The sequence below is a fragment of the Roseibium marinum genome (genome assembly GCF_002906165.1).
Taxonomy (GTDB): Bacteria; Pseudomonadota; Alphaproteobacteria; order Rhizobiales; family Stappiaceae; genus Roseibium; species Roseibium marinum.
The window spans coordinates 1,026,814-1,083,152 of sequence record NZ_PPCN01000001.1; the positions used below are offsets into that span (position 1 = coordinate 1,026,814).

Sequence of the window (56,339 nt, forward strand, 5' to 3'; positions counted from 1 at the left end):
GGCAAGTTGCCGTTTCCGCAGCCTGATCCTGGGACCGGCGATGCTTACGGTGGCGACGGTGCGCCCCTCGCCATTGAAAATCGGCGCGGCGATGCAACGGGTTCCCTCGTCGCATTCCTCGTCTTCGAACGCGAAACCCTGGCGGCGTACCTTGCCGATCCGCTCACGAAGCTCCGCCTCGTCGGTGACCGTCTTTTCGGTGCGCGCTGCGCGCGGCTGGGAAAAGAACCGGTCAAGGTCCTTCTCGGAAAGCCCGGCCAGCAGGCAAATACCTTCCGCCGTGCAGAAAGCCGGTTTCAACTGGCCGGTGCCGGAGCGCAGGCGCAGGGTTTGCGGACTTTCGAAATCATGCAGGAAGACCACGCTTTGCCGGTCGAGTACGGCGAGACGGACATTTTCCTGGGTAAGGTCGCGGAGCTCGTTGAGATAGAGCTTGGAGTCCGCCGCTACATCGAGCTTGGAGCGGACAAGGGAGCCGAGGCTGAACAATCCGATACCAAGGCTGTAGCGGCCGTTTTCCGGATTCTGATCCAAAAGGCCCTCTTCCAGAAGACTGCCGGTCAGCCGGTGGACGGTGCTCTTGGCGACACCGAGCCTTTTGGCGAGTTCGCTGATGCCCAGTTCCGTGTCGTTTTCGCTGAAGGTCTTGAGCAAATGAATTGCGGTGGTGACCGACGAGAGCCGTGACAAATCCCGGCGGGGATTCCTGTTCGGTTCCTGACGGGTCGGGTGGGGAGTTTCTTCGGACATGCTTTGATACGTTCCGCTCAATAGAACTGCGTTCGTTTGCCGCAGCAATTGTCCAGAACTGTTAATCACCGGCCCCTCCCTGGTCAATGCTCATGGCCGTGCGGGCCATGATCGTGATCGTGGTTGTGATCGTCATGGTGATGTCCGCCGTGCGGCTGGAAATGAATACGTTCCTGGCGGCGCGGGCCGCGGGGATCCTCCTTGAAAAGCAGGGACTTCACCGTCACCGGGACTGTGAAGGACGGTAAGCGGATCTTGCCCAGATCGATGTAGTCGAAATCGCGCAGCGAAATTCCGTCGAGGACCAGAAGGTCATTGGCGAGGCCGATTTCGTTGCGAAGAATGCCACCGAGCGTCAGGGCAATATCGCCGTCGATCATGATATGGATCGGGTGGCCGGCTTTGATTCGCGCCTGCAGGGCCTGCACGATGCCGTCCGCAAGCGTTCGAATGACCGGGTAATCGGGGGGCAGGCGGAACTCATAGGCGAGAACCACTTCATCCGTTTCCGGATCGAGATCGAACGCCTCGAAATGCTCCACCGTCAGGCGGGCGATCTCGGCGGCTTCCGGCCGGGACGCCAGGTTCACGTCGGGCTTGAGGACTTGCATGTTGCGCCGGGGCAGGAGGCGGCCGGGAGACGTAATGGTCGAGGTCTGTCCGCTCAACTGGACGGAATATTCCGATGCGCCCAGTGCGGTCGCGCGGATGCAGGCGGCGGCGGGAAGCACGGGGACGCCGAACAGGCCGCGCTCGCCGCGCTCTTTCAGGCTTTTGCCCAGGTGAAATCCGAGATCGCCGAAATCGCGCGTCTCGCGCCCGGCGACATATTCGCCGACACCGCCCGAAATTATAATGCCGTCCAGATGTCCGGGGTCTTCGGGAATATCCGTGAGAAACAGTTCCGCGACCTGAGCCGGCAGAGGACGCTCGGCAAGCGCGGCGGTCAGGAGATCCGCCATGTGCTCGGCGATCCGGCGAATCGTATCGCCGGAGCAGGCATCGCCGACCGCCAGATCGAATCCGGCCGCGCGCGCGTGATGCCGCCCCGCGGGTTCCGCGCGGACGACCCGCCCCTCGTCCGTGGCGATCAACCGTCCGCCAACGTGCAGGGCCGCGGTCCAGCGGATGTGGCCCTCCTCGCAAAGAGCGAGCTTCGTCGTGCCGCCGCCGATGTCGACGTTCAGGATGCGGATCTTGTCTTCGTGGCTTTTCTTAGCGGCGCCTGAGCCATAGGCCGCAAGCATCGCCTCCATGTGATTGCCCGCTGTCGCCGTGACGAAATCGCCACCCTTTTCGGCGACGACCGCGGCAATCGCTTCGGCATTTTCCCGGCGCAGCGCCTCGCCGGTCAGGATAACCACACCGGTGTCGATGTCGCTCGGCCTGATCCCGGCATCGTTGTAGGCATTGTCGATGATGTGGCCGAGCGCTTGCGCGTCGATCCGGGTTTCACTTGCAAAAGGCGTGAAGCTGACCGGGGACTCGTAGGCAGTCTTGCGGTCGACGATGACATAGCGCGACGCGAGGCTTTCCGCCAATCGCTGCAGGTGGATGGTGGAAAAGATCACCTGGGTTCCCGCCGAGCCGATGTCGATGCCCACGGAAGTCAGCGAGACGTTGTCACGTTGCCAGATCGGATTGTCTTCCAGAGGTCCCGGATCGATGTCGTCATGGTCGTGATCGGCGTCCCCGTCATGCTCATGGGCGTAGAAGTCGCCGAACATGTGGTCGTCGATCGAGTGGCGTTTCGGGATCTTCTCATCCGTCATCAAGTGTTCCTCTATATGGACCGCCGGTCCATTGACGGGACCATACCGTCTGTCGTATCGTTTCCGCAACCAAAAAAGACGCAGCCCGGATTCGTGGGCTCGGGGTGAAAGGAAGTGTCAATGAACGCACAGGCGATTGTTTCTGAAAAACTCGCTGCAAAATTCAGTACCGAGAAGGAGACGCCCTATACGCGGTTCATCGCCGCGGAGGGTCTGGAGATCATCAACGGCAATTACGTGCCGAGCCTGCACGAGGTCGAGCTGAAACCATGGGCACGGCGTGGCGGCAGTGCGGTCTTCCTCAATCACGATGCCAGCCGCACCTCGAACGACTGCTACGTTCTGGAAATTCCGGCGGGCGGCAAACTCAATCCCCATCGCCAGTTGTTCGAGGAGACGGTGCTGATCCTGTCCGGCCGCGGTTCAACCGTGGTCTGGGACGACAAGGGCAACCAGGTGAGCTTCGAATGGGGACCGGGGGCGATTTTCGGCATTCCGCTCAATGCGAACCATCAGCATTTCAACGGGTCGGGCACCGAGCCCGCGCGCTATGTCGCCGTGACCAACATGCCGCCCGTCATGAATATCTATGAAGCGCCGGAGTTCATCTTCGACACGGAGTATGATTTCGAGGGCCGGTTCAACGGAGAGCCGGACTACTTCGCCGATCAGGGCGAGCAGAACGGTCTGATGATGGAGACAAACTTCGTTGCCGACGCGGTCAACCTGCCGCTCATCGCAGCGAAGGAACGCGGCGCGGGAGGAGGGCATATCCGCTTCCAGCTCGCCAAATGCTCCATGAACAGCCATATCAGCCAGTTTCCGGTCGGCACCTACAAGAAGTGCCACCGCCATGGCCCCGGTGCGCATGTCATCATTCTGTCCGGCGAGGGATACAGCCTGATGTGGCCGGAAGGTGAGGAGCCGATGCGTTATGAGTGGAAGCCGGGCTCGATGATCGTTCCGCCGAACATGTGGTACCACCAGCATTTCAATACCGGGACAACGCCCGCGCGTTACCTGGCTTTCAAATACGAGGGCGTGGCGATCCGCAATGCCCAGGGGGTGCCGAAAGCCTGGATCAGCCAGCGCATCGGCGGAGACCAGATCGATTACGCAGACGAAAGCGAACTGGTGCGGACCATGTTCGCCGATGCGCTCACCAGAAACGGGCTGGAGCCGAAGATGGACGAGGCCTACAGGGCCGAAGTCGCTGATCTGCCACCGAAAAAGTAGGTAATTTCAATCTGCCCGGCCGGATGGGGCGGTCGAGGACAAGGATTAAGAATAAGAACCGCGCGGAACAGCGGTAAATTCGGAGGAAAGCCAATGCTTCGCAAGGAATACAATGATCTTCTGACGCAGACCGATCCCGGCACCTCGATGGGCGACATGTTCCGGCAATACTGGGTTCCAGCCCTGCTTGCCAGTGAACTGGCGGAAAACGACTGCGACCCTGTCCGCGTAAAGCTTTTGGGAGAACGGTTGATCGCATTCAGGGACACCGAGGGCCGCTACGGTCTGATGGATGAATTCTGTGCCCACCGCGGCGTGTCGCTCTGGTTCGGACGAAATGAGGAAGGCGGCTTGCGCTGCCCCTACCATGGCTGGAAATACGATCATACCGGCCAGTGTATAGAGGTGCCTTCGGAATCGGCGGAAAGCGGCTTCTGTCAGAAGGTCAAGTTGCGCTCCTATCCGCTGATCAAGGTCGGTGACGTCCTGTGGACCCATATGGGCAGTGAGGAAAACCGTCCGCCGGAACCTGCCTGGGAATTCGCCAATTTGCCGCCGGAACAGACCTATACCTCCAAGCGCTGGCAGGAATGCAACTGGCTGCAGGCCATGGAGGGCGGCATCGATTCCAGCCATGTGTCCTTCCTGCATTCCGGCAGCCTGAAAACGGATCCGCTGTTCAAGGGCGCCAAGGGCAACCAGTATAACCAGAATGACAAGAAGCCGGTCTTCGAAGTTGTCGAATCCGACGGCGGTCTTTATATCGGCGCGCGCCGCATGGCGGAGGACGATCATTACTACTGGCGCATCACGCCGTGGGTCATGCCATCCTTCACGATGGTTCCACCGCGCGGCGACCATCCGGTCCATGGACATTTCTGGATACCGATCGACGATGAAAACTGCTGGGCCTGGTCCTTCGACTATCACCCGACCCGGGCGCTGACGGACAAGGAGCGCCAGGCGATGATCGACGGTTACGGCGTTCACAATCAATATGTGCCGGGCACCTTCCGGCCGCGCCAGAACAAGGATAATGACTATCTCATGGACCGTGAGGCGCAAAGGCGGGGTGAAACCTATTCCGGCATCTGGGGTATCGCCATGCAGGATGCCAGTCTGCAGGAAAGCATGGGTCCGATCGTCGACCGGACCAAGGAAAACCTTGTTTCCACCGATAACGGCATCATCATGGCCCGGCACCGGCTTCGCAAGGCCTGCGAGGCCTTGCGGGACAAGGGGATTCAGCCTCCGGGCCTTGTCCCCGAACATCAGCAGGTCCGGTCCGCAGCCAGGGTGCTTCCACCCGACCAGCCGTTCAAGGACGCGATGAAGGACGATCTGACAGTGCGGCCGGGCGTCAAGCAGACATCGGTATAGGATGATGGATCTGAAAGAGGTTTTCTTCGACCCGAACCACCCGACGCTCCTGGGCAGCTGTGCCCGGGCAGCGACGGCTGAAGAAGCGCGGTTCCGCGTTCAATATCCAAACTCGCGAACACGCAGCTCCCGCATCTTCGCCCTCGACGCCGGTGCGGCCGAAGCGATGTACGCCATTACCGAAGACCCCTGGAACGGCGCTCATTTCCTGACGCTTGTCGACCGCGGGCCTGTGGATCCGGCAACGACCGACGCCCGGGATCTGCCGCTTGCCCACCCTGACGGGACGTCGGCGGATCTGACCGAAGAGACCGACGGAGCCGACGTGGTGGTGCTGCTTGCCACCAGCGGCGACAACGAGGGCGCGGCGGAAGTGATCGCGCGCGAAGCGTTTCACCGGCACATCATGTGCGCCGGTCTCGCGCTGGGCTCGGGGAAAAGCGATGCCTCGGTCGACAGGGTTGTAAATTCCATGCGGCGGTTCGCCACCGTGCTGGTCGTTGCCAGGGACAATGACTACATACCCGCCATGCTGACGGCATTGCGGGCATGAGTGCGGCCCGGTTTTCGTTCCTGGTTCTCGGAATTTTTCTGGCGGTGGCCGGAGGACTTGCCGGAGGGCTCGGTGGCGGCCTTGCCGGCGGGGCGGGCTTTCTGTCGCTCGGTTTCGCGATCGGCATGGCGCATGCGCTTGAAGCCGATCATCTCGCCGCGGTGGCAACGATGTTCGACCGGGGCAGGGGGCTGCTGCCCCTGATGAAACGCGGAGCGGTCTGGGGCCTTGGTCACACACTAAGCCTCTTCCTGATCTGCGGAACGGTGCTGGCGCTCGGGCTGACAATTTCCGGCCGCGTCGAAGCGTCCCTGGAACTTGCCGTGGGCGTGATGATCGTGATCCTCGGCTTGCGTGTCTTCTGGAAACTCCTGAGGGCGCGCATTCACATCCACGTGCACACACACGGCGGCCTTCGTCACACGCATGCTCATTCCCATGCGCTGGACCGCGAGGCTCATGGTCAGTCCGCGCACCAGCACGGTCATGCCCCGATGCGGTCATATCTTCCTGTGCTGGGCATAGGACTCCTGCATGGCGCGGCCGGTTCCGCGGGTCTGCTGGTTCTGACGGTTGCGACAACCGAGAGTTTCGCAGAGGCCGTTTCCTATTTCGCGCTTTTCGGAGTGGGGTCGCTTGCCGGCATGGCCGCCTTGAGCGCGCTTGCCAGCGTGCCGCTGCGTTTTGTCGACCGTGGCGCTTCATGGATGAAGACAGCCACGGCGGCCAGTATCGGTATTCTTGCCATCTGGGTTGGCGGGTCCTTGGCACTGGGCAGCGTTCAGGCGCTCCAGGCGGCGGGTCTGTGAATTCGTTTTTAAAGTGTCGAAGCATCTTGTCTGCGTTCAACTCAACGCGGGATGCGCTAGGAGGGTGCACCAATGTGCGGAGAAATCGATGAGCAGGTTACCGTCGGCCAGGACCTGCTTGAACATTTGCGCGTGATCGGCCGCCTCCTGGAACTCAAACCCGGCGAGAGGGCCACTACCGTCCCCAAAGGCCTGGACGAAGCGTCCGGCCGGGCCGCATATATGGAAGAAATCTTCCGGTCAGGAATGGCCGGGGCGCTCGCCGGTATCGCCGCGGCGGAGGAGGGCGAGGTGGTGGATGCGCTCGCCAGCCAGGCAATCGCGCTGGGCCGTCTGGCGGGATTTCTGGCGGGTCAGTTACCGCCGGAAGCCGATTTGTTTCGCGGCGTGATCGAGGCCGTGACCGCCGGCCACAATGAACCGCGCGAAATCGCCGACGCGCATCGCCGGTCCGCGGATCATCATCACCATGACCAGGGTCACATCCACGGCCATGATCACGATCATCATCATTGAGGCGGGACCAAAGCCATGCGCCCGTTTGACTTTTTACGAGATCGGGACTGGCGCAACGCGGTTTTGAAGGACGGTTTCGGCGTCGGCTTCTGGGTGTTCGTGGGCGTGGCGGTGCTGGCTGGCCTTGCCTGCTATGTCCTGAAGGGGCCGGAAGCGTTTCACCATGCGCTGGTGCGCGATATCGAACTTGTTTTCGGCCTCGTTCCCCGCGTGTTCGTGGCGGTCTCGATCGCTGCGGTAATCTGGTTCCTCCTGCCTCGTGAACGGTTGTCCGGTCTGGTCGGCAAGGAAAGCGGGATCCGGGGTCTCGTGGTTGCGACCCTTGCCGGAGCCGTGACGCCGGGCGGGCCCGCATCAGCCTATTCCCTGCTTACCGTTCTGGCGACTTCCGGTGCGGACCGGGGAGCGGCTGTTGCCTATATCACTGCCTGGGCGACACTCGGATTGCAGCGTGTGCTCGTCTGGGATGTGCCTTTCATGGGGGCGGAATTCGCCATCTTGCGTATTATGATCACCATACCCCTGCCGATCGTTGCCGGCCTGATCGCGCGCCGGTTGCCGCTGACGCTGGTCGTCAAGGACGAGAATGAAAAACAGGAGGAGGTTGATACCAACCTCCATAAATAGGTTCTTATTTATTGAGGTTGGTATAAGCCATGAACATCGGTTTTATCGTCCTTCTGGCCCTTCTCGCCGGGCTGATCGTGATCGCCGTATACAAGGAACTGGACTTCGGCCCGATCCTGAAACGGCTTTTCGAGCAGTTCATAAAACTCTTTCCCCGCATGATCAGCGCGCTGGCCGCGGCCGGCTTTATCGCCGAACTGATACCCAAGGAGGCGATTTCGGGATATCTGGGCGCCGACGCCGGATTGCTGGCTTTGCCCGTCGCGGCCGTGACCGGCCTTATGGTGCCGGCCGGACCGGTGATCGCGTTCGCCATCGCGGCAATCTTTGCCAAGTCCGGCGCCTCGACAGCGGCACTGGTTACGTTCATTACCTCCTGGAGTGTATTCGCCGCACACAGAATCATGATCTATGAGCTTCCTCTTCTTGGCGGCTCGTTCCTCCGTTTGCGGGTGTCTTCTGTCCTGGTGATCCCGTTTCTCGCGGGTGGGCTCGCTTTCCTGGTCGGGCTGGTATTTTCCTTCGGCGGCGCGGTGCCGATGAACTGACGTTTCCGCGCGTTATTCGGAGAACATGCATGACTGGTGAGACGCGCGCTCCCGGGTGGCGGAACAGTCATTCGCACGGAAAGGTCGACCGCGTTGACTAGCAACAATTCACCAATCGGTGGCAGCAGATTCGCGATCTTCAGATACCCCGGTTTTCGCCGCTACTGGATTGCGATTGTCCTCATAGGGTTTGCCCTTCAGATCCAGACGGTGGCGGTCGGCTGGCAGGTCTACGAAATGACGCGCAGCGCGTTCAATCTCGGGCTGGTCGGCCTGTCCCAGTTCCTTCCCGCACTCGGGCTTGTTCTTGTAACGGGCGCGGTCGCCGACCGGCTGCCGCGCAAGCGTATTCTGATTACCTGTCTGCTTGTCGAGGCGGTCTGTGCGGCCGGACTGATGGTCATGACCCTTCCGGGGTTTGAAAGCATATTGCCGATTTTCGGATTGCTGATGATTTTTGGAGCCGCGCGCGCCTTCTACAATCCGGCCCGTCAGGCGATCGTTCCCAATCTTGTGCCCGAGAACCAGTTGCCGAACGCGATCGCCGTCAACACGACGGCCAACCAGTTCGCGACGATTTGCGGTCCCGTCGCGGGAGGGCTTCTCTACGGTGTTCAGCCGGGTGCTGCGTATGGGGCGACATTGGGGCTGCTTCTAGCGGCCGCTGTTCTAGTGTTCTCGATCCCCAATCCCGAACAGCAAAGGGCGCGGGGTCATACGACCTGGGCAACGATCAGTGCCGGGTTCAGCTATATCCTGTCGGAGAAGGTGGTCCTCGGCGCGATTTCTCTCGACCTGTTCGCGGTATTGCTTGGCGGCGCGGTGGCGCTGTTGCCGATCTACGCGCATGACATTCTGCATGTGGGGCCGTCCGGCCTCGGGTTCCTGCGATCCGCCCAGGCGGTCGGGGCAATTTCCATGGGCGCTTTGCTGATCTGGCGGCCGGTCTCGAACCATGCCGGACGGATCATGTTTGCCGCCGTCTTCGCATTCGGGCTGTTCACGCTCGTTTTTGCGGTCTCCGAGACGCTGTGGATTTCAGTCTTCGCCCTTGCGCTCATGGGAGGGGCGGACATGGTCAGCGTCTATATACGCGGTACGCTGATCCAGCTCTGGACGCCGGATGAACTGCGCGGCCGGGTGAACGCCGTCAACCAGGTTTTCATCGGCGCGTCCAACGAACTGGGCGGTTTTCGCGCCGGAACCACGACGGCCCTGATCGGACCCGTGGCGGCGGTACTGGCGGGTGGTATCGGCACCCTGGCGGTGGCAGGGCTGTGGATGCGCGGATTTCCGCAACTGCGCCACGTCAAGCACCTGACGCGATCCTGAAAAAGGCACAGGGCGTGGTAAAACGCCCTGTGCCTTGGGGAAACGTGTTGTCGCGGCCGGCGGCTCGACGCCGGGCTCCGCATGCCGGGCCGAAGACGGCTTTCAGCCTGGCCCCTCACTCGTCAGCGGGCGGCACCCAGACATTCTCAAAACCTTCGGCGGGCTCGAGCTGGTCGAACCAGTCGAGGCCAAGGGCTTTCATGACGCGGCTGTTGCAGACGACGATACGGGCTTCGATGCCGGAGGTGTTGAAGCGCTTGTGCGCGACATAGGGCGGCACATAGATGAAGTCGCCGGGTCCCCAGTCGTAGCGCTTGGGGGTCGTGTCCCAGGTCCATTCGAATTCGACCTTGCATTCGAATTGCACATCGTAGTGAAGGTCGTGACCCGTGCCCTCGATGACGAAGGCGATTTCCTCCGTCAGATGGCGGCTCGTTCCGGTCGCCTTGCCGGCCTCGATGAACTGCATGTAGATGTCAATGCAGCATTCCTTGGTGTCCATCCGCTCGTTGACAATGTGCTTGATCAGCCCGTCCGCCGATCGTTCCATCGGCATCTGGTCCCACTTCACCACGTTGAGACGATCTTTGTACTCACGGCGGAAGCGTTGCGAAGCCTCCAGGGCATCCTTGTAGAAGGAAACCTCCGGTGCGCCCATCCTGGCGCGCTGACGTTCCACGGCATCCGTGAACGTGCTTGGATCCATACTCATCTGAAGTCCCCTCTCAAACGTTCTCCGGCGGTGTGTAGTCCTCGTGCCCCGGTACCGGTTTTTCGGGCGGATACTGCACCATCTTCTGGAAGATCATGTGCATGAACAGGAATAGCGGCTTGGCCTTCAGAACCAGGATCAGGCCTTCTTCGTCGCTGTCGTTCAAATGCTGGTGCACGCAGGCGTTCTCGACGATAAGCGCGTCGCCAGTCTCCCAGTCGATGCGCCGGCCATCGTGAACGTCGTGGCCCTTGCCCTTGAGCACGAGGAACACCGCGGAGTTCATGTGGCCGTGGGTCTGGCCATATCCCTTTGGCGAAAACACCTCCACATGGGCTTCGATCGACTGGGCGATGCGGTTGGCCTGGGGGTTGATGACCTTCTTGCCGTAATGCTGCGGTCCGCCCTTCCATTTCAGATCCGAGGTCCGGTAGACCCGCGGCTGAGAATAGAGCTCTTCCTTCAACTGGCCATAAGTGCCTTCCAGCGCCCGGACGAAGGTGCGTTTCTTCGTCCAGCGCTCCCAGACGACCTTGTCGCGGTTTTCGCTGTTGTGGCCTAAGCCGCCTTCCATCGCGGAGTCATCTGACATCCGGTATTCCTCCCTGGTGCGAGACCTCAGGCGGTGACAGTACAAACCTCAGCCATTCCCGTCAACGGCACGGCGTTCCATATAAAGGAACATCACGAATTTTCTGTGACGTCACTCAGGCTGCGCGCGGTGATCGGCTGGCCCAGGTATTCGGCCTCCTCGCCGTAAAGCAGGGCGTGGACCCTGTCCGGCCCGAGCCGCTTGACAAGCTGATCGACCATGCCGAACAGAGGCAGGGCGAGGCCCGCCGACTGGCTGACATCGAGCGCAAGGTCCATGTCCTTTTCGTGCCAGGTAAAGCGGGTCGTGTCCCATCGCTCCAGCGTGGTGTTGCGGGCCGGGCATTTCAGCAGCGTTTCACGCATGGTCTGAGCATTGATGCCGCAGGACCTGGCGAGCGCCAGAACCTCGTAATTCGCGACGCAGGCGGCCCAGTGCATCATGTTGTTGCAGGCCTTGCCGAGCTGGCCGCAACCGATGTCCCCCAGATGCTCAACGCTGCGGCTGTAGGTCATCAGAACCGGGCGGACTTTCTCGACATCCTCCACGGTGCCGCCGCAGAGCGAAACCAGGTTACCGTCTTCCGCGCCCTTGCGTCCATAACAGACAGGCGCATCGACCAGGCCGACATTCTTCTCCCTGCAGGCCTGGGCAAGCCCGATCATGGTCTTCGGATGATTTGTGGCGGCGACCACAATGACGCTGCCCGGTGGCTTTCCCGATGCAAGCAAGGTCTGAACGACCGCCTCACTCTGCGCGTCGGAGGCGACCATAACGATGATCACCTCGCAGGATTCCGCCAGTTCCTGAAGGCCGGACGCTGCCTTGATTGGGAAGACGGCCGCCTTGTCCAGCGCCTTGGCGTCATTGTCATACACAAGGACGGAAAATCCTTTGCCGGCCGCATGGCCGGCCATGGCGGCCCCCATCGCGCCCACACCCACGAAACCGATCTGCATTGCTTCCTCCATTGTTCTTCTATTTGGAACGATGGTCCATTTTCAGTTTGCGTCAAGCCGAACCCGCCGCTAGGGTGAAAAAAACGGGGAGCTGTCAGCCGCACCGGGCCTACGGCCGCATGGCGTTATCCGCTGGCCTGGTTGCCGATACCCGCGCGCAAGAGGCAGCCGGTCTTCGGGCCCGAAGAGATTTTCCCTGAAAGCAAGACGACCCCCGAAAGCATGACAACCCCCGAAAGCATGACAACCAAGGTGATCATCTGATGAAAAGTCATCCTTCCTCCGGCGGACCTGTTGCTCCGGACACGCTTGCGGATCTGGCCGCTGCCTCGCGCATCCTGGCCGCGCGTGGAGTGGTTGATGGCATGGGGCATGTTTCGCTTCGCCATCCTGCCGCACCGGACCGGTTTCTTATCTCCCGCTCCATGGCACCGGCGCTGGTAACACCCGACGACATAGTGGAGCTCGACCTGAACAGCGAGCCGTGCGATCCGGATGCTCCCGGAAGCTTTCTGGAACGCTTCATTCACGGCGAGATCTACCGCGCCCGTCCGGACGTGATGTCGGTGGTCCATAGCCATTCAGCTTCCGTCATCCCCTTCGGTCTGAGCGGACCGGGGATGCGGGCGATGTATCATAATGCGGCATTCCTTTCCTGCGACGTCCCGGTTTTCGATATTCGCGAGGATTTCGGAACGACGGACATGCTGGTGTGCGACTGCGCGCGCGGCAGCTCGCTCGCCGCGACCCTGGGTGAGCGAAGCGTCGCATTGATGCGGGCGCATGGCTCGGTTGCCTGCGGTCCGACACTGCGGCTTGCCGTGTTCCGGGCTGTCTACACCGAGGTAAATGCGCGTATCCAGCATTGGACCAATGCGCTTGCTTCGGGTGGGGATATCGCAGCGCTCTCGCGCGAGGAAGCCGAGCTTGCCGACGTCGCCAATACGGGTGCCGCCACCCGGTCGTGGGAATTGTGGCGCGCCGAAGTTCATGACCAGACCGGTTGGTGAAGGACAACGATATGAGCGATCTTGAGGAGTTGAAGAAGCAACTGGCACTTTGCCTGCGTATGCTGGAGAAATCGGAGATTATCGATTTCAACGGTCACGCCAGCATCCGCGCAGGTGAGAACAGGATGTTGATCAATGTCGGCTCGGCGCAGCGCAGCCAGTTGACCGCCCGGGACATCTGTCTGGTCGATTTCGACGGCACGGTGATCGAAGGCCATGGCAAGCCGCCGCTGGAATTTCATTTGCATGCCGGCATCTACAAGGCGCGGGCGGACAGTCAGGCTATCGTCCATGCCCATCCAAAATGGTCGACGTTTCTCACGATGACGGGGCACGCCTATCTGCCGGTCTTCGCCCAGGGCACGCTGGTTCATCCGCTGCCGGTGCTGGATACCCCCGATTCCATAAATTCTCCGGAGATGGCCGCGAGACTGACGGCTGTGCTCGGTGACCGGCCGGCAGCGCTGATGAAGTCCCACGGCGCCGTCACGCTTGGGCGGGACATCGTCGAAGCCTTTGTTCTGATCACCTATCTGGAGGAAAACGCCTATCGCCAGTACATGGCGATGCAGGTCGGTACGCCCTACGCTTTCAGCGAGGACGAGCAGCGCCGGTGCCGGGAGAAACTCCGCAATCCGGGGCTCTTTCAGCGGACCTGGAACCATTTTCACGCAAAACTCGAGAGCTGAAGAGGTCCTGGTTCATGGCCGATCCCGATCGCCCCTTTCTCGCCTGCGTCATTGGATGGCCGGTTATGCATTCCCTCTCGCCGCTCATGCACTCCCATTGGATGGAGCAACAGGGGATCAAGGGCGGCTATGTGCCGATCCTGGTTCGCCCGGGCACGCTCGAACCCGCCTTGCGGGCCTTGCATCCCCTTGGCTTTGCCGGCTGCAATCTCACGATTCCGCACAAGCTCGACGCCATGGAGATTGTCGATGAGGTGGATGACGTCGCCCGCAGAATAGGCGCGATCAGCTGTATTGTGGTGCGTGAAGACGGGGCGCTCTTCGGGACCAACAACGACTGGCTCGGATTTCTGGGCAACCTCAAACAATCCGTGCCCGGCTGGCGGGGCGATGCCGGCCCGGCGGTGGTGATCGGGGCGGGGGGCGGCGCGCGGGCGGTCTGCCATGGCCTGCTGCGGGAAGGGGTTCCGGAAATCCGGCTGGTCAACCGGACAGCGGCAAAAGCCGAAAAAGTCGCGGCCGATCTAGGTGGATCGATCCGGGTGCTGCCATGGAAAGATCGTCACATCGCTCTCGAGGGCGCGGCCCTGGCTGTTAACACCACCAGCCTTGGCATGGTCGGCCAGCCGCCACTCGATCTGAAGCTCGATTGTCTTCACGGTGAGGCGGTCGCGGCGGACATTGTCTATACGCCGCTGGAAACGGCTTTCCTTCAGGCCGCAAGGGCGCGCGGCAACCCTATCGTGGACGGTCTGGGAATGTTGATGCATCAGGGGCCGGCAGCCTGGCGGCGATGGTTGGGAGTTGAGCCGCTTGTAACCGATGATCTGCGCCGCGCCCTGGAAGATCGCCTCAAAAGGCATTGACCGGCTTTCCAGGTCAGGCCGATCTTTCTGCCTGCGTTACCTGAAAATTTGCCGACCCTGCCTGCGCGGAGCCGGCAATGCGGAACAAAGACGTTTTACGGTTACTTGCTCGCAGACGTCCCGGAGGCGGCTGCTTTTTTAGGCTTCCGCCCCTTGACCGGTTTGGGATCCGGCCGGTCGTCCTGGGTCGCCAGACGCGCCGCGCGCAGTCTCATGGTTTTTGCATCGCGCAGTTCGGATTCACTCCGCAGCATTTCCTGCGAGATCCGCTTGGTTGTTTCCGCCTTTGATTCTGCAGTCTCACGCCGTGTCTGGCTGAGTTTACCGCTGTTGGTCTCGGTGGACATGGCTTCCGATCCTTTCAAAAGTGCAGAACAAAAAAAAGGCCGGGAAATTTCCCGACCTCTCATCTCATCCCGGTGGTCCGTGCCAGTACATCCGTGGTCACGGACCGGGGATGAGTTATTTAGACTGCCTGCAGGTTGTCAGCAGCGGACTTGCCGGAGCGACGATCCTGGACAACTTCAAAGCTGACTTTCTGGCCTTCGACCAGCGAATGCATGCCAGCGCGTTCAACAGCGGAGATGTGAACGAACACGTCTGCTGCGCCGTCTTCCGGCTGGATGAAGCCAAAGCCTTTGGTGGAGTTGAAGAACTTTACGGTGCCAATGGTCATAACGATTTCCTTTCAATCGGTCATGAGAGAATGCCTGCCCCACAAAATGCGAAACGGGCGGTTTTGTCGACGTTGATAGGGAAGATCGTTCAGGCCGCGGCAAGCCGCGCAGTCACAAAGTTCGTCAAACAATATCGATGAGCGTTACATAAGCCAGGTGCGAGCCCAAAACAAGGTGAATTTCAAAAATATGATGATTTTTTTGATAAAAAATTCTCCGGAGAATGCGGAAAATCAAGTGCGCATTTGAATGATTCACGTCTTTTTCCGCGCCGTTGCGTGGGTTGGAGGCCAAGATTGCGTTGAAAAACTGAAAAAAACGCCATTTGTGACGTTGCCGGGGGGAGGCGGTCGAATTTCCGGCAGTCAGATCGGCGGGCAGGCGATTTACCTCCTCACGGCTGACGGCCGGCAATGCAGGTGGCTATAGCGTGCTGCGTTTAAGCGGATTCTGAAGACGCCCGAGGCAGCGTTCGCTATGCAAATGCGTTCGGGCGATTTCCTGAATTCATTTTAACGCGAAACGCTTTACGGTCGAAATGAACCGCCGGACGTCTCTGAACGGCGGCAGGCGGTTCACTTGCGCGCGATCTGCCGGGCGATTGCGAAATGCAGGTCCCGGTCCGTCAGCTTCGCTCAATAGAGTGAAGCCATGCGATTGTTTGTGAACCGTCCGTAAAAATGCTAGATTGGCTTGAGTTGAGAACATGCCTGTTTGAATATTTTTATTTGGTGGATGATGGCAGAGCTGACGAAGCGTAAATTTTTTAATTTTCTTTCTTTTTTACTGTCGCTACTCATTTTCTGGCTTACCGGGGCTACCAGTTCAGCCAAGGGCAGCAGGCTGGAGTTGGCAGATCCTGTTGAGACCGGTGTCTGGAAGTTCTCCAGTCGGAGACCTGCGTCTTCGCAATTGTTGCCTCTTGAAGTTCCGGTTGGAACCGGGCGGACGTCCGGCGCGCTCGAACACGGCAGAGAAGGGGCAATCACCGTCGCCGCCTACGGGAGCGAATCTCCCAATTCCCAGGCTGGATCGGGAAATAAGCCCATAAGTCCAAATCGACCTGGAAAGACTATCGGCAACGTCCCTCAGGAAGAGGCGTCGCTTCAGCGTTTGTTGAACACGAAAGCGCGCATAATCACAGAATCGAACAAATGCGAAAGGAAGATCCTGCGCGGACAGGATCCCCTTAAATGCTTCGCCGATGTGCTTGCGATATATGAGACACGCCTGGCGGGTGAAGCCGGTCGCGGAAGCAGTGTGGCGAAGGCGGCCTTGCCCATCGTCAGGCAGATGGCCAGAGATATCCGCAGAGCCAATAGCGGCAAGGAAGGTCTCGCGATCGTTCGTAGGGGGATTGGGAAAGTCCAGCGGATTCGCCTCGTCAGGTCGCAGGATGCCGTGGTTGCGAAACTGCAGCAACAGCAGCGCGGTGTTCTGGTGGACACACTGCAGGCGGTCGAGATCAACCTTGTGAAAGCGATTGCGATTTGAATGGAAAGCTTTTCGTGATCATGGACAGGCTCGTGGTTCAACGATTGCTGTCGGGATTTTCCGGTCTCGCCTGCGGGCTTTTACTTGTCGCAATATGCTGCGGAACGGCATCGGCTCAGGGTGAACTTTCCGGCGTCAGAATGGCGCTGATCATCGGCAATTCCAACTACACCTCCGAAAAACTGCCAAACGCGAGGAACGATGCGGAAAGTATTGCCACCACTCTGCGGACACTCGATTTCGACGTTCGCCTGGTGTTGGACGCAACGCGTGACCGCTTCCTTGGTGAAATAGAAGAATTCGCGGAAGACACGCTCCGCCGCAACGCAAGTGTCGTGCTCGTCTATTATGCCGGTCACGGGGTTCAACTGGCCGGAAAGAACTACTTCATCCCGGTCGACGCGCATATCAGCGATGTCGACAGTCTTGTGGATCAAAGCGTCCAATTCGATGAACTTCTGAATCTGATCGGCAAAAGCAGCTCGTTCAAGATGATCTTTCTTGACGCCTGTCAGAACAATCCCTTCCAGGGGCGCATCGACAGTGTCGGGGTCGGTCTTGCCCCGCCCCCCGATGTCAGTGGTTTCCTGATCGGTTTCGCAACGCAGCCCGGAAAGGTCGCCTTCGACGGTGCCGGCAAAAACAGTCCTTATACGTCTGCGCTTCTTGCCAATATGCACGCCCCGGGACAGGAGGTCTTGTCCGTGCTGGCGGAGGTGAACCGGTATGTGCGCAAGGACACAGGTGGTGCCCAGGTTCCCTACGTTCAATTTTCGGTCAAACCCGAATTCTACTTTCTGCCAGGCGAAAAGGCCGAGCAGGATGTTGAGGTCAGACTTTGGAAACTGGCGGCCCAACAAGCGGATCCCGAACTGATCGACTTGTACATGCAGCGCTATCCGGAAGGCCGCTATGCGGGCGAGGCGCGGACCTTGCTGGAAAAGGCGGGTTCAAATCTTGCCGGGCTGGGGACGCGAAACCCGAAGAGCCGCGACACGCTGGAAGACGAGATCTGGACAAATGCCCTTGCTTCCCGCAACGGCTCATTGCTCGAATATTACATTGAACGCTTCCCGAACGGGCGCAATCTGCAGCAGGCGAAAGAAATCGTCACACAGATCGCGCCCGACGATGAGGCAAACATCACGCCTGCGGAACTGTGCCGGCAATTCGCGACACATCCCAATGACGCCACGATTATCTATCGGGGCGTTTCGCTCGATCGGCTGGCAAAAAATTCCGCCGCTGCGACGAAGGCCTGTGAAAGCGCCGTCCGGACTTTTCCTGAAGATCCGCACTACAAGGCCCTGCTTGCCCGCGCCTATGCGGCAGGCGGTGACACGGACCGGGCGATAGATTTTTACAAACAGGCAGCGCTGGCGGGAAATACGCGGGCGCTGGTCAGCCTGGGCCTGTTTTACGAACTTGGACAGGGCGTTCCGAAAAACCTGGCAACGGCCAGAGCGCTGTTTGAAGAAGCCTACAGTCACGGCAGCACGGACGGAGCGATCAATCTGGCCGTTTCGCTCTATTCGGGAACTGGCGGTGCGCGGGACGTGGCGCGAGCGATCACTCTTCTGGAGTTTGCGTCGTCGGAAGGGGCCGCCAGAGCGACGTTTAATCTGGGGGTATTCGCCAAGGAAGGCATCAACAAATCGGCGGAAAACGCTGTGGCCTATTTCGAACTCGCCGCCCGTCAAGGTTACGCGGAAGGCGCGCTCGCCGCCGCGGCGATTTACGACGAAGGGTTTCACACCGACAAATCGCCTCAAAAGGCGTCAGAGCTGCTTTTGTCGGCTCTGACCACGGACAATGGCGAGATACTTTCGAAGGTGGCGGCTGACGCAGACAGCTGGTCGCTCGACACGATCATGGCCGTCCAGTTGCGAATGAAGACAGCAGGGTACTATGACGGTGCCCTGGATGGTGTGCCCGGCCCGCGGTTCAACCGCGGGCTGGAACTGTGGCGTCTCTACGGCGGTTCGCCTTCCTGAACACCTTCATACGGATCTGAAGCTGTTTTTCCTCGGCAAGGGCAGAATATGGAACTGGACGTCCTTTATCTGGCTGATCTGCGCTTTCCCGGCGGCACATCCACATCGCTTAAATACGACCTCAGAGCCTGCAAGATGGCCGGGCTCAAGGCAGGGATCGTGCCCCTGTCATCGCCCCTGTTTGCCAGAAGCCAGGTTCCCAATTCCGCGTTGCTCGCTGAAATTCAGGCAACCGGAACGGTGATCGTGCCGCAAAACGAAAGACCGAGAACCAGGGTCGCGCTTTTGTACCATCCCTTGCTGCTGGACAAGACCGTGCATTTGCGCGCCGGGTTCGATGCGGATGTTTTCTACCTGGTTGTTCACCAGCCGACGCGGGACCGCCGAGGGCGCCTTTATTTTCAGACCGGGAACTGGCCCGGCCTGGCGGCCGACTGGTTCGGTCATGATTTGCGGCTGCTGCCGGTCAGCGACATCGTTCGCAAGGATCTCTCGCGACACGGCCTTTCGCATGCGCTTCATCCCGCCAACTGGACCAACCTGATTGATCCGCAGGACTTCCCGCAAAAGCAGATCGGGGAGTTGACGTCGCCGGTAAAGATCGGCCGCCACAGCCGGCCAAGCAGAGACAAGCTGCCTTCTCCGCCGGTCTCCCTGGCGTGCTATCCGCAGCACGCGGACTATAACCATCTGATGATGGGGGTACCCCAGGACTTTCTGGACGAGTTCGAGACACTGCCGTGGAACTGGCAGATATATCCCTTTTCATCCTGGCCGGTATCCGAGTTTCTGCAAAGCCTGGATATCTATAGTTATTTTCATTCAGATACCTGGGTTGAAGCGTTTGGCTACAACGTGCTGGAAGCTCTCGCGACCGGACTGCCCTGTGTCGTGCCGCATTACATGGAAGAGACTTTCTCCGATGCCTGCTTTTATACCGACCCTGCAAATGCTCCGCAGGTTTACGACCGCCTTCGATCCGACCGGTCGCTCAGAGAAGAGGCCTCCTCAAGAGCACGGGACCATGTCGTATCCCGTTTCGGTCTGGATCAATTCGCAAAGAAGCTCGAAAATGTCACCGAAGCACCGAAAGCCTCTTCACCGGGCAGCCTGAGAAAGCGCCAGACACCGGATCGGCCTGTTGTGCTTTCGGTGACCTCCAACGGCGTCGGCCTGGGCCATCTTTCCCGACAACTCGCCATAGCGGAGGCACTTGGCTCCGCTGTAAATGTGATTTTCTTTTCGCTTTCAGAAGCAATTGAAGTCGCCCGGTCGATGGGATACCTGGCCGAATTCCGCCCCTTCCACCGTCGGCTGAAACTGGATGTCGACGAATGGAATGCCTTTTTCTTTCAGGAAATGCGCGAAGCCCTCAGCCACTACAAACCGACCCTGGTTCTGTTCGACGGCAATCTTCCCTACGCCGGCTTCACCGACGCGCTTGAATCCTACGGCAAGAGTTATTGTACCTGGATCCGGCGGGGGCTGTGGCGCACGTCACAGCCCGAAAGCATTGCCAGAGAAGGTTTTTTCGATGCCATAATCGAGCCCGGAGAACTCTGCGAGGCTTTGGACACCGGGTATTCTCGGCAGAATGCGGAAAAGGTTGCCCGGGTAAATCCCGTCCTCATGACCCAGCCGCATCAGCTTCTCGACAAAACCGCCGCGAGGCGCGCGCTTGATTTGCCGGACAGCGCCATAGTGTGTCTTGTTCAGCTCGGATCCGAAGCGAATTTCAACATGTCCCTTCCCAGGGAGCTTCTGTTCGATTTTCTGGACAGGCATCCGGACGTGATTGCCGTCGATGTAAGATCGCCGCTGCATGTGAACGGTGGCAGCGATATTCATGAGCGCTTCCTGCTGCGCCGGCTTTTCCCGCTTAGCCGCTATCTCAAGGCATTCGACTTTGCCGTCTGCGCCGCAGGATATAACACGTTCCACGAAAACATTGCCGCCGCGCTGCCGACGCTTTTCATCCCGAACGACAATCCGGAAATGGACGCTCAGGACTCAAGAGCCCTGCATGGCGCGCGCGCCGGATGGAATCTGGCAAGCACGGCAGACGATCCTTATGAGATTGAAACGCAGCTTCGAAAACTGCTCGATCCCGAAATTCGGCAAACACTGTCCCTGGCCTGTGCGCGAAAGACCGGCTGCTGGGACGGAGCCTCGCAAATCGCCCGCCAGTTGCGGATACAGGCCCGGCTTCCGCAGTCCTTTCAGGTGCCGGCACAATGAGGCGGCACCTGCAGAATATCGGACTCCGATATGCCTTGCGCAGCCTTCGAATTCTCGGAGCCGCCAACAAACCGGATGCCGTCCTGCTGACGGAGCAGCGAAAACGCGGCAGCGTCGCCCTGATCTGGGCGCTCGATGAAACGGCGGAACACCTGTCCGCGGGTCTTTCGGAAAAGCTGGCCAAACTGAGCGGATTTGAAACGGTGGTGGTGGTCTGTCCACCGCGATTGTTTTCGGCACTGCGAAGCGAAGGGCATTTTTTTGAAACTCTGCCGGCCCCCGACGACATCAGGCGCAGCGGCGTCTCCTCCAACTGGGAGCTGTACCTCAGGCGGCGGATAGCGCGTATTCGCAAAAACTGGGGCCCCGATTTCGAGGCGGTCGTGGGCCCGGACCCGGAGGTGTACTACGAGACGATCCTGAACGGGCCTGATGACAGCGCCTTGAGCTGACACCGGTCAGGATAACCCGCTCGCCTCGAACGACGGTGCAAGAATGTGAAATCCCGATTGTCATAAGGTTTCCGCGCCGCTAGCGTGGGCCGAAACCATGCGGCGCGCTCGCGTCGCCGGTCGCAAATTTTCCCTCCTGCCATCAAGATGAGGCGTTTCATGGCGCAGCTCCCCAATTCCCTCGAAGCCCGCGATTCGGCGGTCCAGCTTCACTCCTATGCCGACGCGCGCCTCCAGGAGGAAACCGGCGCGCTGGTCATCGACAGGGGCGAAGGGATCTATGTCGAGGACATCAACGGCAAACGCTATATCGAAGGCATGGCCGGCCTCTGGAGCGTTGCTGTCGGATTCGGCGAAAAGCGCCTTGTCGATGTGGCCGCCCGGCAGATGGAAAAGCTGCCTTATTATCATACCTTCACCTACAAGACCCACGGTCCGTCGATCGAACTGGCCGAAAAGCTGATCGAGATGGCGCCTGTGCCCATGTCGAAGGTCTATTTCACCAATTCAGGCTCGGAGGCCAACGACACGGCGATCAAGCTGATCTGGTACCGGTCCAACGCCCTCGGCCAGCCGCAGCGCAAGAAGATCATTTCCCGTGTCCGCGGCTATCACGGCGTCACGCTCGCCTCGGCCAGCCTGACGGGCCTGCCCAACAATCACCGTTCCTTCGATCTGCCGATCCCGCAGGTCCTGCATACGACCTGCCCGCATTACCGCTCCATGAAGAAGGACGGCGAAAGCGAGGCGGCATTCGCCAAACGCTGCGCGCGGGACCTGGAGGACATGATCCTCGCCGAAGGTCCGGACACGATCGCCGCCTTCTTCGCCGAGCCGGTGATGGGCGCCGGCGGGGTGATCGTGCCGCCGGAGGGTTACTGGGCGGCGGTACAGCCGGTGCTGAAAAAATACGGCATTCTCTTCGTCGCCGACGAGGTGATCTGCGGTTTCGGGCGCACGGGCAACATGTTCGGCACCCAGACCTATGATCTGCAGCCGGACATGATGACGCTGTCGAAGGCGCTCTCCTCCTCCTATCAGCCAATTTCCGCGCTGTTGATCAATGACGATGTCTACCAGCCGATCGCCGATGAATCCCACAGGATCGGGGTGCTCGGCCACGGCTACACCGGCAGCGGTCATCCGGTGGCGGCGGCCGTCGCGCTGGAAAACCTGAAGATCATCGAGGAGCGCGATCTGGTCGGCAATGTGAGAGCCATCGCACCTCTGTTCCAGAAGCGGCTCGCCGGACTGGCGGAAAATCCGCTGGTGGTCGAAACCCGTGGCATCGGCCTGATCGGGGCGGCGGAGCTGTCCCATGAAACTCTTGCCGCGACACCGGGTGCGCTCGGCGCGAAAACCAATGCGACCTTTCAGGAAAAGGGCTTGATCTCCCGCAACATGGGCGACGCAATGGCCTTCTGCCCGCCGTTGATCATCACCGAGGCTCAGGTCAACGAGATGTTCGACATCGCGCAGTCGAGCCTTGATGCGATTGCGCAGAGCCTATGACAAGCTGGTCCGTCGTCGGCACGATCAGCGGCACCTCCGCCGACGGAATTGATCTGGCGGAAATCGAAACGGATGGCCGGACGGTCGCCCGGTTCGGCCCGGCGGAAACGGCGTCCTACCATCCAGAAACGAAGCGGCGGGTACTGGAGGCGGCGGCCGCGAAGGGATCGCGGCGCGAAGTCTGGCCCGATCTTGACCGTGCCGTCACCCGGGACCACGCCGCCGCGATCCGCGCCTATCTGGAAAAACACGGCCTGTCACCGGACACCGTCGTCTTTCACGGCCAGACGGTCTGGCACGATCCGGAGGCGGGAGAAACCATCCAGCTTGGCGATCCGCAGGCGCTTGCCGACGATCTCGGCCTGCTGGTGATCGGCGATGTCCGCCTGGCGGACATGTCTGCCGGCGGGCAGGGCGCTCCGCTGGTGCCCGTCTACCATCAGGCGCTGGCAAGGTCGCTGGTCGGTGAAGACAAGGAACCGCTGTGTTTTCTGAACATCGGCGGTGTCTCCAACCTGACCTATATCGACGGCGAGCGCCTGCTGGCCTTCGACATCGGTCCGGGCAACGCGCTGCTCGACGACTGGGTCCGCCGGCACGGGGCCGGGGACTACGATGCCGGGGGCAGACTTTCGGCGATAGGGCGCGTGGACGAACAGCGTCTGAACGAGGCTTTGAGCCACCCGTTCCTTGCCGAGCCCGGGCCGAAATCCCTCGACCGCTACAGTTTTTCCGCAAGCTTCGCCGAAGGGCTCTCCCTGGAGGACGGTGCGGCGACCCTGCTGGCCTTTACCGCCGGGGCAATCGCCAAAGCCGAACAGCTTCTGCCGCAAAAGCCGGGGCTCTGGCTGGTCTGCGGCGGCGGGCGGCACAATCCGGTGCTGATGCGTTTCCTGGCGGACCGTCTCTCCGGAGAGGTTGTTTCGGCCGATGTCTTCAAAATCGACGGCGATGCGCTTGAAGCACAGGCAATGGCGTTTTTGGGCGCGCGGCTGAAAGCCGGATTGCCGACAACTTTCCCGAAAACCACCGGCGTGAGCCGTCCGGTGATCGGCGGCAAGCTTTATAAGCCCGGCGGCTGACCGGGCCTTTTTAAAAAAACTCCAGTGAGGAAGCGTGAAGAGAATCCTTGAGCCCGCGCGCGAAATCGATGTCATCCATGAAACCGACGTGCTTGTGGTCGGCTCCGGCCCGGGCGGTCTGGCTGCCGCCCTGGGGGCGGCGCGAGCCGGCGTCGAGGTGACCCTGGTCGAGCGCTTCGGCTGTTTCGGCGGCAATATCACCGCCGTCGGCGTCGAAGGCTTCGCCTGGTACCGGCACGAAAAGACCATCGACACGGAAGGCGTCGGCCGCGAGTTCGAGGACCGGGCGCGGGAGGCGGGCGCGGCCACGCCGGAACCGCAATCCGACAGCCACGCCATCGACGCGGAGGGCTTCAAGCTGGTCGCCGACAATCTGGTCGAGGAAGCCGGCATCCACGCGATGCTGCACCGGGCCTTCGCGGCGCCGATCATGGAAGGCTCCGAAATCCGCGGCATCGTCACCGAGAGCAAGGCGGGCCGCGAGGCGATCCTGGCACGAAAGGTGATCGACGCCACCGGCGACGCCGACGTGGCCTTCCGGGCGGGTGCCAAGACGAAAAAGACACCGGTGGAAGAGATGCAGGCGGCGTCCGTCATGTTCTCCATGACCGGTGTCGACAAGCGCAAATTCATCGAGGCGGTCAAGGCGGATCCGCAGACCTACAAGGACTGGGAAAGCGGCGAGTGGTCGGTGGAAACCACCGGCAAGGAAGACAAGATGTTCTCGCCCTTCCTGCGCAAGCCGTTCGAAAAAGCCATGCAGGCCGGCATGATCCCGGCGGCCCTGCAGACGATCTCCGGAACCTGGGGCGCCGTCTACGACAGCGGCGATCTCACCTACCTCAACCTGGTGCATCTGCCCGAATGCGACGGCACCGATCCCGGGTCCATGACGAAGAACGAGATCGAGGGCCGCCGTCAGGCAATACTGGCCGTCGAAGCGCTGAAACGCTTTCAGCCAGGCTGCGACACGGCCAAACTCCGCAATTTCGGCATGACCATCGGCATCCGCGACACCCGCAAGATCCTCGCCGCCTACGACATGACGGGAGAGGATGTCCGCGGGCAGGGCCGGTTCGAGGACAGCGTCGGCATTTTTCCGGAATTCATCGACGGCTACGGCATCCTGATCCTGCCGACCACAGGCCGCTACTTCCAGCTCCCCTACCGCACGATGCTGCCGAAGGGCGTGAAGAACCTGCTCGTCGCCGGCCGCGCCACCGGCGGCGACAGGACAAGCCACGCCGCCACCCGCAACATGATGTGCTGCACGGTGACCGGCCAGGGGGCGGGGGTAGCCGCCGCTCTGTCGGTCAAACATGGGCTGGATCTTGAAGCGATGGATATTTCGCTCTTGCAAACGGAACTGAAACGCCAGGGCGTGCGGCTGCATTAAAGCTGGTTTGACATTAAATGCGCAGGTAGACCCCCACCCCTAACCCCTCCCCACAAGGGGGAGGGGAACTTGGCTGCGGTTATTGGTTCTGTCTATTTCCAGAACTCCTGTTGGAAGGCAAAGACTGTCAACGAGGCACGGCGGAATTCCCCTCCCCCTTGTGGGGAGGGGTTAGGGGTGGGGGTCTACCTGCGCAAAGAAAAGTAAGGGACGTCGGTTTGCCCACACAAAAAGAGCTAGGAGTGGTTGGCTCCTTATCAAGCCGGCATAGATCCAAACCCGCTCCAGCCCGGCTTCAGCGGTTCCCTGCTCTTCCCGCCACTCTTGCGCAAAACCCGTGCAGCCGCTAACCAGATCCTATGAACGGATCTGAAATCTACCGGCGGCTGATCGGGCTTATCGAGGAGCGGGTGTTGAAACCCGGCGACCGTCTGCGCGAGGCGGACCTGGCGGAGGAATTCGGTGTCTCCAGAACGCCGATCCGAGAGGGATTGAAGCGCCTGGAAGCGCAGGGGCTTGCCGTTCACGAGCCAAATCGCGGCATGGTCATCCCGACGCTCGATCACGGTCAGATCAACGAAGTTTATTTCATGCGCGAAGTGCTGGAAGGCACCGCTGCCGGTCTTGCCGCCAAGCACGCCTCGAAGCCGGAGATCGAGATCCTGCAGGATCTGGTGACCGCGGACCGCCGGCGCATTGCCGACAAGGACAGCCTCGTGCGCTCCAACCGGGAGTTCCACCGGCGCCTGTGCCTTGCCTCGCACAACCGCTATCTGGTCGACCAGATCGACCATCTGCGCCTGTCGCTGATCCTCATGGCAGGCACGACGCTGGATACGCCGGAGCGGCGCGAAACGGCGGTCGAGGAACATGCGGCAATTGTCGATGCGATCGGCAGGGGCGACAGCGCGGCCGCGGAAAACGCCGCCCGCAGGCATATCGCCCACGCCCACAAGACCCGGCTTCAGCAGATCTGATCTTCTCGCGGAGAGCCTTCAGGTGCTCGGACGACCGCCCGCTGCCGCCGTCAAGTCAATCGGTCTTGCCCTGCGCAATTGGCCGGGTTGTGGCGCCGGAGCGTTTTCAGCACTCGACGATATTCACCGCCAGACCGCCCTTGGAGGTCTCCTTATACTGCTCCATCATGTCCATGCCCGTCTGACGCATGGTCTCGATGCAGCCGTCCAGCGGCACGAAATGGGAGCCGTTGCCGCGCAGCGCCAGCGAGGCGGCGGTCACGGCTTTCACCGCGCCGAGGGCGTTGCGCTCGATGCAGGGCACCTGGACGAGGCCGCCGATCGGATCGCAGGTCATGCCGAGGTGGTGTTCCAGGGCGATTTCGGCCGCGTTTTCGATCTGCTCGTTGCTGCCGCCGAGCGCCGCGCAAAGACCGGCGGCCGCCATGGCGGAGGCCGAGCCGACCTCGCCCTGGCAGCCGACTTCCGCGCCCGAGATCGACGCATTCGCCTTGATGATGCCGCCGACCGCGGCGGCAGTCAGCAGGAAGGTGCGGATGCCGGCCTGATCGGCGTCCTTGCAATGGTCGAGATAATAGCGGGTCACCGCAGGGATGACCCCGGCCGCCCCGTTGGTCGGCGCGGTGACGACCCGGCCCCCGGCTGCGTTTTCCTCATTGACCGCCATGGCATAGACGCCGAGCCAGTCGACCACATTATGCTCGAAGCGCGGATTGCTGCGGCCTTCAAGGATGAGTTGCTGGTAGATATCCGCCGCGCGGCGCTTGACCTTCAGCCCGCCCGGCAACTGGCCGGTCTGGCTGATGCCGCGGTTGATGCTGGCATCCATCGCCGTCCAGAGCTTGTCGATGCCCGCTTCCACCTCTTCAAGGGACTGGGTGGCGCATTCGTTCCGCAGTTTCATCTCGGCGATGGAGAGCTCGGCTTCCTTGCCCATGGCCAGCATCTGGCTGGCGGAAGCGAAGGGGAAGGGCACGTCCTGCCGGGCGAGCTCGGTGACCGGCTCGTTGGTGGTTTTCGTGAGTTCCGCTTCGCTGACCACGAAACCGCCGCCGATGGAATAATAGACGAAGCTGTCGATAACGGTCCCGGACACATCGAGAAGTTCAAAGGTCATGCCGTTCGCGTGCAGCGGCAAGGACGGACCGTAGTCGAAAATAACGTCCCGGTCGGGAAGGAATGCCAGTTCGGGCAGACCGGGGATCCGCAGCCGTTTTTCCTTTTCCAGGACGTCGAGCATCGGGTCGACCTGATCGGGATCGAGACTGTCCGGTCTGGCCCCCAGAAGCCCCAGGCAGACGGCCTTGTCCGTCGCATGGCCTTTTCCGGTGAAGGCGAGCGAGCCGTGCAGGGTGACGGTCAAACGCGCCGCCTTTGCTTGCGCACCTGCAAGTCCCCGGGCCCGGTCCAGGTAGCGGTGGACCGCGACCATCGGCCCGACGGTGTGGGAGCTCGAGGGGCCGATGCCGACTTTGAAAATATCGAAGACGCTGATGAACATCCGATCCGCACTGCCTGTCTCTTCCAAGCTGACCCTGCCAGCACTCTTTTCAGGGTAACAGATAGTCCTTTGTGCAAGAGCGTTCAAACGGGCAATTTTGTGTTGTTTGCGACATTGCCCGAAACACTCCTTTCCGAAGTCCGCTTGGGCGGGAACAAATCCACACCGGCACTGTTGTTTGCGAAAAGACGCTTTGATAGCTTGCCGCTCCCTTCAGGGGCCCGGCCCCTGGCAGCCAGGAGTATCCGATGACCGCGCAGCACCCATCCGATGTGCAGGACGTTCTGAAGTCCAGAAAAGACGCCTTCCTGATCCCGGAGGGGATCATCTACCTGGATGGAAATTCCCTCGGTGTGCTGCCGCGTCACGTGCCGGCGCGCCTCAACGAGGTGGTGACGCAGGAATGGGGCGCCAGCCTGATCACCGCCTGGAACACCCATGGCTGGATCGACCTGCCGGCCCGCACGGGCGATCGCATAGGCAAGCTGATGGGGGCGCCCGCCGGCACCTGCATTGCCTGCGACAGCACCTCGGTCAATGTCTTCAAGGTTCTGTCGGCGGCGCTTTCTCTGCGCCCGGACCGCAAGGTCATTCTGTCGGATACTGGAAACTTCCCGACCGACCTTTATGTGGCCTCCGGGCTGAAGGATCTGCTGGCGAGGAGGTACGAACTCAAGGTGGTCGCACCGGAGGAGGTCAGGGCGGCGATCACCGCGGACGTGGCCGTTCTTATGCTGACACAGGTCGATTACCGGACCGGCCGCCTCCATGACATGGAAGACCTGACGCGGACGGCTCACGCCGCCGGTGCGCTCGCCATCTGGGATCTGGCACATTCCGCCGGGGCCTTACCGGTCGATCTTGCCGGGGCGAAAGCGGATTTCGCTGTCGGCTGCGGCTACAAATATCTCAACGGCGGCCCCGGCGCTCCGGCCTTTCTGTATGTCTCGCCCGAGCATCTGGACAAGGTCACTTCACCGCTCACCGGGTGGATGGGTCATGAGGCGCCCTTCGCCTTCGACCTGGATTACCGTCCGGTCTCGGGCATCGGCCGGATGACGGTGGGAACACCCGCGGTCCTGTCGCTGTCCGGCCTTTATGCGGCGCTCGACCTCTTCGAGGATGTCGACATGGCCGATATCCGCCGGAAGTCGATTTCCCTGAGCGAGTTATTCATCGCGGAGGTCGAGGCCAGGTGCCCGCGGCTTGAACTGGCAAGTCCGCGGAACCCGCAAACCCGGGGCAGCCAGGTATCTTTCCGTTTCAAGGAAGGCTACGCGGTGATGCAGGCGTTGATCGCCAGGGGGGTGATCGGAGATTTCCGCGCACCGGACGTGATGCGGTTCGGCTTCACGCCGCTCTACCTGTCGCACCAGGACATTATCGACGCGGTCGCGATCCTCGCGGACATTCTGGATACGCAAAGCTGGGACCGGCCGGAATTCAAAACCAGGGCCAAGGTCACATAGAAGCGATTTGCACCTGTGTTTCCAGCATCGACAGGAATCGCTCCTCAGGAACGGGTTTTGAGTAAAGATAGCCCTGGAACAGGTGGCAGCCGTTTTCCAGCAGCCAGGCCCGCTGTTCGATCGTTTCCACACCTTCGGCGACCACTTCCGCGCCGAGTGCGTTGGCCAGGGACAGGATCAGCTTCACGATTGCTCCGCCGGAGGCGATGTCATTCATGAACATCCGGTCGATCTTGATGCCGTCGATCGGATAGTTGTGGAGATAGGCGAGGTTGGAATAGCCGGCGCCGAAATCGTCGATGACGATCCGGTAGCCCGTCCTTTTCAGCAGGGAGAGCGTTTCGAAGGCATTGGGGATGTCGCCAAGGAGAACGCTTTCCGTCAGCTCCAGGGAAATCATTTCAGGATTGCAGCCGGTCTCCTCCGGCAGGGCCCGCATATGGGTCACGAAATGCGGGTCGGAGAGTTGCCTCGGGGATACGTTGAGCGAAAGCGGCACGTCGTAGTTCAGGCGCGCGAGCCGCGCCTGCATGTGCGCCACTTGGCGGTTTACCCACAGGCCGATCTCGTTGATGAGACCGGTTTCCTCGGCAATCGGTATGAATTCATCCGGGTAGATGAGGCCCTTTTCCGGATGACACCAGCGGATCAGGGCTTCGGCGGAGATCACCCTGTCGGTCAGAGTTGAGGCGATCGGCTGATACTCCAGCGTGAATTCATTCACCTGGATCGCGCGTTCGAGATCCTTCTTGATCGCCAGATGCTCGTCCCGCAGATGCCGCATCTGTTGCTGGAACCGCACGCATTTGTCCATCGGGTCCGTCTTGGCCTGATAGAGCGCGAGATCGGCATGGCGCATGAGATTATCGATGCTGACACCGTCCTCCGGATAATGCGTATAGCCGATGCTGAGGCCGACGCGTCTCGGCTTGCCGTCGATCATCTGGGGTTTCGAGAAAGCCTGAAGGAGCCCCTGGCCGAACCAGTCTGACCTGTCTGAACCGGATTTTTCCAGATGGCAGATCAGAAACTCGTCACCGCCCAGCCGTGCCACGATGTCATCCGGCTCCGCCAGTTGCTTCAGCTTTTCCGCAACAAGTTGCAGCAGGCTGTCGCCGGCGGCATGGCCCTGGGTGTCGTTGACCATCTTGAAGTCGTCCAGGTCCACCAGATAAAGCGTCGCCGTCTGGCCCCTGTCCGCCGCCGTCTGCAAAACCTGAGCGAGCCGCTCCTGAAGGTACGTCCGGTTGGACAGGCCCGTCAGCGTGTCATGACTTGCCAGAAATTGCGCCCGTTCCTTGGTTTCATGCAGTTCGGTGACGTCGATTTCACTTACGAGATAAGCCGGCTGTCCGGACACGGCATCCTGGCAGGAGCGGATCGTCAGTTCGTGCCAGCGCGGCCCGGCGCTTGTCCTGACCCTGGCGACACGTCCCGAGGTGCGGTCCCGCTCCACAAGCTCCAGGAACTTGCGGGCATCCCGCGGCTCGACGAAGTGGCCGTGAAACGGGTTGTCGAGCGAGTGGCACACGGCCCGCGCGGCGGTGTTCCTGTAAAGAGGTGTACCGTCTGTCGAATAAAGCGAAATCATCACGGTGGTATGCGTCAGGGCTTCCGCGCTTCTGAGGGTTTCCGGCTGCTGTTCGTGATGTTCGCGCGCTTCACAGAGCAGGCCCATGCGGCCATCGACCAGCCTGATCCCGCTCATGTTCATTTGCAAGACCTTCGGCTTGCCCTTGGGATAGAGCGTCCAGATTTCGGAAAAGCTCACATCGTGCCTGCAAAAATCCTGCTGATATTGCCGCAGCCGTTCTTCCACCGATGGAGACATGTCTTCGGCCAGATCGCGGGAGCGGAGTTCTTCAAGGCTGGCGGCTTCGGTAACTTCCAGGGTCTTGCGGTTCGCCCAAAGGAAGCGCTTGTTGTCGAAATCGAAGATCCAGACGGCGGTATCGAGCCGGTCGTAAATCGTTGCTATGAGGTCCGAATCGATCTTGCCGCCAGCGATACCGTAGGACGACGCTTCGCGGTTCTCTTCCGGCTCAAGGCACGCATTCCCGGAAAGATCAGGATAGTCCTGCAGTTTTTCCTCCACGGTTGATATTCTGCCGGGACGATGTCCGGTCGGTTTTCTGCCTGCCGCCGTGCGCCGCGCTTTTCTCAAGAGCAATGTTCGTAAAATCTCCGTTCAATTTCAATTGAGAATAACCATAAGGAAGGCAACGCAAATATCGCAAGCGGTAGTTATTTATAAAGTGAATTCTCTTTATTGTAAAAAATATCAATGTCAAGTTGCAGTTTAATTGAACAAATAATCTGCTTCTCTTTGCTTTTGAAGGCAACTGAAATAAGTGTCTGTCCACCGGAACGAGTAAAATCCGGTATATACACTTTCTGTTGTTTCGTGAGTGCGTCAGGCTTGCCAGCACAAACAGCCTGCGGACATAAATAATGTCGCTGCTGGCCGTTCATGCACGCGGCTTACCGGGGTGGATATGCCCCCCTTGGCCCGGAAATATCCAAAAATCTTCCGAGGCACAGGATTGCCCGTTCCCGGGATTTGCGGATTCTGGAAAATCTTGCTCTTTCTGCTGTTGAACCCGGTGATTTTGAGTTGATTGCGCTGTTAATGAAGTTAGAAGATCTTGATGCCGCGCCGGTACGGGCCATTCTGCGTCCTCTCCGCCAAGCCTGAAAACAGGTAAGCCGTGGCCAAAAGGTAATATGAAAGACCGCTACGGGGGGCGGCGAGGAGACTGAATGCTTGAGCTTGATCGGCTCGTAATGGATTTCGGAAGGTTCCGGGCGGTAAACAACTGCTCGTTTCGTGTCGAGGAAGGCAGCATCACCGGACTGATCGGGCCCAACGGGGCCGGAAAGACCACGCTGTTCAATCTGATCGCGGGTGCATTTCACCCGACCAGCGGCAGGATCCGGTTCCTGGGTGAGGATGTCACCGGACTGGCGAGCCACCAGCTGTTTCACAAGGGACTGGTCCGCACCTTTCAGATACCGCATGAATTTCATAAGCTTACGACGCTGGAAAACCTGATGATGGTGCCGCCGTCCCAGCCCGGCGAGAGCCTGTTCTCCAACTGGTTCGCCTGGCGCAGGGTCAGCTCGGCGGAGCGCGATGTGGAGCGTCGGGCCTATGAAACCCTGGAGTTCCTTGAGTTGACGCAAGTCGCTCACGAACCGGCGGGCAACCTGTCCGGCGGACAGAAGAAGCTTCTGGAACTTGGCCGCACCATGATGACCGATGCGAAGCTGGTGCTGCTGGATGAACCGGCGGCTGGCGTCAACAGGACGTTGCTGCGCAAGCTGGAAACCAAGATCGAGATCCTGAACCGGGACCGCGGATATACGTTCATCCTCATCGAGCATGACATGGAGATGATCGAGAAACTGTGCGCGCCGGTCATCTGCATGGCGGAGGGTCGGGTGCTGATCGAAGGCGATTTCGAGACCGTGCGCTCCAACCCGCAGGTGCTGGAAGCCTATCTGGGCGAGACCACGGGAGACGCGGCATGAACGCGCTTCTGTCGATGGAAAGCCTCACTGGCGGTTACGGTGACGCGGACATCCTGCTGGACGTTTCCCTGCACGTGAACCCGGACGAGATCGTCGCCATCGTCGGCCCGAACGGGGCCGGCAAGTCCACAGCGATGAAATCGGTCTTCGGCCTCTTGACGATCCGCGGCGGCAAGATGCTGTTCGACGGCGACGACATCACACGGTGGGCGCCGAACCGCATTGTCCAGCGCGGCATCTGTTATGTGCCGCAGGTCGACAACATCTTCCGGGAAATGTCGATCCACGAAAACCTGGAAATGGGCGGATTTCTGAGAAAAGGCGATCTGTCCGCCGCCTATGACCGGGTCTACACGCTGTTTCCGGACCTGAAGGAGCGCCGCCGCACGCCGGCCGGCAGCCTTTCGGGCGGTCAGCGCCAGATGGTGGCGATGGGCCGCGCCCTGATGCTGGATCCCAAGCTCCTGCTGCTGGACGAACCGACAGCCGGGCTTTCACCCAGATACATGGAGCAGATTTTCCAGATCTGCCGCGATGTGAGGGACACCGGCGTTGCCATCCTGCTGGTGGAACAGCATGCCAAACAGGCGCTTGCCTTTGCCGACCGGGGTTATGTTCTGGCCGCCGGTAAAAACCGTCATGAAGGCTCGGGCGCCGACCTCCTTGCCGACCGTGAAGTCGCCGAAATGTTTCTGGGAGGCTGAGCGGCATGGATCTCTTCGAACTTCTGAATTTCTACGTCATTCCCGGCATCGTGCTCGGATCCATCTATGCGCTCGGCGCGGTCGGCATCACGCTGATCTTTGCGATCCTGCGCTATGCGCATCTGGCCCATGGCGACCTGGCAACCTTCGGTGCCTTTGTCGCACTGGCCTGCGTCACCGCCATGGGCGTGCCGCCCCTGGCGGCGCTCCCCATCGCGATCCTGGTGACCGCCGCGATCGCGGTCGGCATCGACAAGGTGTTTTACGAGCATCTGCGCGAGCGGCCGAAGATCGTCACCGTGATGGCGTCGCTCGGGATCGCGCTCATGCTGCGCTCCGTCGTTCAGGTCGTTTGGGGCGTCGATACGCAGACCTATTCGCGCGGCATCGTCCGGCCGGAGGATTATTTCGGTCTGCGCATCCGTGACAGGGAGCTTTATACTGTCGCCGCCTTGATCGTTCTGGTCGGCGGCCTGCAGCTTTTCCTGACAAGGTCCAAATGGGGCAAGGCGATGCGGGCCATGTCCGACAACCCCAATCTGGCGCTGCTGTCGGGCATCGACAACAGGAAGGTCGTGATGCTGACCTGGGTGATCGCCGGCGGATTGTGCGCGGCTTCCGGCTTTTTCCTCGGCTACAACACGGAAATCAAGTCGATGATGGGCTGGCACATGCTGCTGCCGATGTTCGCCGCCGCCATTCTCGGCGGTGTCGGCCGGGTGGAGGGCGCCGTCCTGGGAGGGTTGATCGTCGGCATTGCCGAAGAACTGTCGGTTCTGGTTATCCCGAGCGAATACAAGGCCGCCATGGCGTTCGCCATATTGCTGTTCATGCTGCTTGTGCGCCCGACCGGGCTGCTCAAGGGCAAGGTATTGTAAGGGGGCGCGGACATGGAATTCCTGGGTCTTGTAAACTACGCCCTGTTCACGGCGATCTTCATCGCCATCTATGCGCTGCTCGCTCTCGGCCTCAATATCCAATGGGGGTTCGCCGGCCTCTTCAACGCGGGTATCGCCGGGTTCTTCGCGGTCGGCGCCTATACGTCCGCGGTGCTGACTACACCGGCCGATGACGGCCGGCTCGGCGGGTTCGATCTGCATTTCGTGCTCGGCTGGATCGGCGCGATGCTGGCGGCGGCACTGGTCGCCTGGCCAATCGGCAAGATATGCCTGCGGTTCCGCTCCGACTACCTGGCGATCGCCTCCATCGGCGTTGCGGAGATCATCCGCCTGGTGATCAAGTCCGAGGAGGTGGTGACCAACGGCGCCCGCGGGATTTCCGGCATTCCGCGTCCGGCGGGCGATATCGGCTACACGGAATCGCAAATCGCCTATCTCGTCATCGTGCTGGCCGTGCTGATCGCCGCCTATGTCCTGGTGGAACGCCAGTTCAACGCGCCCTGGGGCCGGATGATGCGCGCGATCCGCGACAATGAGGATGCCGCCAAGGCAATGGGCAAGGACGTCGAGTTCCGCCGCCTGGAGGCTTTCATCTTCGGCGCGGCGCTGATGGGCCTGGGAGGTGCGCTCTTTGCCCATTTCAACCGTTCTATCACGCCTGAAGCCATCGACCCCATGGTGGCGACCTTCCTAGTCTGGATCATGCTTATCCTGGGTGGATCGGGAAACAACCGGGGCGCGATACTCGGCGCTGCGGTTGTATGGATCATCTGGTCCGTTTCAGAGATTGCAACGGACCGCCTTCCGCATGAATATGCAATTCAGGCAAAATACATCCGCCTGTTTCTGATCGGCCTCATGCTGCAGCTTGTGCTGCGGTTCAGGCCCGAAGGGTTGCTTCCCGAGCCACTGAGAGGCGATCTGAGAGGAAGCCGGCGGACGACGAAATCGGGTGCGGACCACAATCAGGCCCGTTCCACAGGTCCCGAAATTGACTTATGAATGCGGGACCCGGAAATCCAGCGACCCGGCAAAGACCGGATAAATGAGGAGGTATTCCAATGAAAACCAAGTTTCTTGCGCTTGCTGCCGGTTTGATGGCCGCTACAGCCCTGGCGTCCGTCCCCGCGCAGGCCGATGTGAAGATCGGTCTTCTGGGCGGCATTTCCGGTCCGATCGCCGCCATGGCACCGGCGATGATCGACGCGGCCCAGCTCGCCGTTCAGCAGGTCAATGAACAGGGTGGCATCGGCGACGGCGAAAAGCTCGTCAGTGTGCTCGGCGACAGCGCCTGCAACCCGCAGAACGGCACGGATGCGGCCACCAAGGCCGTGAACATCGAAGGCGTCTCCGGCATCGTCGGCCCGCATTGCTCGGGCGCTGTTCTGGCTGCCGCCGGTTCGGTAACCATCCCGGCCGGCATCGTCATGATCACGCCGTCCGGCACGTCGCCGGAAATCACCGGCCTGGATGACAAGGGCACCGTGTTCCGCACCGTTCCCTCCGACGATTATCAGGGCCGTGCCCTGGCCCGGACACTGAAGGAGCAGGGTTACGGCAAGGTTGCCGTCGCCTATCTCAACAACGACTACGGCACGGGCCTCGCCAATGCCTTCAAGGCCGAATATGTCGATGCGCTGAGTGGTGAAATCACCCAGTTCGCCGCTCATGAGGAAGGCAAGGCGTCCTACCGGTCCAACCTCGCCGAACTCGCCAAGGGCGGCGCCGACACCCTGGTCATCTTCGACTATGGCGACGGCACCGGCCTCACCATCCTGCGCCAGGCTCTCGAAAATGGGTTCTTCGAAAAGTTCGTCGGCGGCGACGGCATGAAATCCGACGCGGTCATCAACGAACTCGGCGCCGAGAACCTCGCCACCTTCGTGGCGTCTTCGCCGGTTGGCGAGAAGTCCGATTCGCTCGACATGTTCAACGAAGCCTTCAAGGGCGTCGGCGGCGACCCGGACGCGATCTTCGCGACCACATCCTACGATGCGGCTTTCCTGATGGCGCTGGCTCTTGAAAAAGCCGGTGGCAAGAAGGAAGGCGTCGCGGCCGCCATGGTGGAAGTCTCCAACGGCGAAGGCGAAGCCATCCGTCCGGGTGAATGGAAGAAGGCCAAGGAGCTGATCGCAGCCGGCACAGCCATCGACTACAAGGGCGCGGCGGGCGACCACAACTTCGACGCCAACGGCGACGTCCCGGGCACCTACGCCCTCTGGGAAGTCGGCTCGAACGGCTACGAACTCGTGATGGAAATGAAGTAATTTCTTCAACTGAGGAATTTGCTTGTGAAGCCGGCGGTTCGAAAGAGCCGCCGGTTTTTGTTTCGGGAACAATTGCCCTCCTGCGTCATTCCGGGCAAGTGCAGCGTAAGCTGCGCGCCGACCCGGAACCCAGCACATAATTCGCGCCCCAGGCGCGGCCATTTTCTAATGCGATGAATGAAGAAATCTCGTGCTCGCTCACGCTCGCGCTGATGCGCTGGGTTCCGGATCTGCGTTCGACTTGCGTCTCACTTGTCCGGAATGACAGCCGTGAGGGCGGTGCTCAGCCTGTCTGTTCGCTCAACAGGGTTGATGACACGCCGGAAGGGCATTCCGGGTCAACTTTCCTTACCTCCGCCTGCCAACCCGTGTATAAGCCCCGCCATGCGTGATCTGGATGTTCTAATTCTCGGCGGCGGGGCCGCGGGGCTGATGTGTGCGATAGAGGCGGGAAGGCGCGGCCGCAAGGTGCTGGTCATCGACCATGCCGCCAAGCCGGCGGAAAAGATTCGCATTTCCGGTGGCGGGCGCTGCAACTTCACCAACCTCAATTGCGCTCCGGCGAATTTCCTGTCGCGGAACCCGCGTTTCTGCGTCTCGGCGCTGAAGCGCTACACCCAGCACGATTTTCTGGCGCTGGTGGAAAAGCACCGCATCGCCTGGCACGAGAAAACTCTCGGTCAGCTCTTTTGCGACGACAGCGCCAGGGACATCATCCGCATGCTGCTGTCGGAGCTGGAAGCCGTGGGCGGCACCCTGCAACTGGAAACGGAAATCAAGGCGGTCGAAAAGCCCGATGAACGGTTTTCCGTGTCAACGTCCAGGGGGCCGCTTTGGGCATCCTCGCTGGTGGTGGCGACCGGCGGTCCGTCGATCCCGAAGATGGGCGCGACCGGTTTCGGTTATGACCTTGCCAGGCGGTTCGGCCTGAACGTGATCCCGCCGCGCGCGGCCCTTGTGCCGCTGACCTTCTCGGATGCCAACAAGGATCTTTGCAGCCGGCTTGCAGGCGTCTCCGTCGATGCCATCGTCTCCTTTCAAAAGACGCGGTTTCGTGAGGGGCTGCTCTTCACCCATCGCGGGCTTTCCGGTCCGTCGATCCTTCAGATTTCGTCCTATTGGGAAGAAGGCAAGCCGGTTTCGGTCAACCTTGCCCCGCAAACGGATGTCTTTGAAACACTGCGCGCGGCCCGTCAGCAGAGCCCGAAACAGGATTTGAAAACCGCGCTTGGGGCCTTGTTGCCAAACCGTCTTGTGGACGAGCTTGCAAACGCCTTCCAGCTCAAGGGCCGGCTGGCGGATCAGTCCGACAAGGTGTTGCGCCGGGCGGCGGAGCAGTTGAACAACTGGCAGCTCACGCCGGTCGGCACCGAAGGCTACCGCACGGCGGAGGTCACGCTCGGCGGTGTCGATACGAAGGACCTGTCGTCCAGGACAATGGAGAGTTCGAAGGTTCCCGGGCTCTATTTCATCGGTGAGACCGTCGACGTCACCGGCCATCTCGGCGGCTTCAATTTCCAGTGGGCCTGGTCATCCGGTCATGCGGCGGGGCAGGTAGTCTGATGAAGTGTTACTAAATTTTGTCAGTATAAACCTTAAGAAAGATGAGTGAGTTATCCTCACCTTCGCCGCTCACACTCAGTTCTACGCTAATTTTGGGTACTGAAATTCCGCCAGATATTTCGTATACCTGCTTAATTACCAGATTTCCATAGTAGGCAGAAACCAATTGAAATAATCTATCATCGTCGATATCTTTGATGTAGTCGTTTTTGCAGTCATTACCGCCCAGAATTTTTTGTCTAATATCACGTGCGTCCGGCAAATAAATATACCGTTTGCGAACATCGCTCACTTCAAATTCTATTAAATAACTTGCTTCTGCTTTAGCATTAATTCCGGCAAGAAATTTTATTAATTCGAAGTTGGCTTTGCCGTTTAGGAGTAATTTTCTTCGGTGTTTTCTTATGCCTGAAAAATCATCAATTAAAGGATATGTATCAACTTCATGACCTTCTACCGTTCCACAAGCTTTCCTGATAATTATACCAGTTTCTTGATTATAATGTCTGGCTGGGATGTAATATATTGCACCAAATTCAACTGCGGGATTAATTCTTCTGCCTGATCCGGATGTTCTAACAAAATCTCCAAGTGTCTTTTCTATCGTTTGACCACCGGCTTTTTCTTCTGGTGCATCAACTCTCGGGATTTGTTCACCAATTGGGAATTTTTTAGGGTCGACAACCGCAAGAAGCAACTGACCACCTTTGTCGCCTAGATCAATGAGAGAAGTTAATCTGGAAGCATCAGTGAAATTTGAAGATGCGATGCTATCAGTATCTTTAGAGATTTGACAGCTGGAAGAAGTTATCGAAATCAACAATAGTATAAACAAGCGCATTATTTTAATCCATGAAACTGACAGCATTTTGCTAGTTTATAGGGCGAAACTGACGCTTACAATCTTCAATTGATGGTTTTAGAGTGCAAAATACATTTTCTTTTCCGACTTCGCGCACTGCAGCATTTTTTGATGACCGCACCTCATTCGCGGCTATACTCCGGCCAAAATCGGGGGAATGAATGCGGCGAGTGACGATTCATGACGTGGCCGAGGCGGCCGGAGTGAGCCTTGCGACGGTCGACCGGGCGCTGAACGGGCGTCCCGGTGTACGCAAGAACACCATTGAAAAGGTGAAGCAGGCCGCCGAGACGCTGAATTACAAGCCGGATGTTTTTGCCGCGGGCCTCGCCAAGAAGCGCCTCTACCGGTTTCATTTTCTTCTGCCCAACGGTCCGAACGCCTTCATGGAGGACCTCACCCGCGAGGCGCTGTCGCATGCGCAGACCATGAGCGGCGAGCGCATGCATGTTCATGTCGAGCCGATCGACGCATTCGACGGTCACCGGGTGGCCGGGACACTGGCCCTGATCGAGCGGGCGATCTGCGACGGCGTGGCGGTGGTCGCTCCGGCCTTCCCGGAAGTGCGGGCGGCCATCGACCGCTTGCAGGACCGCGGCGTGCCGGTGGTGACGCTGGTCTCCGATCATCCCTCTTCCACCCGCCAGCATTTCGTCGGCATCGACAACATGGCGGCGGGGCGCACGGCGGGACGGCTGCTGGGGCGGTTCCTGCCGAGAGAGCCGGCGAAGGTCGCCCTGATCGCCGGTTCACTCGGGCTGCGCGATCATGCCGAGCGTTTTGCCGGCTGCAGGGAAGTGATCGAAGCCGATTTTCCGCATCTGCAATTGCTCAAGGTCCGCGAAGGCCGCGACGACAACGGTCGCAACGCGGAACTGGTCCGCGGAGTTCTGAAAGAGCATCCGGATCTGGCCGGTCTCTACAATATCGGTGCGGGCAACCGGGGCGCGATTTCCGCTCTCCAGGACCTGGGCCGCGCACAGGAGATCGTCTTTGTCGGTCACGAACTGACCCCCTATACGCGCGACGCCCTGCGGGCCGGTGTGCTCGATGCGGTGATCGCCCAGGATCCCGGACACGAAATCCGCAGCGCCATCCGCGTGCTCAGGGCTCTGTGCGATGGTGCCTCGATCATCGACGGACAGGAGCGCATCGGCATCGATGTTTTCCTGAAGGACAATCTGCCCGCCATTCCCGATTCTCCTGCAATCGCGCAATAACACGCATGCCCGTCGGCGAGATGTAGAGGACAGGGGTGTATTCGCGAACCTTTAGCTAAGCTGCGGAGCCGGCTTCACTTTTTTAAAGTGGTCTCCAACATTCAATTTTTAGCATTGACCTTTGGTGCCGCGCACCTCATATCTAGCACATGCGTTTGACACAACAGACCAACTATGCCGTGCGCGCTCTCATGTATTGCGCGGTCAATCCGGACAAGCCGAGCAAAGTCGCGGACATCGCGGCCAGCTTCGACATGTCGGAGACACATCTGTTCAAGATCATGAAGGTTCTGGTCGATGGCAATCTGATCAGGACCATCCGGGGCCGTAATGGCGGGGTCATGCTTGCCCGTCCCGCCGAACAGATCACCGTCGGCGAAGTGGTGCGAGCCGCGGAGGAAAGCTTCCTTCTGGCGGAATGTTTCGATTCCGGCCGCAAGGACTGCCCGCTGATCGTTTCCTGCGGCTTCAACGGACTGCTTCACGAAGCTCTGGAAGCCTTTATGGAAGTGCTCGACACCAAGTCGATCGCCGATCTGTCCGAGGACCGTTTCGGCATGCGCGACCTGCTCAAGATCGATGTGGCCAAACCGCCGCTCGCCGTGAACGCTTAAGACTTTCCGCAAGGTTCCTGAAGAATTTTGAAGCGCCACCATCCGGTTGGCGCTTTTTTTGTGGCTGTGGTGGGGGTGGCTGTTGGAAAACGCCTGGCTGGCTGGCCGCTGAGGGAGAGGAGAGGGCGGTTGGCTTGCCTGGCATTTAATGCCTCTGATCGCTCAGAGGCCCTGTCTCATTCAAAACCGGAGGACGCGATTTCCAGTTCCGTTTCGATCAGGCATTGCCTTGATAGGAAAACTTGAGTATGAGTGTCAAGTATAAAGTTGAGTTTTTAACTCACCTTTAAATTCCTCTGCCGAACCGCTCACCGGACGGGCCCCGCAGACCGGGCGAAGCGGCAAGCAAATTGAAAGCCAAGGAGCGATTGCGCGCATGACACCGACCGCCAACAGCCAGAAGCGCCGCCTTTCCCTCAGTACCTCCGGTCCCTCCCGGAGCATTCTTGCCGGCAAGCCGCCCAGGGAAGCCAAAACGGATTTCGATTCCCGCGAACTGTTCGGCGGAACGCGGCAGATACACATCCACCACAATGACGAAACCTACCGTCTGTCGATCACCAAACAGGGCAAGCTGATCCTGACCAAGTGAAGCGCTTTCCCGGCATCGCGCTACGCCGCATCGCCGGCGGGGCCGGGGCGCGGGATCGCTGCCCGCTACAAGCGGCCCATATTTCGAGGCAGGTCTTCGGCCTTGTTCGGCATGGGTCGCTTGTTCCCCTCGTTAGCTGATGCCCGCGGCTCTAAAACGCCGCTTCCACACCGCCCATTTCCACGTAGACGCTCTTCACCTGGCTGTAATAGGCGATGGCGGTGTGGCCGTTTTCGCGGCCGATGCCGGATTTCTTGTAGCCGCCGAAGGGCATTTCGACCGGGGTCAGGTTGTAGGTGTTGATCCAGCAGGTGCCCGCCTGGAGCTGGTCGACCACCCGATGCGCCCGCTGGATGTCCCTGGTGAAGATCCCTGCCGCAAGCCCGAATTCCGTGTCATTGGCCCGCGCGATCACATCGTCCTCATCGGTGAAGTCGAGGACGCTCAGAATCGGGCCGAAGATCTCCTCGCGGGCGATGCGCATATCGTCCTTCACATCCGCGAACACCGTCGGCTGTACGAAATATCCGTCCGGGAAACTCGCCACCGCCGCCGCGCCGCCGCCACAGACCAGCCGGGCGCCGTCCTCCCGGCCGACCTGCATGTAGTGCAGAACCTTCTCCAACTGCTGTCTGGAGACAAGCGGGCCGATATTGGTGGCCTCGTCCAGCGGGTCGCCCAGCACCGCCCCTTGCGTGCGTTCGGCCAGGCGGGCAACGAATTGTTCCTTGATGTCCGCGTGGACGAAGACCCTGGTGCCGTTGGAACAGATCTGGCCGGTGGAATAGAAATTGGCGTTGATCGCCGCCGATACGGCGTTTTCGACATCCGCATCCTTGAAGATGATCAGAGGCGACTTGCCCCCCAGTTCCAGCGTTGTCTTCTTCAGGTGTTCGCCGGCAAGGGCCGCCACCTTCGCGCCTGTCGGCACGGAGCCGGTCAGGGATATCTTGGCGATATCGGGATGCGCGACCATCCTGGCGCCGACATCGCCGAACCCCTGAATGACATTGAAGACACCGTCCGGCAGGCCGGCTTCGCTCAAGGCTTCGGCGAGTTTCAGCGCGCTGAGCGGTGTGACCTCGGAGGGTTTGAAGATCATGGCATTGCCGCAGACAAGCGCCGGTGCTGCTTTCCAGCAGGCGATCTGGATCGGATAGTTCCAGGCACCGATGCCGAAACATATGCCGAGCGGCTCGCGCTTCGTATAGGCGAAGGAGCCGCCGAGATCGATATGTTCTCCCGTAAGCGTCGCGGCCAGACCGCCGTAATATTCCAGGCAGTCCGCGCCGGATGCGGCGTCGGCGACCAGCGTTTCCTGCAGCGGCTTGCCGGTGTCGAGCGTTTCCAGAACCGACAGCTCACGGTTTTTCTGGCGCAGGATTTCGGCGGCTTTGCGCAGGATACGGCCTCGTTCCACAGGTGGTGTCGCGGCCCAGATCTTCTGGCCGTCCTTCGCGGTGCGGATGGCCGCCTCGATCACGCCGTCATCGGCGGTCTTGATCCGGGCGATCACTTCGCCGGTGGCCGGATAGAGCGAGTCGAAGGGCGTTCCAGCCTGGCTTTCCAGGTAAGAGCCGCCGATGTAGTGCGAGGCTTGCGGTTGGGCGCGCATGGGTTGGCTCCTGCGTGACGGTTTGAACGGCGTTATTTCATCGAACGTCTTCAGCGCTGGCTGGTTTCCCATGCCGGGTTGATCCAGGGATCCTGGTTGGACGCCGGCAGCGGGTCCTTGCCCAGAATATGATCGGACGCCTTTTCCCCGACCATAATCGACGGAGCGTTCAGATTGCCATTGGTGATTTGCGGAAAGATGGAACTGTCGGCGACACGCAGGGCCTCGACGCCGATCACCCGGCATTCCGGATCGACAACGGCCATCGGATCTTCCTTGGATCCCATCCTGCAGGTGCCGCAGGGATGATAGGCGCTTTCAACATGTTCGCGGATGAAGTCGTTCAGCGCGTCATCGCTCTGGACGTGATCTCCCGGCTGGATCTCCTTGCCGCGATAGGGCGCGAAAGCCTCCTGGTCGAAAACCTCCCGCGTAAGGCGGATGCAGCGGCGGAAATCCTCCCAGTCCTCCTCGTGCGACATGTAGTTGAACAGGATGGAGGGTTTGCCGCGAGGATCGCCGGACGTCAGCCGGATCCGTCCGCGCGATTTTGAGCGCATCGGCCCGACATGGGCCTGGAAGCCGTGGCCTTCCGCGGCTGCCTGTCCGTCATAACGCACTGCGAAAGGCAGGAAATGATACTGGATATCGGGGTATCTGACGCCCGCCTTGGAGCGGATGAAGGCGCAGCTCTCGAACTGGTTCGATGCCCCGAGCCCCTGCTTGAAGAACAGCCACTGTGCCCCGATCAGCGCCTTGGAAACCAGGTTCCAGTGCTTGTAGAGCGTGATCGGCTGGGTGCAGGCCTGCTGCAGGTAGAGCTCCAGGTGATCCTGCAGATTGGCACCGACGCCGGGCCGGTCGGCGACAATTTCTATCCCCATGTCCTGAAGGTGATCCGCCGGACCGATGCCGGACTGCATCAGGATCTTCGGAGAGTTGATGGAGGACGCCGCCAGGATCACTTCGCGGTTGGCTCTTGCCTCACGGATTTTCCCACCGGTTTCGAACTCCACGCCCACCGCGCGGCCGTTCTCGATGAGGACCTTGCGCACCAGGGCGCCCTTGATCAGCTCAAGATTGCCACGTTTGAGCGCGGGCTTCAGATAGGCATTGGCGGCGGACCAGCGCCGGCCCTTGTGGACCGTCATCTCCATGTCGCCGAAGCCTTCCTGGCGCTCGCCGTTATAGTCCTCGGTCACACCGTAACCGGCCTGTTCCCCGGCATCGCGGAAGGCGTGGAACAGCGGGTTCCATTTGGTGCCGCGTGTCACATGCAGCGGGCCGTTCGTGCCGCGCCAGCCGTTCTGGCCGCCATGGCTGGTTTCCAGCCGCTTGTAATAGGGCAGCACATGCCGGTAGCCCCAGCCGTTCGCACCCATCTCCTCCCAGGTGTCGAAGTCGCAGGCGTGGCCGCGCACATAGACCATGCCGTTGATCGAAGACGATCCGCCGATGACCTTGCCGCGCGGCGTTGCCAGGCGCCGTCCGCCGAGATGCGGTTCCGGGTCGCTTTCGAACCCCCAGTCATAGAGCGGCATGTTCATGGGATAGGACAGGGCCGCCGGCATCTGGATCAGCGGTCCGGCGTCCGTTCCGCCGAATTCCAGCACCAGGACCCTGTTGCGCGGATCTTCCGAAAGCCTGGAGGCCATGGCGCAACCGGCGGATCCGGCACCGACGATGATGAAGTCGAACTGCAAGGTCATGAGAGCTCCGGTCGGTTCAACGGTCCGCATCGCGGCAGGCGTGCGCCGCGATCTGGGTTTCGACATAGTCTTCGACCTGGGAAATGGCGGCTTTCCGGTCTGCCTGCGCATCGCTGAGGGCCTGACGGATCCACACCCCGTCGATCATCGAGGCCGTACCTTCCGCGATCCGGCGGGCCTCCGGTTGCGGCATGAAGGCCCGCAGATTGACCGTGAGGTTGGAGGCCAGCCGGGCGGCGTAGATCCTCAGCAGCCGGCGGTTGCTTTCCGTCGTCCGGGACTGGACGTAAAAGGCCAGCCAGGCGGCGATGACGGCGGGCTGGAACTGGTCGACGGCGAAATTGCCCTCGATGATCGCCGAGATCCGCTCGCGCGGGGTTTGTGCCTCGGCAAGACTTTCGCGGATGGCGCGGCCGAGTTCGGTCAACAGGTGGCGCATGGTGGCCGCGAGCAACTGGTCCTTCGAACCGAAATAATGATGCACGAGGCCGCCGGACACGCCGGCCCGCTTGGCGATCTGGGCCATGGTCACGTCGCTGTAGCCGCGCTCGTGAATTGCATCGACCGTTGCGTCTATAAGACTGCGCCGCCGTTTCGCTTCCATTCCGACCTTGGGCATAGGGATCTCCCGGGTTATCGGTGTCTTATTTTTAATTGATCAATCAATCAATGAAAACTTGCAAATTTTTCCGGTGGATGTTTGGATTGCTTTTAGGCAGGCTACCGGTCGAGGAACGGGGTGGATTTCCCATGCGCTGAACCTGTAACTTGCGGTAATAATCAGGCGACAAAAACCAGGTCGACTTTCCACAGGAGGTATTTCAATGAAAATGGCAGCGAAACTCGCTGGAGGACTTGCTCTCGGGCTCATGCTTTCCGGAACGGCGCTCGCGAACGATCCGGAAAGCTGCAAGACGGTCCGCTTCTCCGATGTCGGCTGGACCGACATCACGGCGACAACGGCGGCCACATCGGTGGTTCTTGAAGCCCTCGGATACGAACCCGATGTCAAGATCCTGTCCGTACCGGTGACCTATGCCTCCATGAAGAACAAGGACATCGATGTCTTTCTCGGCAACTGGATGCCGACCATGGAAGGCGACATCAAGGCCTACGAGGAAGACGGCTCCGTCGAGACGGTCCGCGCCAATCTGGAAGGCGCGAAATACACGCTCGCCGTTCCCAAATACACCTACGACAAGGGCCTGAAGAGCTTTCAGGACATCGCCAAGTTCAAGGACGATCTGGACGGCAAGATCTACGGCATCGAGCCCGGCAACGACGGCAACCGCCTGATCATCGGCATGATCGACCAGAACCTTTACGGCCTGGAAGGCTTCGAGGTGGTGGAATCCTCCGAGCAGGGCATGCTCGCCCAGGTCGCGCGCGCCGAAAAACGCGACAACGACATCGTCTTCCTCGGCTGGGAACCGCATCCGATGAACGCCGCGTTCGAGATGGCCTATCTTGAAGGCGGTGACGACATCTTCGGTCCGAATTACGGCGGAGCGACTGTCTACACCAACGTGCGCGCCGGCTATGTGAAGGAATGCCCGAACGTCGGCAAGCTTCTGGAGAACCTGGAATTCTCGCTGCCCATGGAAAACGAGATCATGAGCGCGATCCTGAACGACGGCGAAGACCCCAACAAGGCGGCCGCCGCCTGGCTGAAAGTGCACCCGGCAACTTTCGAAAACTGGCTCGTTGGCGTCAAGACTCTCGACGGTGGCGACAGTTTCGCGGCCGTGAAGGGCGCTCTAGGCCTTTAGAAAGCTAAAGTCTGACGGGGCGCCGGCCGCGCGCATCCCGCGTTCAAGCGAACGCGGATCCGAAGCGCGATCCTACCGGCCGGCGCCCCGCCTTTCTCCACAACAACAAAAAGGGGCGGCGGGTTGAACTGGCTGACGGACTACAAGTTGCCGATCGGACCCTGGGCGCGGTCCCTGGTCGATTGGCTCACCGAAAACGCCTATTGGGTCTTCGACGGCATATCGCTCTTTCTGGAGACACTGATCGACGGCATCCTGTGGCTTTTGCAGACGCCGCATCCGCTGGTGATTGTCGCGATCGCCGTTGTGCTCGCCTATGCGGTGCACCGGAAAATCATCTTCGCGGTCTTCGTGGCGATCTCTCTGCTGCTCATCATCAATCAGGGCTATTGGGAAGAAACCACCGAGACCCTGGCGCTGGTTGTCGCCGCGTCCGTCGTCTGCATGGCGGTCGGAGTGCCGGTGGGCGTGCTCGGCGCACATAATCCGCGCTTTTACGCGGCATTGCGCCCGGTGCTGGACCTGATGCAAACCATCCCGACCTTCGTCTATCTGATCCCGGCGCTCATCCTCTTCGGTCTCGGCATGGTGCCGGGGCTGATAGCGACGGTGATTTTCGCGATTCCCGCTCCCATCCGCCTGACCCAGCTCGGTGTGTCCTCCACACCGACGGCGCTGATCGAGGCGGGCGAGGCCTTCGGTGCGACGCGGTCGCAGCTTCTGTGGAAAATCGAACTGCCCTATGCTCTGCCGCAGATCATGGCGGGCCTGACGCAAACCATCATGCTCTCGCTCTCCATGGTGGTGATCGCGGCGCTTGTCGGCGCCGACGGGCTCGGCGTCCCGACGCTGCGCGCGCTCAACACGGTGAATATCGCGCAAGGGTTCGAGGTCGGTGTCTGCATCGTTCTGATCGCCATCGTGCTCGACCGGTTTTTCCGCGCGGAAGAGGGAGGCAAGCGATGAGTACCTCCGATGAGACACCCGTCGTCACCTTCAAGGATGTCGACATCGTCTTCGGTGAAAATCCCGCTTCGGCGCTTCCGCTGATCGACGCGGGGAAGACCCGGCAGGATATCCAGGCCGAGACCGGCCAGATCCTTGGTGTGGCCGGCGCGACATTCGACATCCGCCAGGGGGAAGTCATCGTGTTGATGGGCCTTTCCGGCTCCGGCAAGTCGACTCTCCTGCGCGCGGTGAACGGCCTTAATCCGGTTATCCGCGGCGAAGTTCAGGTCTTTGACGGTACGGGCTATGTGAACCCTGCAAGCTGTCCCCCGAATGCCTTGCGAGAACTGCGCCGGAGCCACGTCGCAATGGTGTTCCAGCAATTCGGCCTGCTGCCCTGGCGCACGGTTGCCGAGAATGTCGGCTTCGGTCTCGAACTGGCCGGAATGCCCGTGAAGGAGCGCGCCGCCAAGGTGAAAGAGCAGCTGAAGCTGGTCGGTCTCACGGACTGGGGCGACAAATATGTCCACGAACTGTCCGGCGGCATGCAGCAGCGTGTCGGCCTTGCCCGCGCCTTTGCCACCGACGCGCCGATCCTGCTGATGGACGAGCCGTTCTCGGCGCTGGACCCGCTGATCCGCGACAAGCTGCAGGACGAGCTTCTGGACCTGCAGAAGGAACTCAACCGGACGATCATCTTCGTCAGCCACGATCTGGACGAAGCGGCCAAGATCGGCTCGCGCATCGCGATCATGGAAGGCGGCCGGGTGATCCAGCTCGGCACGCCGCAGGAAATCGTCAAGAAACCGGCCAACGACTATGTGGCCGATTTCGTCGGCCACATGAACCCGCTGAACGTCCTCAGGGCCCGTGACATCATGGTGCCGCCGGGCAGCCTTCCGGGCTCGCTGGCAAGCGGCCTGACTTGTGAGGCCAGCACGCCGATCCGCGACGTCGCCAGACTGAAGAAGTCCAGCCCTGAGCCGGTGGTCGTCCGCAAAAACGGTGCGATCGTGGGGGTCATCGGCGAGAACGAATTGCTGGACTGCATGCTGTAGAGAAGGACTTCTCCTCCCATGCTGCGGCAGAGCTATCCGCAATAAAAAAACGGGACCGAACGGTCCCGTTTTCGTCAGGTGCACGCGCGGCGGGTCTGATTGGCCGCCGCGGGTGAAAACCTTCGAAACTCAGATCATCTCGAGCTGGGCAGCCTGCTTGCCGCGGCCGCGACGGTCGTCTTCCGCGACGAAAGAAACCTTGGCGCCTTCAACCGGCGTTCCGATCCCGGCCTGCTCGAAAGCGGTCACGTGGACGAACACGTCCTTGCCACCGTCATCCGGTGTGATGAAGCCGAAGCCACGGTCGTGGTTGAAGAATTTAATGGTGCCGTTCTCGCGCATGGAGAAACCTTTCCGTCAGTTGAAAACGCCCCACTCGTCTCCGGCAAGGCGCAGATAAACGAGCAGTCAATAAGAAACGGAAAGCTTGTTAATTCAGAGCGGCGCTTAATGGAGCATCCGCCGAAGTTCAGTCTCACCGGGTCTACGTCATGTCCCGTACAGCGCAACTCGCGCCGATGCCGCGTACTTTATGTCCGCTCGCGCCTTCCGGCAAGTGAAAGATATGAAAGCGGCGCGGCCGCTCACCATACGGTAAGCAAATCGCTTTGGATTCAGGGCATTAGGATGCGCCCGCCGACAAATCTCGAAACGGTCGAAGTCAGGATTTGATGAGTCCGGGCGCAAATTTCTTCGGCCGAGAGAGCAAAAAACGCTGAGAAACGCAAAGTGACAGCTTGTGACTCCAATCACAGAGTGCGGCGCGCGGCGGGGCTAAGGTGCCTTCATGAACTGAGGCGGAGAGCAGGGCCTCACAAACAGGAAGGGACACCGTCATGTTCAGGAGAATCGCAATCACCACCACCGCGCTGGCGCTTGTTGCCGGAGCCACCCTGACCACCCAGAGCACGCCGGCGGAAGCCGCCAAGGGCTGGCAGGTCGGTGTCGGCATCGCGGGCGGGCTTGCCGCGGGCGCCATTATCGGTTCCGCCCTGGCGCAGCCGCGTTACCATGCTCCGCCGCGGGCATATTATCCGGGACCGGTTTACCGTCCGGCGCCGGCCCCCGTTTACTACCGTCCGGCGCCGTGGAGCCCGGCCTGGTACAACTACTGCAGCCACAAGTACCGGTCCTTCAATCCGAACACCGGCTACTTTCTGGCCTATTCCGGTCAGTACAAGTTCTGCCGCTAAAGGCAGCTTGATCTCGCGCCGGGCACAATCGGCCCCCAAAGGGCCCTCGGCCACTCCCTGCAAGGAGCATTCCTCCCCGCCTTGCAGGGAGTTTTTTTGTGAAGCCGGGTCAAACCCGTCAGCATTCGGGCATTATCGCTCGTCCGCCATCCGCTTCGCGGCCCGCATGACCGTTTCGAGCTGATTGAGAAAGCGCGACCTGTCCGCCTTGCCGAAGGCCGGACCGCTTTCGCGAATTTCGCCGGTTTCGCGCAAATGCGTATTGAGGTCGCGCATGGCGAGCCGCATGCCGATCGCATCCTCGCGGAACGGCTTGCCGGTGTGCGAAAGCACCAGGGCGCCGGCCTTGACGCAACGCGCGGCGAGCGGAACGTCGGCGGTGATCACCACATCGCCCTTTCCGGCGCGCTCCGCGATCCAGTTGTCGGCCTCGTCCGGTCCTTCCGCGACCACCACGCGTTCGATCAGGTCTCCCTCGGGCAGGCGCATCCAGCTGTTGGAGACGAACCTGATCGGTGTCCCGTGCCGCTCCCCCACCCGGACCGCTTCGTCCTTCACCGGGCAGGCGTCCGCGTCCACGTAAAGCACCGTCATTACTCCGGCTCTCCCTTGCTGTTCTTCAGATAGGCGGAGAGGCTCTGCGCCGCCCGGTGCCCCATGGCAAAACACGCCTGCAGCAGATAGCCGCCTGTCGGCGCTTCCCAGTCCAGCATCTCTCCGGCGGCAAAGACGCCGGGGAGCTTCCTGAGCATCAGGCCTTCGTCGACCTCATCCAGACGTATGCCGCCGGCGGAGGAGATCGCCCGGTCGATCCCGTAGGGCGCTTCGCATGCGACTGGAACCGCCTTTATCCTCGCGGCAAGCTCGTCAGGATCCTGCGGTATCGGTCCCGCTTCCCTTAAAAGCGCCTGTTCCACCGGATTGAGTTTCACCGTCTTTTTCAGGTAGGTTGAAACCGTTTGCTTGCCCCTGGGCCGGGAAAGCCTGCGGGCAAGCGCCGCGGCGGTCTTGGCCGGTCGAAGGTCGATATGCAGCAGCGCGGAGCCTTCAGTCTCGATCGTCTCGCGTATTTCCGTCGAAAGGGTATAAATCGCACCGCCTTCCATCCCGCTTTGGGAAATCAGGGCTTCGCCAGTGACGGATCTTTCGCCGTGACGCAATCCGATGCGCTTCAGCGGCGTGCCGGCAAAACGTTCTTTCATCACCGGGCTCCAGGAAACCCGGAACCCGCAATTTGCGGGCCGGAACGGGGATACCCCGATCCCCCGGCTTTCCAGAATAGGAACCCAGGCAGCATTGGACCCGAGCTTCGGCCAGCTTGCCCCGCCAAGCGCCAGCAGGGTTGCCCGGGCGGGAAAGCTTTCCGGCTGTCCACCCTCGGGCTGGATCATTGCGGTCCCGTCGTCGGAAAATCCGGTGAACGTATGCCGCGTCAGCAGTCGCGCGTCGTTCTTCTCCAGCCGGCGCAACCACGCCCGCAGCAGGGGCGAGGCCTTCATCGAAGCGGGGAAAACCCGGCCGCTGCTGCCGGTGAATGTCTCCTGCCCCAGCCCGTGGCACCATTCCTTCAGGGCCTCGGGTGGAAAATCACCGATCATCGGCGACAGGAAGGCCTCCGCCTGCCGGTAGCGGCTGAGCAAGGCGGAAAGGTCCTCGCTGTGGGTAAGGTTCAGGCCGCCGCGGCCGGCCATCAGGAATTTGCGGGCCGGGGAGGGCATGCGGTCAACCATTGTGACGGCAAAACCTTCCGCGGCCAGAAGGTCCGCCGCGAATAGCCCAGCCGGGCCGGCACCGATTATCAGGACATCAAGCATGGCGCTTTATAAATCAGCCCCAATGCAAAACGCCACCGTTGAATTCGAACCAGTCAAAATATCCGTGGATCCAAGACTTAAGACGACAAGATTAAAGTTTGTTTTTTTTTGAAAGTATTTGTTATCGGTCATATGAGACTATATTTTGAAGGTTGAGGCGAGGTGATGTGCACCACCTGTTTTGCTTCGCCAAATAGAGGAGACCGGGTATGGAAAAGACCACGGACCTGATCGTTGTTGCGGACCCGGATCAGGGCGTTCAGGCAGGCTTCAAACGCCTGTTTGGGGAACACCTGAAAGTCGTCTGCTTTGCGGAGTCCGAAGAGGCGCTGCTGTTTCTCAAGCAGAACACCGGAACCGCCGTCATCTTTTCCTGCTATAACCTGCCCGGTCGGGGAGGCCCCGCGTTTTTGTGTGCTTGCGAAACCCTAGTTCCCCAGGCCGCCAGAGTGATGCTGACGCGCGAAGGCTCCGCCGAGGCGATCAAGAAAGCGCTGAACGAAGGCCACGTTTTCCTGTTTCTGCAAAAGCCCTGCAAGCAGGCGGAACTGATAACCGCCGTGGAAACTGCGCTTGGCCATCACCAGCATCTGGCCAAGGACCGGGCGTTGCTGGAGCGCACGCTCGCCGGTTCGATCAAGTTGCTGATCGACATGATGGCCCTGTTTCATCCCGAAGCCTTCCGGCGCACGGCCACCGTGCGCAAGCAGGCGCTTAAACTGGCCAAAAGTCTCGGCATGAAGAAGACCTGGGAACTGGAAATGGCGGTGATGCTGTCTCCGCTCGGCGAGGCGTTGCTGCCGAAACAGATCCTGTCCCGCTACCGTGCCGCCCGCAGCTTGACGGAACAGGAACGGGACATCCTCAACAAGTCTCCTGCCCAGACCCGCGAACTTTTGACCAACATTCCGCAGCTTGAAAAAGTCTCGGAATATCTGTACCTGTCCGCGCGCGGCTATGACGGGTCCGGTTTTCCCAAGGACGGACCGAAGGGAATGGATATCCCGAGGGTCGCCCGTATCATCAAGCTCCTGACCGATCTCTGGTACGCGAGCCCGGAGAACGGTCCGGATGCCGCCGCGTTCGACGCCCTGACGATCAACAAGCGCAAATACGATCCCGAACTGCTGGAAATTGCGAAAGAGTTGCTGATGGACGATGTGCCGGAGGACAAGAAGAAGTTTGTCACCCAGTGCCACATCCGTTCGCTCAAGCCGGGCGATATCCTGATCGACGACGCCCTGACGGAAGGCAACCGGGAACTCGTCCTGTCTCGCGGGCACATGCTGACCCCGACGACCATCCGGCGTCTGGAGCACTTCCATCAGACCACGGGCGTGCGCCAGCCGATCCGCGTGGAACGCCACCGGGCGTCCGAAGAGGCTCTGGCCACCACGGCATGAGGACTACCGGCCGGAACACCGCGGCATGTGCGTGGAATTCTCAACACCTGGAACATCTTGAGATTGATCAGCGTTTGTCCGAAAGCTCGGCCTCGTAGGCTTTCGCCACTCGCAGGAACCGGGCATGGGCATAGTTCACGGAAAGGATGAAGCCCCACCAGCCGTATTTCCGGTATCTGCGTGCGAAATAGGCCTTGAGGAAACTGGCCGGAAACTCGGTCAGCAAGCGCCAGCGTGGCAGTTTGCGGCCACGCGAGCGCATGTCCTTTACCTGCATGCCGGAATAGCGATTGTATTTGCTGACCTGGAAATCGAGCGAGCGGATCGAACGGTGCGCCACGATGCCGGCAAGGCTGGCGATTGTCGCGCTTTCGCCGGGGCGGACCGTGTCATGGACGGTCGAGGTGGAGAACCGGCCCTTGCGCCGGTCATAGAGGCGGATCTGATGATAGCCGTAGGCCCAGGGGGCCGGCGCGCTTTCGTGGGCGTACATGTCCCGGATCATGATGCGCCAGCCATCGGCTTCCCTGTAGCTTCCATCGGCGAATTTCGCCTGGATTTCGGCTTTCAGCTCCGGCGTGACTTCTTCATCCGCATCCAGGTTTAACAGCCAGTCGTTGCCGCACTGGTCCTCGCCGAACCGTTTCTGCGGACCGTATCCGGGCCAGTCATTGTGAAGGACCCGGGCTCCGAGACGTTCGGCGACCGCAACGGTGTCGTCGGTGGAGCCGCTGTCTATGACAATGACCTCGTCGGCCCAGCCGGTCACGCTTTCAATCGGCCGGGAGATCCGGTCGGCTTCGTCCCTGGCGATAATGAAAACGGATAGTGGCAGGCGGTCAGTCATCTTGTATCCGGCGCTGATCTGTCTGAGCCGGAAAACGCCCGGCACGCCTGTTTAGAGCGTCAGGTGTAAATTTGGAACTATTTGATGGCGCAAAGCAGTTCATTCGGCGATGCGGTGCATCGGGCAAGCGGCGCAAAGCTGCCGATGGGCTGCTTTCCGCCACCCGACGGGCCGGGCTCTTTTGCCCGCTGACGCCGTTGGGTCGCGCTTGTAGTGGTTTAGCCGTGCCGGGGCATCTTTTGAAGAGTGGAATTCAGCCTTTCACCCGGGCGAAGACCGCGTCGAGGCCTTTCAGGGAGATTTCGGAACCGCTGGCGGTCCCGGTGAAACCCGGCGCGTTCAGGCTTTCCAGATCGAGGCCGGACAGGCTGAATGTTGCCGGGGTGTTGCCCAGATTGAACGCGCACAGCACGGTTTCACCCTGAAAGGACCGGGTGAAGACCAGTGTCTCGCCGGGGCTGTCGAGAAAGGCCATGTCGCCTTTCCTGAGTGCTGTCTTGCGCTGCCGCCAAGCGAAAAAAGCGCGATTGCGGTTCAGGACGGACTGTTCGTCCTTGTCCTGTTCGAAGACGGCCCGGTCCCGATGTTCCGGCGCCACGGGCAGCCAGGGGTCCGCGTCGGAAAAACCTGCATGGGCATTGTCCCTGACCCAGGGCATTGGCGTGCGGCAGCCGTCCCGGCCCTTGTAGTCCGGCCAGAAGCGGATGCCATACGGGTCCTGCAGCTTCTCGAAGGGAACCTCAGCCTGGGTAAGCCCGAGTTCTTCACCCTGATAAAGGCAGGGCGTGCCGCGCAGCGAGGCGCAGAGCGCGGTTGCCAGCGGCGCGAATTTCGTCAGGTCGAGGCCGTTGCCCCAGCGGCTGGCCACCCGTTTGACATCGTGGTTGGACAGCGCCCAGCTCGCCCAGCCGGAGCCGATGCCGGCATTCATGTCTTCGACGGTCCGGCGGATATAGGCGGCCGAATGCTGCGGTGTCAGCAGGTCGAAACTGTAGGCCATGTGAATGCGTCTGTCCGCTTCCGTGTAGGATGCGGTCAACTCGGCGGCCTGCCCGTCCGCGCCGATCTCGCCGACCGACGTTGTCCCCGGATACTGGTCGAGCAGCGCCCGCAGCCTTTCCAGGAAGAGCAGGTTCTCCGGCCGGGTCTTGTCGTAGAGATGGTCCTGGTAGCCATAGGGATTGCTGGCTTCGACAGTGGAAGGCGTTTCGCCGGCGCCGAGCGGCGGATTGTCCCGCAGCAGCGCATCATGGAAATAGAAATTCACCGTGTCGAGGCGGAAGCCGTCGACGCCACGCGCAAGCCAGAAACGCGCGGCTGCAAGCACCGCATTCTGCACATCGCGGTTATGGAAATTCAGATCCGGCTGGCTGGCCAGGAAATTATGCATGAAATACTGCCGGCGGCGGCTGTCCCATTCCCAGGCCGGACCGCCGAAGATGGACAGCCAGTTGGTGGGCGGGGTCCCGTCCGCCTTGGCGTCGGCCCACACGTACCAGTCGGCCTTCGGATTGTCCCTTGAGGAACGGCTCTCCCGGAACCAGGGGTGCTGGTCGGAGGTGTGCGAGATGACAAGGTCGATGATCACCTTCAGGCCGCGCTCATGGGCGGCGGCGAGCATGCGGTCGAAATCCGCCAGCGTGCCGAACAACGGGTCGACATCTTCATAATCGGAGACGTCGTAGCCGAAGTCATCCATGGGCGAGGTGAAAAACGGCGACAGCCAGATCGCGTCCACGCCAAGCGAGGTAATGTAATCCAGGCGTTCGGTCACGCCGTTGAGGTCGCCGGTCCCGTCTCCATTGGTGTCGTTAAAGGAACGCGGATAAATCTGGTAGATCACGGCACCGCGCCACCAGTCCGGGTCGTTGATTATTTTCTCCGGCATTTCAGCCTCTTGGCCCGTTTCGGCTTCTTCGAACATAACCCGTCTCCGTCCCGCGTCCCGATCAACTGTGTGCGCCCCGTTGCGAGGCGTTGCATACAGACTATTCCGTAGCGGAAATTGCAATTTCAAAGCGCTTTGAATGGCTATACGCGGGGCTCTGTGAGGTCAAGCGTCTCGAGGGAAAAATCATCCGCGAAAAAAGACAGGTGCCTTTTGCCGGAAGGAACCGGACCACAAAAAAACACCGGCCCTGCTGCGCAGGACCGGTGAAGCAAATAATAATCTCAAAAAACGAATTTGTCCGGAACGGCACCCTTCTACGCGTCACACGTGACAGGGATATGACCGAAATCCTGACCCTCACGGTTGCCGGAACCCAATCGTCCGCACGGCGGCGAAACCATGAAGCTGCACAAGATTTATATCATAAGCATATGAAATATATTATAAAAGTAAAAAGTTATTACGTTTAGGTAACTTTGGTCTTGCAATGCGGCACGGAAGCTGGAAATGTCCTTTCGAGCAAATATCAGGTGAAGTGGAGCCCTTGGGGCCAATCGGCACTCTGTTTCGGGTCGGCGATGCCGTCCGTGCCGTTGTCCCGGCTTCCCAGTGAATATTCGGGGCGTTTAGCCTGACCCCGCACTTCTATCTCGCGGAATAAAAACTTGGAGGAAATGTCATGACGGCAGCCATGGTG

Annotated in this window: 54 protein-coding genes (2 of these 54 only partly in view); 35 read left to right on the plus strand and 19 right to left on the minus strand. The window is 60.4% G+C overall.

Going from position 1 to position 56,339, the window contains the following annotated elements:
• Window positions 1–750, minus strand: the 5' portion of a protein-coding gene (locus CLV41_RS04860; RefSeq protein ID WP_103221082.1) for an IclR family transcriptional regulator. It extends 84 nt beyond the left edge of the window; only the first 750 of its 834 coding nucleotides appear in the window; its start codon is at window positions 748–750; its stop codon lies off the left edge, out of view.
• 83 nt (window positions 751–833) lie between these two features.
• Window positions 834–2,522 (minus strand): ethanolamine ammonia-lyase reactivating factor EutA, encoded by a 1,689-nt coding sequence (locus tag CLV41_RS04865; protein WP_103221083.1) that lies wholly within the window; start codon window positions 2,520–2,522, stop codon window positions 834–836.
• Window positions 2,523–2,642: 120 nt separating this feature from the next.
• On the opposite strand from CLV41_RS04865, the gene CLV41_RS04870 reads away from it, so the two are divergent.
• From CLV41_RS04870 to CLV41_RS04905, 8 genes are all read left to right on the plus strand, one after another.
• On the plus strand, window positions 2,643–3,758 hold the full coding sequence (locus tag CLV41_RS04870; RefSeq protein WP_103221084.1) for a cupin domain-containing protein: 1,116 nt from the start codon (window positions 2,643–2,645) through the stop codon (window positions 3,756–3,758).
• A 93-nt stretch (window positions 3,759–3,851) separates the two neighbouring features.
• Window positions 3,852–5,138 (plus strand): aromatic ring-hydroxylating dioxygenase subunit alpha, encoded by a 1,287-nt coding sequence (locus CLV41_RS04875; protein ID WP_103221085.1) that lies wholly within the window; start codon window positions 3,852–3,854, stop codon window positions 5,136–5,138.
• A 1-nt stretch (window position 5,139) separates the two neighbouring features.
• Complete coding sequence (locus tag CLV41_RS04880) at window positions 5,140–5,691, plus strand: hypothetical protein (RefSeq protein WP_103221086.1); 552 nt, start codon at window positions 5,140–5,142, stop codon at window positions 5,689–5,691.
• Complete coding sequence (locus CLV41_RS04885; RefSeq protein ID WP_103221087.1) at window positions 5,688–6,500, plus strand: hypothetical protein; 813 nt, start codon at window positions 5,688–5,690, stop codon at window positions 6,498–6,500. The genes CLV41_RS04880 and CLV41_RS04885 overlap by 4 nt, the downstream gene beginning before the upstream one ends.
• A gap of 72 nt (window positions 6,501–6,572) precedes the next feature.
• Window positions 6,573–7,016: a hypothetical protein gene (locus tag CLV41_RS04890; protein ID WP_103221088.1), complete on the plus strand. Its 444-nt coding sequence runs from the start codon at window positions 6,573–6,575 to the stop codon at window positions 7,014–7,016.
• A gap of 15 nt (window positions 7,017–7,031) precedes the next feature.
• Window positions 7,032–7,643 (plus strand): permease, encoded by a 612-nt coding sequence (locus tag CLV41_RS04895; protein WP_103221089.1) that lies wholly within the window; start codon window positions 7,032–7,034, stop codon window positions 7,641–7,643.
• A 29-nt stretch (window positions 7,644–7,672) separates the two neighbouring features.
• Window positions 7,673–8,191, plus strand: coding sequence for a hypothetical protein (locus CLV41_RS04900; RefSeq protein WP_103221090.1), 519 nt, complete (start codon window positions 7,673–7,675; stop codon window positions 8,189–8,191).
• A 93-nt stretch (window positions 8,192–8,284) separates the two neighbouring features.
• Window positions 8,285–9,523 (plus strand): MFS transporter, encoded by a 1,239-nt coding sequence (locus CLV41_RS04905; protein WP_408013605.1) that lies wholly within the window; start codon window positions 8,285–8,287, stop codon window positions 9,521–9,523.
• Between the two features lie 115 nt (window positions 9,524–9,638).
• On the opposite strand, the gene CLV41_RS04910 is transcribed toward CLV41_RS04905, so the two are convergent.
• The 3 genes from CLV41_RS04910 to CLV41_RS04920 form a co-directional block, all read right to left on the minus strand.
• Complete coding sequence (locus CLV41_RS04910; protein ID WP_103221091.1) at window positions 9,639–10,235, minus strand: cupin domain-containing protein; 597 nt, start codon at window positions 10,233–10,235, stop codon at window positions 9,639–9,641.
• A 13-nt stretch (window positions 10,236–10,248) separates the two neighbouring features.
• Window positions 10,249–10,827, minus strand: coding sequence for a cupin domain-containing protein (locus tag CLV41_RS04915; RefSeq protein ID WP_208987274.1), 579 nt, complete (start codon window positions 10,825–10,827; stop codon window positions 10,249–10,251).
• Window positions 10,828–10,919: 92 nt separating this feature from the next.
• Window positions 10,920–11,786 (minus strand): NAD(P)-dependent oxidoreductase, encoded by an 867-nt coding sequence (locus CLV41_RS04920; protein ID WP_103221551.1) that lies wholly within the window; start codon window positions 11,784–11,786, stop codon window positions 10,920–10,922.
• A 263-nt stretch (window positions 11,787–12,049) separates the two neighbouring features.
• On the opposite strand from CLV41_RS04920, the gene CLV41_RS04925 reads away from it, so the two are divergent.
• The 3 genes from CLV41_RS04925 to CLV41_RS04935 are packed head-to-tail and all read left to right on the plus strand — an operon-like array spanning window position 12,050 to window position 14,351.
• Window positions 12,050–12,796: a class II aldolase/adducin family protein gene (locus CLV41_RS04925; RefSeq protein ID WP_103221092.1), complete on the plus strand. Its 747-nt coding sequence runs from the start codon at window positions 12,050–12,052 to the stop codon at window positions 12,794–12,796.
• 11 nt (window positions 12,797–12,807) lie between these two features.
• On the plus strand, window positions 12,808–13,485 hold the full coding sequence (locus tag CLV41_RS04930) for a class II aldolase/adducin family protein (protein WP_103221093.1): 678 nt from the start codon (window positions 12,808–12,810) through the stop codon (window positions 13,483–13,485).
• Window positions 13,486–13,499: 14 nt separating this feature from the next.
• The gene (locus tag CLV41_RS04935) at window positions 13,500–14,351 is read left to right on the plus strand and encodes a shikimate dehydrogenase (RefSeq protein WP_103221094.1); all 852 of its coding nucleotides are present in this window, start codon (window positions 13,500–13,502) and stop codon (window positions 14,349–14,351) included.
• 101 nt (window positions 14,352–14,452) lie between these two features.
• On the opposite strand, the gene CLV41_RS04940 is transcribed toward CLV41_RS04935, so the two are convergent.
• The 3 genes from CLV41_RS04940 to CLV41_RS04950 form a co-directional block, all read right to left on the minus strand.
• On the minus strand, window positions 14,453–14,698 hold the full coding sequence (locus tag CLV41_RS04940) for a hypothetical protein (protein ID WP_146048501.1): 246 nt from the start codon (window positions 14,696–14,698) through the stop codon (window positions 14,453–14,455).
• Between the two features lie 119 nt (window positions 14,699–14,817).
• Window positions 14,818–15,027 carry a cold-shock protein gene (locus CLV41_RS04945; protein WP_068418285.1) on the minus strand — a complete coding sequence of 70 codons (210 nt, stop codon included), beginning with the start codon at window positions 15,025–15,027 and terminating at the stop codon, window positions 14,818–14,820.
• Window positions 15,028–15,151: 124 nt separating this feature from the next.
• Entirely contained in the window at window positions 15,152–15,442 is a 291-nt protein-coding gene (locus tag CLV41_RS04950) for a hypothetical protein (RefSeq protein WP_103221096.1), read from the minus strand.
• A 300-nt stretch (window positions 15,443–15,742) separates the two neighbouring features.
• Between CLV41_RS04950 and CLV41_RS04955 the strand changes: the two genes are divergently transcribed.
• The 8 genes from CLV41_RS04955 to CLV41_RS04990 all read left to right on the plus strand — a co-directional run bounded on the left by CLV41_RS04955 (window position 15,743) and on the right by CLV41_RS04990 (window position 26,173).
• On the plus strand, window positions 15,743–16,522 hold the full coding sequence (locus CLV41_RS04955; RefSeq protein ID WP_146048502.1) for a hypothetical protein: 780 nt from the start codon (window positions 15,743–15,745) through the stop codon (window positions 16,520–16,522).
• A 20-nt stretch (window positions 16,523–16,542) separates the two neighbouring features.
• Window positions 16,543–18,516 (plus strand): caspase family protein, encoded by a 1,974-nt coding sequence (locus CLV41_RS04960; RefSeq protein ID WP_235867080.1) that lies wholly within the window; start codon window positions 16,543–16,545, stop codon window positions 18,514–18,516.
• 48 nt (window positions 18,517–18,564) lie between these two features.
• Window positions 18,565–20,754: a glycosyltransferase gene (locus CLV41_RS04965; RefSeq protein WP_103221099.1), complete on the plus strand. Its 2,190-nt coding sequence runs from the start codon at window positions 18,565–18,567 to the stop codon at window positions 20,752–20,754.
• Window positions 20,755–20,789: 35 nt separating this feature from the next.
• A complete protein-coding gene (locus CLV41_RS04970) occupies window positions 20,790–21,206 on the plus strand; it encodes a hypothetical protein (protein ID WP_146048504.1) in 417 nt (138 codons plus the stop codon).
• Window positions 21,207–21,365: 159 nt separating this feature from the next.
• A complete protein-coding gene (locus tag CLV41_RS04975) occupies window positions 21,366–22,718 on the plus strand; it encodes an aspartate aminotransferase family protein (RefSeq protein ID WP_103221101.1) in 1,353 nt (450 codons plus the stop codon).
• Window positions 22,715–23,800: an anhydro-N-acetylmuramic acid kinase gene (locus CLV41_RS04980; protein ID WP_103221102.1), complete on the plus strand. Its 1,086-nt coding sequence runs from the start codon at window positions 22,715–22,717 to the stop codon at window positions 23,798–23,800. Before CLV41_RS04975 ends, CLV41_RS04980 begins: the two co-directional genes overlap by 4 nt.
• A 34-nt stretch (window positions 23,801–23,834) precedes the next feature.
• Window positions 23,835–25,196, plus strand: coding sequence for an FAD-dependent oxidoreductase (locus CLV41_RS04985; RefSeq protein WP_103221103.1), 1,362 nt, complete (start codon window positions 23,835–23,837; stop codon window positions 25,194–25,196).
• A 359-nt stretch (window positions 25,197–25,555) separates the two neighbouring features.
• A complete protein-coding gene (locus CLV41_RS04990; protein WP_103221104.1) occupies window positions 25,556–26,173 on the plus strand; it encodes a GntR family transcriptional regulator in 618 nt (205 codons plus the stop codon).
• 106 nt (window positions 26,174–26,279) lie between these two features.
• Here the strand turns inward: CLV41_RS04990 and CLV41_RS04995 are convergent, their stop codons facing one another.
• A complete protein-coding gene (locus CLV41_RS04995; RefSeq protein WP_103221105.1) occupies window positions 26,280–27,674 on the minus strand; it encodes an L-serine ammonia-lyase in 1,395 nt (464 codons plus the stop codon).
• Window positions 27,675–27,922: 248 nt separating this feature from the next.
• Between CLV41_RS04995 and kynU the strand changes: the two genes are divergently transcribed.
• Window positions 27,923–29,143, plus strand: a complete 1,221-nt coding sequence (gene kynU / locus CLV41_RS05000) for a kynureninase (protein WP_103221106.1) — start codon at window positions 27,923–27,925, stop codon at window positions 29,141–29,143.
• Here the strand turns inward: kynU and CLV41_RS05005 are convergent.
• On the minus strand, window positions 29,136–31,238 hold the full coding sequence (locus CLV41_RS05005; RefSeq protein WP_208987275.1) for a putative bifunctional diguanylate cyclase/phosphodiesterase: 2,103 nt from the start codon (window positions 31,236–31,238) through the stop codon (window positions 29,136–29,138). The genes kynU and CLV41_RS05005 overlap by 8 nt on opposite strands.
• Window positions 31,239–31,903: 665 nt before the next feature.
• Between CLV41_RS05005 and CLV41_RS05015 the strand changes: the two genes are divergently transcribed.
• The 6 genes from CLV41_RS05015 (at window position 31,904) to CLV41_RS05040 (ending at window position 38,107) form a co-directional block, all read left to right on the plus strand.
• Window positions 31,904–32,674: an ABC transporter ATP-binding protein gene (locus tag CLV41_RS05015; RefSeq protein ID WP_103221107.1), complete on the plus strand. Its 771-nt coding sequence runs from the start codon at window positions 31,904–31,906 to the stop codon at window positions 32,672–32,674.
• Window positions 32,671–33,378, plus strand: coding sequence for an ABC transporter ATP-binding protein (locus CLV41_RS05020; RefSeq protein WP_103221108.1), 708 nt, complete (start codon window positions 32,671–32,673; stop codon window positions 33,376–33,378). The genes CLV41_RS05015 and CLV41_RS05020 overlap by 4 nt, the downstream gene beginning before the upstream one ends.
• Window positions 33,379–33,383: 5 nt before the next feature.
• The gene (locus CLV41_RS05025) at window positions 33,384–34,256 is read left to right on the plus strand and encodes a branched-chain amino acid ABC transporter permease (RefSeq protein WP_103221109.1); all 873 of its coding nucleotides are present in this window, start codon (window positions 33,384–33,386) and stop codon (window positions 34,254–34,256) included.
• A 12-nt stretch (window positions 34,257–34,268) separates the two neighbouring features.
• Entirely contained in the window at window positions 34,269–35,279 is a 1,011-nt protein-coding gene (locus CLV41_RS05030) for a branched-chain amino acid ABC transporter permease (protein WP_103221110.1), read from the plus strand.
• A 59-nt stretch (window positions 35,280–35,338) separates the two neighbouring features.
• The gene (locus tag CLV41_RS05035; protein WP_103221111.1) at window positions 35,339–36,544 is read left to right on the plus strand and encodes an ABC transporter substrate-binding protein; all 1,206 of its coding nucleotides are present in this window, start codon (window positions 35,339–35,341) and stop codon (window positions 36,542–36,544) included.
• Window positions 36,545–36,928: 384 nt separating this feature from the next.
• The gene (locus tag CLV41_RS05040) at window positions 36,929–38,107 is read left to right on the plus strand and encodes a BaiN/RdsA family NAD(P)/FAD-dependent oxidoreductase (protein WP_103221112.1); all 1,179 of its coding nucleotides are present in this window, start codon (window positions 36,929–36,931) and stop codon (window positions 38,105–38,107) included.
• Window positions 38,108–38,117: 10 nt separating this feature from the next.
• Here CLV41_RS05040 and CLV41_RS27455 read toward each other — a convergent pair whose 3' ends face one another.
• Window positions 38,118–38,948: a hypothetical protein gene (locus CLV41_RS27455; protein ID WP_146048505.1), complete on the minus strand. Its 831-nt coding sequence runs from the start codon at window positions 38,946–38,948 to the stop codon at window positions 38,118–38,120.
• A 182-nt stretch (window positions 38,949–39,130) separates the two neighbouring features.
• Between CLV41_RS27455 and CLV41_RS05050 the strand changes: the two genes are divergently transcribed.
• The 3 genes from CLV41_RS05050 (at window position 39,131) to hemP (ending at window position 41,395) form a co-directional block, all read left to right on the plus strand.
• Complete coding sequence (locus CLV41_RS05050; protein ID WP_103221114.1) at window positions 39,131–40,189, plus strand: LacI family DNA-binding transcriptional regulator; 1,059 nt, start codon at window positions 39,131–39,133, stop codon at window positions 40,187–40,189.
• 149 nt (window positions 40,190–40,338) lie between these two features.
• Window positions 40,339–40,803, plus strand: a complete 465-nt coding sequence (locus CLV41_RS05055; RefSeq protein WP_103221115.1) for an Rrf2 family transcriptional regulator — start codon at window positions 40,339–40,341, stop codon at window positions 40,801–40,803.
• Between the two features lie 376 nt (window positions 40,804–41,179).
• Window positions 41,180–41,395, plus strand: coding sequence for a hemin uptake protein HemP (gene hemP / locus CLV41_RS05060; protein ID WP_103221116.1), 216 nt, complete (start codon window positions 41,180–41,182; stop codon window positions 41,393–41,395).
• A 151-nt stretch (window positions 41,396–41,546) separates the two neighbouring features.
• Here the strand turns inward: hemP and betB are convergent, their stop codons facing one another.
• Genes betB through betI form a run of 3 tightly spaced genes read right to left on the minus strand, consistent with a single transcriptional unit; the run spans window position 41,547 to window position 45,338 of the window.
• Window positions 41,547–43,010: a betaine-aldehyde dehydrogenase gene (gene betB, locus CLV41_RS05065; RefSeq protein ID WP_103221117.1), complete on the minus strand. Its 1,464-nt coding sequence runs from the start codon at window positions 43,008–43,010 to the stop codon at window positions 41,547–41,549.
• 50 nt (window positions 43,011–43,060) lie between these two features.
• Complete coding sequence (gene betA, locus CLV41_RS05070; protein WP_235867055.1) at window positions 43,061–44,719, minus strand: choline dehydrogenase; 1,659 nt, start codon at window positions 44,717–44,719, stop codon at window positions 43,061–43,063.
• Window positions 44,720–44,735: 16 nt separating this feature from the next.
• Complete coding sequence (betI, locus tag CLV41_RS05075; protein WP_103221118.1) at window positions 44,736–45,338, minus strand: transcriptional regulator BetI; 603 nt, start codon at window positions 45,336–45,338, stop codon at window positions 44,736–44,738.
• 205 nt (window positions 45,339–45,543) lie between these two features.
• On the opposite strand from betI, the gene CLV41_RS05080 reads away from it, so the two are divergent.
• The 3 genes from CLV41_RS05080 (at window position 45,544) to choV (ending at window position 48,494) form a co-directional block, all read left to right on the plus strand.
• Window positions 45,544–46,488: a choline ABC transporter substrate-binding protein gene (locus CLV41_RS05080; protein WP_103221119.1), complete on the plus strand. Its 945-nt coding sequence runs from the start codon at window positions 45,544–45,546 to the stop codon at window positions 46,486–46,488.
• A gap of 123 nt (window positions 46,489–46,611) precedes the next feature.
• A complete protein-coding gene (choW, locus tag CLV41_RS05085) occupies window positions 46,612–47,454 on the plus strand; it encodes a choline ABC transporter permease subunit (RefSeq protein WP_103221120.1) in 843 nt (280 codons plus the stop codon).
• Window positions 47,451–48,494 carry a choline ABC transporter ATP-binding protein gene (gene choV, locus CLV41_RS05090; RefSeq protein WP_103221121.1) on the plus strand — a complete coding sequence of 348 codons (1,044 nt, stop codon included), beginning with the start codon at window positions 47,451–47,453 and terminating at the stop codon, window positions 48,492–48,494. Before choW ends, choV begins: the two co-directional genes overlap by 4 nt.
• Window positions 48,495–48,623: 129 nt before the next feature.
• Here the strand turns inward: choV and CLV41_RS05095 are convergent, their stop codons facing one another.
• On the minus strand, window positions 48,624–48,836 hold the full coding sequence (locus CLV41_RS05095; RefSeq protein WP_103221122.1) for a cold-shock protein: 213 nt from the start codon (window positions 48,834–48,836) through the stop codon (window positions 48,624–48,626).
• A gap of 494 nt (window positions 48,837–49,330) precedes the next feature.
• Here CLV41_RS05095 and CLV41_RS05100 point away from each other — a divergent pair, with 494 nt between their 5' ends.
• Window positions 49,331–49,687: a BA14K family protein gene (locus CLV41_RS05100; protein ID WP_103221123.1), complete on the plus strand. Its 357-nt coding sequence runs from the start codon at window positions 49,331–49,333 to the stop codon at window positions 49,685–49,687.
• A gap of 132 nt (window positions 49,688–49,819) precedes the next feature.
• On the opposite strand, the gene CLV41_RS05105 is transcribed toward CLV41_RS05100, so the two are convergent.
• Window positions 49,820–50,281 (minus strand): YaiI/YqxD family protein, encoded by a 462-nt coding sequence (locus CLV41_RS05105; protein WP_103221124.1) that lies wholly within the window; start codon window positions 50,279–50,281, stop codon window positions 49,820–49,822.
• Complete coding sequence (locus tag CLV41_RS05110) at window positions 50,281–51,501, minus strand: BaiN/RdsA family NAD(P)/FAD-dependent oxidoreductase (RefSeq protein ID WP_103221125.1); 1,221 nt, start codon at window positions 51,499–51,501, stop codon at window positions 50,281–50,283. The genes CLV41_RS05105 and CLV41_RS05110 overlap by 1 nt, the downstream gene beginning before the upstream one ends.
• A 209-nt stretch (window positions 51,502–51,710) precedes the next feature.
• Between CLV41_RS05110 and CLV41_RS05115 the strand changes: the two genes are divergently transcribed.
• A complete protein-coding gene (locus CLV41_RS05115; RefSeq protein WP_103221126.1) occupies window positions 51,711–52,904 on the plus strand; it encodes an HD domain-containing phosphohydrolase in 1,194 nt (397 codons plus the stop codon).
• Between the two features lie 67 nt (window positions 52,905–52,971).
• On the opposite strand, the gene CLV41_RS05120 is transcribed toward CLV41_RS05115, so the two are convergent.
• Window positions 52,972–53,751: a glycosyltransferase family 2 protein gene (locus tag CLV41_RS05120; protein WP_103221554.1), complete on the minus strand. Its 780-nt coding sequence runs from the start codon at window positions 53,749–53,751 to the stop codon at window positions 52,972–52,974.
• A gap of 253 nt (window positions 53,752–54,004) precedes the next feature.
• Window positions 54,005–55,639 carry an alpha-glucosidase gene (locus CLV41_RS05125; protein WP_208987276.1) on the minus strand — a complete coding sequence of 545 codons (1,635 nt, stop codon included), beginning with the start codon at window positions 55,637–55,639 and terminating at the stop codon, window positions 54,005–54,007.
• 682 nt (window positions 55,640–56,321) lie between these two features.
• Here CLV41_RS05125 and CLV41_RS05130 point away from each other — a divergent pair.
• Window positions 56,322–56,339, plus strand: the beginning of a protein-coding gene (locus CLV41_RS05130; protein ID WP_103221128.1) for an acetyl-CoA acetyltransferase. 1,149 nt of this gene lie beyond the right edge of the window; 18 of the gene's 1,167 nt are visible here — the first part of the coding sequence; its start codon is at window positions 56,322–56,324; its stop codon lies beyond the right edge, outside the window.

Bases quoted from the DNA above. Each gene is read 5' to 3' on its own strand.
- choV (WP_103221121.1), top strand. From the start codon at position 47,451: ATGAGTACCTCCGATGAGACACCCGTCGTCACCTTCAAGGATGTCGAC.
- CLV41_RS04920 (WP_103221551.1), bottom strand. From the start codon at position 11,786: ATGCAGATCGGTTTCGTGGGTGTGGGCGCGATGGGGGCCGCCATGGCC.
- CLV41_RS04895 (WP_103221089.1), top strand. From the start codon at position 7,032: ATGCGCCCGTTTGACTTTTTACGAGATCGGGACTGGCGCAACGCGGTT.
- CLV41_RS05015 (WP_103221107.1), top strand. From the start codon at position 31,904: ATGCTTGAGCTTGATCGGCTCGTAATGGATTTCGGAAGGTTCCGGGCG.
- CLV41_RS04915 (WP_208987274.1), bottom strand. From the start codon at position 10,827: ATGTCAGATGACTCCGCGATGGAAGGCGGCTTAGGCCACAACAGCGAA.
- CLV41_RS05095 (WP_103221122.1), bottom strand. From the start codon at position 48,836: ATGCGCGAGAACGGCACCATTAAATTCTTCAACCACGACCGTGGCTTC.
- CLV41_RS04925 (WP_103221092.1), top strand. From the start codon at position 12,050: ATGAAAAGTCATCCTTCCTCCGGCGGACCTGTTGCTCCGGACACGCTT.
- CLV41_RS04880 (WP_103221086.1), top strand. From the start codon at position 5,140: ATGATGGATCTGAAAGAGGTTTTCTTCGACCCGAACCACCCGACGCTC.
- CLV41_RS04885 (WP_103221087.1), top strand. From the start codon at position 5,688: ATGAGTGCGGCCCGGTTTTCGTTCCTGGTTCTCGGAATTTTTCTGGCG.
- CLV41_RS04990 (WP_103221104.1), top strand. From the start codon at position 25,556: ATGAACGGATCTGAAATCTACCGGCGGCTGATCGGGCTTATCGAGGAG.
- CLV41_RS05120 (WP_103221554.1), bottom strand. From the start codon at position 53,751: ATGACTGACCGCCTGCCACTATCCGTTTTCATTATCGCCAGGGACGAA.
- hemP (WP_103221116.1), top strand. From the start codon at position 41,180: ATGACACCGACCGCCAACAGCCAGAAGCGCCGCCTTTCCCTCAGTACC.
- CLV41_RS05080 (WP_103221119.1), top strand. From the start codon at position 45,544: ATGAAAATGGCAGCGAAACTCGCTGGAGGACTTGCTCTCGGGCTCATG.
- CLV41_RS05035 (WP_103221111.1), top strand. From the start codon at position 35,339: ATGAAAACCAAGTTTCTTGCGCTTGCTGCCGGTTTGATGGCCGCTACA.
- betA (WP_235867055.1), bottom strand. From the start codon at position 44,719: ATGACCTTGCAGTTCGACTTCATCATCGTCGGTGCCGGATCCGCCGGT.
- CLV41_RS05115 (WP_103221126.1), top strand. From the start codon at position 51,711: ATGGAAAAGACCACGGACCTGATCGTTGTTGCGGACCCGGATCAGGGC.
- CLV41_RS04960 (WP_235867080.1), top strand. From the start codon at position 16,543: ATGGACAGGCTCGTGGTTCAACGATTGCTGTCGGGATTTTCCGGTCTC.
- CLV41_RS04875 (WP_103221085.1), top strand. From the start codon at position 3,852: ATGCTTCGCAAGGAATACAATGATCTTCTGACGCAGACCGATCCCGGC.
- kynU (WP_103221106.1), top strand. From the start codon at position 27,923: ATGACCGCGCAGCACCCATCCGATGTGCAGGACGTTCTGAAGTCCAGA.
- CLV41_RS04890 (WP_103221088.1), top strand. From the start codon at position 6,573: ATGTGCGGAGAAATCGATGAGCAGGTTACCGTCGGCCAGGACCTGCTT.
- CLV41_RS04870 (WP_103221084.1), top strand. From the start codon at position 2,643: ATGAACGCACAGGCGATTGTTTCTGAAAAACTCGCTGCAAAATTCAGT.
- CLV41_RS27455 (WP_146048505.1), bottom strand. From the start codon at position 38,948: ATGCGCTTGTTTATACTATTGTTGATTTCGATAACTTCTTCCAGCTGT.
- CLV41_RS04940 (WP_146048501.1), bottom strand. From the start codon at position 14,698: ATGTCCACCGAGACCAACAGCGGTAAACTCAGCCAGACACGGCGTGAG.
- betI (WP_103221118.1), bottom strand. From the start codon at position 45,338: ATGCCCAAGGTCGGAATGGAAGCGAAACGGCGGCGCAGTCTTATAGAC.
- CLV41_RS04965 (WP_103221099.1), top strand. From the start codon at position 18,565: ATGGAACTGGACGTCCTTTATCTGGCTGATCTGCGCTTTCCCGGCGGC.
- betB (WP_103221117.1), bottom strand. From the start codon at position 43,010: ATGCGCGCCCAACCGCAAGCCTCGCACTACATCGGCGGCTCTTACCTG.
- CLV41_RS04935 (WP_103221094.1), top strand. From the start codon at position 13,500: ATGGCCGATCCCGATCGCCCCTTTCTCGCCTGCGTCATTGGATGGCCG.
- CLV41_RS04930 (WP_103221093.1), top strand. From the start codon at position 12,808: ATGAGCGATCTTGAGGAGTTGAAGAAGCAACTGGCACTTTGCCTGCGT.
- CLV41_RS04995 (WP_103221105.1), bottom strand. From the start codon at position 27,674: ATGTTCATCAGCGTCTTCGATATTTTCAAAGTCGGCATCGGCCCCTCG.
- CLV41_RS05020 (WP_103221108.1), top strand. From the start codon at position 32,671: ATGAACGCGCTTCTGTCGATGGAAAGCCTCACTGGCGGTTACGGTGAC.
- CLV41_RS04975 (WP_103221101.1), top strand. From the start codon at position 21,366: ATGGCGCAGCTCCCCAATTCCCTCGAAGCCCGCGATTCGGCGGTCCAG.
- CLV41_RS04910 (WP_103221091.1), bottom strand. From the start codon at position 10,235: ATGAGTATGGATCCAAGCACGTTCACGGATGCCGTGGAACGTCAGCGC.
- CLV41_RS04980 (WP_103221102.1), top strand. From the start codon at position 22,715: ATGACAAGCTGGTCCGTCGTCGGCACGATCAGCGGCACCTCCGCCGAC.
- CLV41_RS05030 (WP_103221110.1), top strand. From the start codon at position 34,269: ATGGAATTCCTGGGTCTTGTAAACTACGCCCTGTTCACGGCGATCTTC.
- CLV41_RS04945 (WP_068418285.1), bottom strand. From the start codon at position 15,027: ATGACCATTGGCACCGTAAAGTTCTTCAACTCCACCAAAGGCTTTGGC.
- CLV41_RS05055 (WP_103221115.1), top strand. From the start codon at position 40,339: ATGCGTTTGACACAACAGACCAACTATGCCGTGCGCGCTCTCATGTAT.
- CLV41_RS04865 (WP_103221083.1), bottom strand. From the start codon at position 2,522: ATGACGGATGAGAAGATCCCGAAACGCCACTCGATCGACGACCACATG.
- CLV41_RS05100 (WP_103221123.1), top strand. From the start codon at position 49,331: ATGTTCAGGAGAATCGCAATCACCACCACCGCGCTGGCGCTTGTTGCC.
- CLV41_RS05050 (WP_103221114.1), top strand. From the start codon at position 39,131: ATGCGGCGAGTGACGATTCATGACGTGGCCGAGGCGGCCGGAGTGAGC.
- CLV41_RS04900 (WP_103221090.1), top strand. From the start codon at position 7,673: ATGAACATCGGTTTTATCGTCCTTCTGGCCCTTCTCGCCGGGCTGATC.
- CLV41_RS05040 (WP_103221112.1), top strand. From the start codon at position 36,929: ATGCGTGATCTGGATGTTCTAATTCTCGGCGGCGGGGCCGCGGGGCTG.
- CLV41_RS05025 (WP_103221109.1), top strand. From the start codon at position 33,384: ATGGATCTCTTCGAACTTCTGAATTTCTACGTCATTCCCGGCATCGTG.
- CLV41_RS05105 (WP_103221124.1), bottom strand. From the start codon at position 50,281: ATGACGGTGCTTTACGTGGACGCGGACGCCTGCCCGGTGAAGGACGAA.
- CLV41_RS05110 (WP_103221125.1), bottom strand. From the start codon at position 51,501: ATGCTTGATGTCCTGATAATCGGTGCCGGCCCGGCTGGGCTATTCGCG.
- CLV41_RS05125 (WP_208987276.1), bottom strand. From the start codon at position 55,639: ATGCCGGAGAAAATAATCAACGACCCGGACTGGTGGCGCGGTGCCGTG.